The organism is Ruegeria sediminis (assembly GCF_005938215.1).
GTDB classification, from domain to species: domain Bacteria; phylum Pseudomonadota; class Alphaproteobacteria; order Rhodobacterales; family Rhodobacteraceae; genus Ruegeria; species Ruegeria sediminis.
On the sequence record NZ_VCPD01000007.1, the window covers coordinates 1 to 54,165 of the forward strand.

56 protein-coding genes and 1 tRNA gene (1 of these 57 only partly in view) are annotated in these 54,165 nt (G+C 66.2%); 27 read left to right on the top strand and 30 right to left on the bottom strand.

The annotated features are described in order from the left end of the window. Positions 1–135 precede the first annotated feature (135 nt). Together msrQ and msrP are read right to left on the bottom strand one after the other, a co-directional pair. Entirely contained in the window at positions 136–732 is a 597-nt protein-coding gene (gene msrQ / locus FGK63_RS16915) for a protein-methionine-sulfoxide reductase heme-binding subunit MsrQ (protein ID WP_138844457.1), read from the bottom strand. A gap of 4 nt (positions 733–736) precedes the next feature. Beyond that, positions 737–1,636, bottom strand: coding sequence for a protein-methionine-sulfoxide reductase catalytic subunit MsrP (msrP, locus tag FGK63_RS16920; RefSeq protein ID WP_138844459.1), 900 nt, complete (start codon positions 1,634–1,636; stop codon positions 737–739). Positions 1,637–1,979: 343 nt separating this feature from the next. Here msrP and FGK63_RS16925 point away from each other — a divergent pair, with 343 nt between their 5' ends. Together FGK63_RS16925 and FGK63_RS16930 are read left to right on the top strand one after the other, a co-directional pair. Then, positions 1,980–2,357, top strand: a complete 378-nt coding sequence (locus tag FGK63_RS16925) for a DUF302 domain-containing protein (protein WP_246044072.1) — start codon at positions 1,980–1,982, stop codon at positions 2,355–2,357. Between the two features lie 167 nt (positions 2,358–2,524). After that, positions 2,525–2,929, top strand: coding sequence for a hypothetical protein (locus tag FGK63_RS16930; protein ID WP_138844463.1), 405 nt, complete (start codon positions 2,525–2,527; stop codon positions 2,927–2,929). Between the two features lie 10 nt (positions 2,930–2,939). Here the strand turns inward: FGK63_RS16930 and FGK63_RS16935 are convergent, their stop codons facing one another. Beyond that, on the bottom strand, positions 2,940–3,632 hold the full coding sequence (locus FGK63_RS16935) for a DUF6629 family protein (protein ID WP_138844465.1): 693 nt from the start codon (positions 3,630–3,632) through the stop codon (positions 2,940–2,942). 179 nt (positions 3,633–3,811) lie between these two features. Between FGK63_RS16935 and FGK63_RS16940 the strand changes: the two genes are divergently transcribed. Further along, entirely contained in the window at positions 3,812–4,141 is a 330-nt protein-coding gene (locus FGK63_RS16940) for an invasion associated locus B family protein (RefSeq protein ID WP_138844467.1), read from the top strand. A 32-nt stretch (positions 4,142–4,173) separates the two neighbouring features. Here FGK63_RS16940 and FGK63_RS16945 read toward each other — a convergent pair whose 3' ends face one another. Continuing rightward, positions 4,174–4,821: a TVP38/TMEM64 family protein gene (locus FGK63_RS16945; RefSeq protein ID WP_138844469.1), complete on the bottom strand. Its 648-nt coding sequence runs from the start codon at positions 4,819–4,821 to the stop codon at positions 4,174–4,176. Between the two features lie 261 nt (positions 4,822–5,082). On the opposite strand from FGK63_RS16945, the gene FGK63_RS16950 reads away from it, so the two are divergent. Continuing rightward, on the top strand, positions 5,083–5,436 hold the full coding sequence (locus FGK63_RS16950; RefSeq protein ID WP_138844471.1) for a hypothetical protein: 354 nt from the start codon (positions 5,083–5,085) through the stop codon (positions 5,434–5,436). A gap of 160 nt (positions 5,437–5,596) precedes the next feature. Here the strand turns inward: FGK63_RS16950 and clpB are convergent, their stop codons facing one another. Continuing rightward, positions 5,597–8,215: an ATP-dependent chaperone ClpB gene (gene clpB / locus FGK63_RS16955; RefSeq protein ID WP_138844474.1), complete on the bottom strand. Its 2,619-nt coding sequence runs from the start codon at positions 8,213–8,215 to the stop codon at positions 5,597–5,599. A gap of 246 nt (positions 8,216–8,461) precedes the next feature. Here clpB and pyrF point away from each other — a divergent pair, with 246 nt between their 5' ends. Together pyrF and FGK63_RS16965 are read left to right on the top strand one after the other, a co-directional pair. Next, positions 8,462–9,166: an orotidine-5'-phosphate decarboxylase gene (pyrF, locus tag FGK63_RS16960; protein WP_138844476.1), complete on the top strand. Its 705-nt coding sequence runs from the start codon at positions 8,462–8,464 to the stop codon at positions 9,164–9,166. 395 nt (positions 9,167–9,561) lie between these two features. Then, complete coding sequence (locus tag FGK63_RS16965; protein WP_138844477.1) at positions 9,562–10,815, top strand: DNA polymerase IV; 1,254 nt, start codon at positions 9,562–9,564, stop codon at positions 10,813–10,815. Here the strand turns inward: FGK63_RS16965 and FGK63_RS16970 are convergent. After that, positions 10,812–11,969 (bottom strand): adenylate/guanylate cyclase domain-containing protein, encoded by a 1,158-nt coding sequence (locus FGK63_RS16970; protein ID WP_138844479.1) that lies wholly within the window; start codon positions 11,967–11,969, stop codon positions 10,812–10,814. The genes FGK63_RS16965 and FGK63_RS16970 overlap by 4 nt on opposite strands. Positions 11,970–12,051: 82 nt before the next feature. After that, a complete protein-coding gene (locus FGK63_RS16975) occupies positions 12,052–12,912 on the bottom strand; it encodes an N-formylglutamate amidohydrolase (RefSeq protein ID WP_138844481.1) in 861 nt (286 codons plus the stop codon). A gap of 148 nt (positions 12,913–13,060) precedes the next feature. Between FGK63_RS16975 and FGK63_RS16980 the strand changes: the two genes are divergently transcribed. The 7 genes from FGK63_RS16980 to FGK63_RS17010 all read left to right on the top strand — a co-directional run bounded on the left by FGK63_RS16980 (position 13,061) and on the right by FGK63_RS17010 (position 16,995). Continuing rightward, a tRNA-Val gene (locus tag FGK63_RS16980) sits at positions 13,061–13,135 on the top strand. An 81-nt stretch (positions 13,136–13,216) separates the two neighbouring features. Next, complete coding sequence (ykgO, locus tag FGK63_RS16985; RefSeq protein WP_008755722.1) at positions 13,217–13,342, top strand: type B 50S ribosomal protein L36; 126 nt, start codon at positions 13,217–13,219, stop codon at positions 13,340–13,342. Between the two features lie 283 nt (positions 13,343–13,625). Further along, positions 13,626–14,156, top strand: coding sequence for a hypothetical protein (locus FGK63_RS16990; protein ID WP_138844483.1), 531 nt, complete (start codon positions 13,626–13,628; stop codon positions 14,154–14,156). Positions 14,157–14,349: 193 nt separating this feature from the next. Beyond that, positions 14,350–15,366 (top strand): Fe(3+) ABC transporter substrate-binding protein, encoded by a 1,017-nt coding sequence (locus tag FGK63_RS16995; protein WP_138844484.1) that lies wholly within the window; start codon positions 14,350–14,352, stop codon positions 15,364–15,366. A 119-nt stretch (positions 15,367–15,485) separates the two neighbouring features. Then, positions 15,486–16,040, top strand: coding sequence for a helix-turn-helix domain-containing protein (locus tag FGK63_RS17000; protein ID WP_138844486.1), 555 nt, complete (start codon positions 15,486–15,488; stop codon positions 16,038–16,040). Next, positions 16,037–16,555: a GNAT family N-acetyltransferase gene (locus tag FGK63_RS17005; protein WP_138844488.1), complete on the top strand. Its 519-nt coding sequence runs from the start codon at positions 16,037–16,039 to the stop codon at positions 16,553–16,555. Before FGK63_RS17000 ends, FGK63_RS17005 begins: the two co-directional genes overlap by 4 nt. Then, positions 16,552–16,995, top strand: coding sequence for a DMT family transporter (locus FGK63_RS17010; protein ID WP_138844490.1), 444 nt, complete (start codon positions 16,552–16,554; stop codon positions 16,993–16,995). Before FGK63_RS17005 ends, FGK63_RS17010 begins: the two co-directional genes overlap by 4 nt. Here FGK63_RS17010 and FGK63_RS17015 read toward each other — a convergent pair. After that, a complete protein-coding gene (locus tag FGK63_RS17015; protein WP_138844491.1) occupies positions 16,992–18,659 on the bottom strand; it encodes an ABC transporter permease in 1,668 nt (555 codons plus the stop codon). The two genes, FGK63_RS17010 and FGK63_RS17015, sit on opposite strands and share 4 nt — an antisense overlap. A 140-nt stretch (positions 18,660–18,799) precedes the next feature. Between FGK63_RS17015 and FGK63_RS17020 the strand changes: the two genes are divergently transcribed. Next, positions 18,800–19,948: an adenylate/guanylate cyclase domain-containing protein gene (locus tag FGK63_RS17020; RefSeq protein WP_138844492.1), complete on the top strand. Its 1,149-nt coding sequence runs from the start codon at positions 18,800–18,802 to the stop codon at positions 19,946–19,948. 36 nt (positions 19,949–19,984) lie between these two features. Here FGK63_RS17020 and FGK63_RS17025 read toward each other — a convergent pair whose 3' ends face one another. Beyond that, positions 19,985–21,205, bottom strand: coding sequence for a phenylacetate--CoA ligase family protein (locus FGK63_RS17025; protein ID WP_138844494.1), 1,221 nt, complete (start codon positions 21,203–21,205; stop codon positions 19,985–19,987). A 128-nt stretch (positions 21,206–21,333) separates the two neighbouring features. On the opposite strand from FGK63_RS17025, the gene FGK63_RS17030 reads away from it, so the two are divergent. After that, positions 21,334–22,164, top strand: a complete 831-nt coding sequence (locus FGK63_RS17030) for a hypothetical protein (protein WP_138844496.1) — start codon at positions 21,334–21,336, stop codon at positions 22,162–22,164. 4 nt (positions 22,165–22,168) lie between these two features. On the opposite strand, the gene FGK63_RS17035 is transcribed toward FGK63_RS17030, so the two are convergent. The 7 genes from FGK63_RS17035 to FGK63_RS17065 all read right to left on the bottom strand — a co-directional run bounded on the left by FGK63_RS17035 (position 22,169) and on the right by FGK63_RS17065 (position 29,728). Then, the gene (locus tag FGK63_RS17035) at positions 22,169–23,002 is read right to left on the bottom strand and encodes an ABC transporter ATP-binding protein (RefSeq protein WP_138844498.1); all 834 of its coding nucleotides are present in this window, start codon (positions 23,000–23,002) and stop codon (positions 22,169–22,171) included. A gap of 113 nt (positions 23,003–23,115) precedes the next feature. Then, entirely contained in the window at positions 23,116–24,399 is a 1,284-nt protein-coding gene (locus tag FGK63_RS17040) for an ABC transporter substrate-binding protein (RefSeq protein ID WP_138844500.1), read from the bottom strand. Between the two features lie 80 nt (positions 24,400–24,479). After that, on the bottom strand, positions 24,480–25,556 hold the full coding sequence (locus FGK63_RS17045) for a branched-chain amino acid ABC transporter permease (protein WP_138844502.1): 1,077 nt from the start codon (positions 25,554–25,556) through the stop codon (positions 24,480–24,482). 3 nt (positions 25,557–25,559) lie between these two features. Next, positions 25,560–25,817, bottom strand: coding sequence for a hypothetical protein (locus tag FGK63_RS17050; RefSeq protein ID WP_138844504.1), 258 nt, complete (start codon positions 25,815–25,817; stop codon positions 25,560–25,562). A gap of 40 nt (positions 25,818–25,857) precedes the next feature. Continuing rightward, positions 25,858–26,844 carry a branched-chain amino acid ABC transporter permease gene (locus FGK63_RS17055; protein WP_138844506.1) on the bottom strand — a complete coding sequence of 329 codons (987 nt, stop codon included), beginning with the start codon at positions 26,842–26,844 and terminating at the stop codon, positions 25,858–25,860. A gap of 29 nt (positions 26,845–26,873) precedes the next feature. Next, positions 26,874–27,692, bottom strand: a complete 819-nt coding sequence (locus FGK63_RS17060; RefSeq protein ID WP_138844508.1) for an ABC transporter ATP-binding protein — start codon at positions 27,690–27,692, stop codon at positions 26,874–26,876. 62 nt (positions 27,693–27,754) lie between these two features. Further along, complete coding sequence (locus FGK63_RS17065; RefSeq protein WP_138844510.1) at positions 27,755–29,728, bottom strand: AMP-binding protein; 1,974 nt, start codon at positions 29,726–29,728, stop codon at positions 27,755–27,757. A 236-nt stretch (positions 29,729–29,964) separates the two neighbouring features. Here FGK63_RS17065 and FGK63_RS17070 point away from each other — a divergent pair, with 236 nt between their 5' ends. Both FGK63_RS17070 and FGK63_RS17075 read left to right on the top strand, forming a co-directional pair. Beyond that, positions 29,965–31,881, top strand: coding sequence for a PAS-domain containing protein (locus FGK63_RS17070; protein ID WP_425471862.1), 1,917 nt, complete (start codon positions 29,965–29,967; stop codon positions 31,879–31,881). Then, complete coding sequence (locus FGK63_RS17075) at positions 31,881–32,582, top strand: response regulator transcription factor (RefSeq protein ID WP_138844514.1); 702 nt, start codon at positions 31,881–31,883, stop codon at positions 32,580–32,582. Before FGK63_RS17070 ends, FGK63_RS17075 begins: the two co-directional genes overlap by 1 nt. Before the next feature lie 17 nt (positions 32,583–32,599). Here the strand turns inward: FGK63_RS17075 and FGK63_RS17080 are convergent, their stop codons facing one another. Further along, positions 32,600–33,163, bottom strand: a complete 564-nt coding sequence (locus FGK63_RS17080; protein WP_171052693.1) for a TetR/AcrR family transcriptional regulator — start codon at positions 33,161–33,163, stop codon at positions 32,600–32,602. Positions 33,164–33,246: 83 nt separating this feature from the next. Between FGK63_RS17080 and FGK63_RS17085 the strand changes: the two genes are divergently transcribed. Together FGK63_RS17085 and FGK63_RS17090 are read left to right on the top strand one after the other, a co-directional pair. Beyond that, positions 33,247–33,786: a hypothetical protein gene (locus FGK63_RS17085; protein WP_138844518.1), complete on the top strand. Its 540-nt coding sequence runs from the start codon at positions 33,247–33,249 to the stop codon at positions 33,784–33,786. Beyond that, the gene (locus FGK63_RS17090; RefSeq protein WP_138844521.1) at positions 33,783–34,322 is read left to right on the top strand and encodes a hypothetical protein; all 540 of its coding nucleotides are present in this window, start codon (positions 33,783–33,785) and stop codon (positions 34,320–34,322) included. Before FGK63_RS17085 ends, FGK63_RS17090 begins: the two co-directional genes overlap by 4 nt. Positions 34,323–34,333: 11 nt before the next feature. Here FGK63_RS17090 and FGK63_RS17095 read toward each other — a convergent pair whose 3' ends face one another. Further along, positions 34,334–35,518, bottom strand: coding sequence for a Zn-dependent hydrolase (locus FGK63_RS17095; protein WP_138844874.1), 1,185 nt, complete (start codon positions 35,516–35,518; stop codon positions 34,334–34,336). A 158-nt stretch (positions 35,519–35,676) separates the two neighbouring features. On the opposite strand from FGK63_RS17095, the gene FGK63_RS17100 reads away from it, so the two are divergent. Genes FGK63_RS17100 through FGK63_RS17115 form a run of 4 tightly spaced genes read left to right on the top strand, consistent with a single transcriptional unit; the run spans position 35,677 to position 39,186 of the window. Next, the gene (locus FGK63_RS17100) at positions 35,677–36,327 is read left to right on the top strand and encodes a histidine phosphatase family protein (RefSeq protein ID WP_138844523.1); all 651 of its coding nucleotides are present in this window, start codon (positions 35,677–35,679) and stop codon (positions 36,325–36,327) included. Between the two features lie 27 nt (positions 36,328–36,354). After that, on the top strand, positions 36,355–36,969 hold the full coding sequence (locus tag FGK63_RS17105) for a glutathione S-transferase family protein (protein WP_138844525.1): 615 nt from the start codon (positions 36,355–36,357) through the stop codon (positions 36,967–36,969). Positions 36,970–36,984: 15 nt separating this feature from the next. Next, the gene (locus FGK63_RS17110; protein WP_138844527.1) at positions 36,985–38,040 is read left to right on the top strand and encodes a saccharopine dehydrogenase; all 1,056 of its coding nucleotides are present in this window, start codon (positions 36,985–36,987) and stop codon (positions 38,038–38,040) included. A 3-nt stretch (positions 38,041–38,043) separates the two neighbouring features. After that, positions 38,044–39,186, top strand: a complete 1,143-nt coding sequence (locus FGK63_RS17115; protein ID WP_138844529.1) for a saccharopine dehydrogenase family protein — start codon at positions 38,044–38,046, stop codon at positions 39,184–39,186. A gap of 107 nt (positions 39,187–39,293) precedes the next feature. Here the strand turns inward: FGK63_RS17115 and FGK63_RS17120 are convergent, their stop codons facing one another. From FGK63_RS17120 to FGK63_RS17145, 6 genes are all read right to left on the bottom strand, one after another. Then, positions 39,294–39,611 carry a DUF3775 domain-containing protein gene (locus tag FGK63_RS17120; RefSeq protein ID WP_138844531.1) on the bottom strand — a complete coding sequence of 106 codons (318 nt, stop codon included), beginning with the start codon at positions 39,609–39,611 and terminating at the stop codon, positions 39,294–39,296. A gap of 69 nt (positions 39,612–39,680) precedes the next feature. Then, positions 39,681–40,412 (bottom strand): SDR family NAD(P)-dependent oxidoreductase, encoded by a 732-nt coding sequence (locus FGK63_RS17125; protein ID WP_138844533.1) that lies wholly within the window; start codon positions 40,410–40,412, stop codon positions 39,681–39,683. After that, entirely contained in the window at positions 40,409–40,984 is a 576-nt protein-coding gene (locus FGK63_RS17130; protein ID WP_138844535.1) for a DUF3833 domain-containing protein, read from the bottom strand. Before FGK63_RS17130 ends, FGK63_RS17125 begins: the two co-directional genes overlap by 4 nt. Before the next feature lie 3 nt (positions 40,985–40,987). After that, positions 40,988–42,235, bottom strand: a complete 1,248-nt coding sequence (locus tag FGK63_RS17135; RefSeq protein WP_138844537.1) for an MFS transporter — start codon at positions 42,233–42,235, stop codon at positions 40,988–40,990. After that, a complete protein-coding gene (locus tag FGK63_RS17140) occupies positions 42,232–42,990 on the bottom strand; it encodes a DUF1365 domain-containing protein (RefSeq protein ID WP_138844539.1) in 759 nt (252 codons plus the stop codon). The genes FGK63_RS17135 and FGK63_RS17140 overlap by 4 nt, the downstream gene beginning before the upstream one ends. Then, a complete protein-coding gene (locus FGK63_RS17145; protein ID WP_138844541.1) occupies positions 42,987–44,285 on the bottom strand; it encodes an NAD(P)/FAD-dependent oxidoreductase in 1,299 nt (432 codons plus the stop codon). Before FGK63_RS17145 ends, FGK63_RS17140 begins: the two co-directional genes overlap by 4 nt. A 157-nt stretch (positions 44,286–44,442) precedes the next feature. On the opposite strand from FGK63_RS17145, the gene FGK63_RS17150 reads away from it, so the two are divergent. The 4 genes from FGK63_RS17150 to FGK63_RS20830 all read left to right on the top strand — a co-directional run bounded on the left by FGK63_RS17150 (position 44,443) and on the right by FGK63_RS20830 (position 46,427). Beyond that, the gene (locus tag FGK63_RS17150) at positions 44,443–45,051 is read left to right on the top strand and encodes a sigma-70 family RNA polymerase sigma factor (RefSeq protein ID WP_138844876.1); all 609 of its coding nucleotides are present in this window, start codon (positions 44,443–44,445) and stop codon (positions 45,049–45,051) included. Between the two features lie 7 nt (positions 45,052–45,058). Continuing rightward, positions 45,059–45,709, top strand: coding sequence for a ChrR family anti-sigma-E factor (locus tag FGK63_RS17155; protein ID WP_138844543.1), 651 nt, complete (start codon positions 45,059–45,061; stop codon positions 45,707–45,709). A 79-nt stretch (positions 45,710–45,788) separates the two neighbouring features. Next, positions 45,789–46,193, top strand: a complete 405-nt coding sequence (locus tag FGK63_RS17160; protein WP_138844545.1) for a hypothetical protein — start codon at positions 45,789–45,791, stop codon at positions 46,191–46,193. Between the two features lie 57 nt (positions 46,194–46,250). Next, the gene (locus FGK63_RS20830) at positions 46,251–46,427 is read left to right on the top strand and encodes a hypothetical protein (RefSeq protein WP_171052694.1); all 177 of its coding nucleotides are present in this window, start codon (positions 46,251–46,253) and stop codon (positions 46,425–46,427) included. Positions 46,428–46,515: 88 nt separating this feature from the next. On the opposite strand, the gene FGK63_RS17165 is transcribed toward FGK63_RS20830, so the two are convergent. The 6 genes from FGK63_RS17165 to FGK63_RS17190 form a co-directional block, all read right to left on the bottom strand. Then, positions 46,516–47,850 carry an adenylate/guanylate cyclase domain-containing protein gene (locus FGK63_RS17165; protein ID WP_171052695.1) on the bottom strand — a complete coding sequence of 445 codons (1,335 nt, stop codon included), beginning with the start codon at positions 47,848–47,850 and terminating at the stop codon, positions 46,516–46,518. 16 nt (positions 47,851–47,866) lie between these two features. Continuing rightward, on the bottom strand, positions 47,867–49,111 hold the full coding sequence (locus FGK63_RS17170) for a DNA recombination protein RmuC (RefSeq protein WP_138844548.1): 1,245 nt from the start codon (positions 49,109–49,111) through the stop codon (positions 47,867–47,869). A 57-nt stretch (positions 49,112–49,168) separates the two neighbouring features. Next, a complete protein-coding gene (mutL, locus tag FGK63_RS17175) occupies positions 49,169–51,049 on the bottom strand; it encodes a DNA mismatch repair endonuclease MutL (protein ID WP_138844550.1) in 1,881 nt (626 codons plus the stop codon). Between the two features lie 312 nt (positions 51,050–51,361). Continuing rightward, the gene (locus FGK63_RS17180) at positions 51,362–52,291 is read right to left on the bottom strand and encodes a metal ABC transporter permease (RefSeq protein ID WP_138844552.1); all 930 of its coding nucleotides are present in this window, start codon (positions 52,289–52,291) and stop codon (positions 51,362–51,364) included. Then, positions 52,288–53,493 (bottom strand): metal ABC transporter permease, encoded by a 1,206-nt coding sequence (locus FGK63_RS17185; protein ID WP_138844554.1) that lies wholly within the window; start codon positions 53,491–53,493, stop codon positions 52,288–52,290. Before FGK63_RS17185 ends, FGK63_RS17180 begins: the two co-directional genes overlap by 4 nt. A gap of 4 nt (positions 53,494–53,497) precedes the next feature. Then, a protein-coding gene (locus FGK63_RS17190) for a metal ABC transporter ATP-binding protein (protein WP_138844556.1) crosses the window boundary here: on the bottom strand, positions 53,498–54,165 show its 3' portion. It continues 136 nt past the right edge of the window; the window shows 668 of its 804 coding nt (coding positions 137–804); its start codon lies off the right edge, out of view — the gene reads right to left on this strand; it ends in the stop codon at positions 53,498–53,500.

Below are 54,165 nucleotides of genomic sequence, written 5' to 3' on the forward strand. Positions count from 1 at the left end.
CAACAAACCCAACCACCGGACATTCCCAAAACCCCGCACAAACACACCGGAATCACCAGCCGAAACACCAGCGCCAACAAAGATCCACACAGCCGCAACAGAAAACAGGCGTGAATCAGGGAGAATCCGAACGAGTCAGGCGACGGCCTTGCGGCGCGAACCGGGAAGGCGCAATAGCAGAAGCCCGAGAATGATCCAAAGGTAGATCAATGGCTCCAACTGAAACCCCTTGGCCTGCATGACGTAGTGCACAGCACCGAGAACGGCCGCCAGGTAAGTCAGACGATGCAGCAGCCGCCAGCGCGGACCAAGCTTGCGCAGCGACCAGTTGTTCGACGTCACCGCCAGGGGCAGCATCAGCAGGAACCCGGCCATGCCGACCGTGACATACGGCCGTTTCACTATGTCAGCCCAGATCTGTGCCGGTTTCTGCACGTCCAGCACCAGCCAGACCAGCAAGTGGCAACAGACATAGAAGAAAGCGAGCAGACCGATTGCCCGACGGAACCGCATCAGGTTCAGCCCCGTTAATCTGCGGAGCGGCGAAATTGCCAGAACGGCAACGACCAGTTGCAAGGCAAGTTTGCCAAGTTCATGCTCCAACGCCTCGATCGGCTCGATTCCCAGTCCGCCCGTTGCCCCCAGATACACAAGCACCGGGGCTGGCAGCATACCGGCGACGTAGACGAGCCACATGGGAATGCGGCGCAGTTGTGCGTTCATCCATTCCATCACGTCAGTAGTATTTCGCCAGGTCCATTCCGTCGTAAAGGCTGGCGACTTCGTTTTCGTAGCCGTTGAACATCAATGTCGGCACGCGCTTGGAAAAAAGCCCTCCCCCGATCACGCGCTCGGAGGCCTGGCTCCAGCGCGGATGGTCCACGTTCGGGTTCACGTTGCTGTAGAAGCCATATTCACGCGGAATGGCCATGTTCCAGCTTGTCGGCGGCTGGGTGTCGGTCAGCGTGATCCGCACGATCGACTTGATGGACTTGAACCCGTATTTCCACGGAACCACCAGCCGTAGCGGCGCGCCGTTCTGGTTCGGGATCGGCTTTCCGTAGATCCCCGTCGCAATCAGCGTCAGCGGATGCATGGCCTCATCCAGCCGCAAACCTTCGCGATAAGGCCAGTCCAGAACCGGGAAGCGCGTTCCGGGCATCTCGTCCGGGCGGTAGAGCGTTTCGAAGGCCACGTATTTCGCACCATCCTGCACGCCCGCCAGGCTCAGCAGATCGGCGAATTCAAAGCCGTTCCACGGCACCACCATCGACCATGCCTCGACGCAGCGGAACCGATAGATGCGCTCTTCGATGGTCATTTCGGACAGAATGTCCTTGAAATCATAGTCTCCGGGGCGGTCCACCAGGCCGTCGATTTGGACGCTCCAGGGCTCGGTCGTCATGGCGCCCGCATATTTGGCGGGATCACTCTTGTCCGTGCCGAATTCGTAGAAATTGTTGTAGCTGGTGATTTCTTCCCAGCTGTTCGGCTCCAGCGTTTCCGCCCGGGCCGGCGGCGCCAGCGTCGCGAGGCCAAGTCCAGTTGCGCCCGCGATGAACTGCCTGCGGTTCAGGAAAACGGCTTCGGGGGTCACGTCCGCGGGGCTGAGGTCATTTTGCCAGCGATGGGCCATTTCGGTCTCCGGTCAAATCAACTGCATTTGATTTATCTGTGTGTGACAGGGTTTCCAAAGCAACTCGACTCACAATCGTGATACGGGATTGTAACCTGGCCGGATCGATCGGAGTCGGGTCCTGATCGGTGCGCGGGCGCGGTTCCAAAAAACGCCCCGGGCCAATCTTTTCCACAATCCCTGCAAAAATTCCTATATTTGCATCTGTGATTCCACGGAATCACCGTTGGGTGGCAACGCCGTTTCCGCGCGCCCGCCATTTCATGGAAGGAGAAGCGACTTGAAAAGATTGCTGCTAACAACCTGCTGCATTTTGGGGGCCGCTGCCTCGCAAGCGCAAGATATGGTAAGCTACAAGGCCGTTGAACCCTTCGACGACGTGGCTTTTGCCGTCGAAAGCGCGATTGTCGGCGAGGGGCTGGTCGTGGATCACGTGAGCCATGTCGGCGACATGCTGGAACGGACGCGCGAGGATGTGGGGTCGGACAAGGTCCTGTTCACCAAGGCGAATGTCTATACGTTCTGCTCGGCGGCGGTGTCGCGCAAGGTGATGGAAGTCGATCCGATGAACATCGCCTATTGTCCTTATGGCATCTTCGTGGCCGAACTGGCGGACCAGCCGGGAGAGGTGATCGTCGGTTTCCGGCAATTCCCCGACGGCGCGATGCAGGAGGTTCAGGCGCTGCTCGACGGCATCGTCAGGGAAGCCGTGGGCCAGTAGACAGCGCAAACTGTCCGACTTGTAAATCGTTGGAACGACCCACCTTCCGAATTGTACAGCCCGAAACCAAGCCCGCCGACGCGGCGCCGAGTGCCGCCTGGCCCCCGGAAAGTGATCCGGCATCACGAACGGTGCGTATCCTCGGGTGACAGGAAAGGGTTCGAACCATGCCGACCAAGCCATTCGCTCTGACGCTCGTCCTATCGTTCACATGCCTATTCGCGGTCCAGGAATCCCGGGCCGGCAACGAGTCGCGATCGGCGGCCTATCCGCTGGCCAACGGGTTGATCGAGGTCGTCGCGGATTTTTCCGAGAACGCGATCTACTGGTGCGGCGCGGGGGACTATGCGCTGAGGCGGCTGTCGAAGCGCGGCACCGAGCGGATCTATGTCTGGCAAGGGCCCGCGGCCAGCACCGCCAGACCGGGCGAGCGCGCGGTGACCTTCGGGTTTGAACGCCCGCCAGGCGTGGAGCAGGTGAACAGCCTGACCAACGACGTGAGCATCGTCGGCAATTCGCTTTCCGTCGCGCAGGCCAAGAAGACCTGTGACGAACGGACGTCGAGCGGCTGAGCGGAACGTGTCACCGTTTGGCGTGGCTTGCGCCCAGCGCCAGCGGCCGTGCCGATCTGACTGCGCGCAGCACCACATAGATGTAGGCCGAGATCACCGCCGCCAGGAAGCACCAGATCGAGGTGAAGGCGTAGGATGCGAACAGCAGACCGGCGGCCACCGAGGCGAGGATCAGGTAGCCGAAGCCGCGCAGCTGCGGAAGGCTGGACCCGATCAGCGGCGCGCAGATGACCGCCGCATAGACCAGCCGGGCGGCGAGTTTTGCGCCTTCGTTGGGAAACATCTGGGCGTTTTCGTAGCGGATCGAATGTTTCATCAGATAGATGTCAAGCTTGTCCGGACCCAGCAGCACCGGCAGGAACAGCAGAGCCCCGAGGCAGAAGCCCAGAACGGCGATGCCGGAAAAGACCCGCCGCCGCCGCGGATCCGTTTCGATCATGGCCGAGGACATCGGCACCCAGAACGGCCAGAACCAATAGGCGAAGAACAGGAACACCAGCGCCGCCGCCAGCGAAGGCCCCGCGGCAGTGTCGAAGGACAGCCAGAGGACGCCCTCGGAAACCTGCTGAAGGCCGAAGACCAGCGGCAGGCTGGCCAGGGGCAGATAGCGCGCGCCCGCCTGCCGCGCCATGTGGAGGGTCACGCCACCACAGGTCACCAGAGCGGCCCCGGCGATGAAACTGGCTTGGGCGGAAAAACACATGATTCCGGGACTATACAGGCAATGCGCGCGGACGTCGCGGGCGTGGCGCTTTGGACCGGCGGCGGCGTGACAAATCCGCCATGCGCCCGGCCCGGGCCGCATCGAATTGGCGCTAGGACGGCCGCGTTGCATGGGTTACGCTCGGCCCACTTTCTTGACCCTTTTGCACTGGACAGGACATGAAACAGCTTCTTTCCCTTACGACATTCTGCCTTGGCCTTGCCGCCGTTCCCGCATTCGCCCAGGAAGCCTGCCCCTGGGCCGGAGGCGAATATTCCTTCAAGGAACACGGCGTCTACGGCGATTTCACCGTCAACGCCGACTGCACCGAACTGGTCTGGAGCCGCCTGAGCGACGGACCCGAGACATCGGCCCTGGAAAAGACCAAGCACGGCTGGAAGGGGGAGTTGGAAAAGGCCGATTTCGAACTGCTCGACAACGGCCACAGCCTGCGGATCACCGGCACCGGCGGCGCCATGCGCCAGACCAGAGCGGAGCGCACGAACTAGGGTGAGGCGACAAGGGCGGCGCTTCCCCTGCCCTAGACCCAGCCCCGCGACCGCGCCAGCCGGTGCAGCAGCACGAGCGCCAGGATGCCGCCGGCCGAAAGGGCCAGCATCGCCGGCCAGTCCAGGCCCCGCATCCGCGCGCCCAGCCAGGCGCAGAGGACCGTGACCGGCAGGATGCCGAGCGCCGTGGTCCAGACGAAGGTCCAGAGCCGCACCCGGGTCAGGCCGGCGGCATAGTTGATCAGGTTGAACGCGACCACCGGCAGGAAGCGCAGGATCAGCAGGGTGAAGGCGCCCTGCGCCTCGGTCCACGCATCGAGCTGCCGGGCCTGGGACGCGCTGAGCCAGCCGCGCACCACGTCCCGTCCCAGCCAGCGCGCCAGGGCGAAGGCCACCAGCGCCCCCAGCATCGCGCCGCACCAGATCAGCACGCTGCCCATCAGCGTGCCGAACACCGCCCCGGCGCAGAGCGCCAGGATCTCGGCCGGGAACGGCACGAAACTGTGCAGCACCATCAGCCCGATCACCACCACCGGCGCCCAGATCCCCGCCGCCCGCAGATGCGCCGCCATCCGTTCGGGGGTGGAGAACTGGTGGCCATAGGCATAGGCGAGCCAGGCTCCGGCCAGAAGCGCGGCAAGAAGCCCGGCGATCGCGATGTTGCGTCTGAACGGGGTCATGCGGCCGAACCCCTCCGCGGTCCGGTGATTGCGGAAGCGAGCATAGCAGGTTCGGGGCGGGGTTTCACGCGGGCGCGGCGGCGGCACACGGCGAATTGCGCGGGGGTTGATGCGCCGGACGGCCGGTCGCCTTCAATCAGGTGTGAACGTCCCGCACGGATGCATCACCGTTGCAGGAGACCGGCAATCTTGATTTCAACTTTCGGATTATGTTCAATGTTGGGCAGTTTCAAGCAAGACATATTTAAGCGGGAGGGACGAATGAAAAAGCTTCTGGCATTGGCAGCCATTTCAATGATCGGCTTGAGCGCCTGCGTGACGGACACCGGAACGGCGCAGCCTACCGTCGTCGATACGCTGGTTGGAAAGCGGCTGGTATCCGAGGGCGGGACCACGTTCATTTTCTACCCCGACGGGACCGTGGGCGGCAGCTATCGCGGGGAACCGGTTGTCGGCACGTTTTCCGCCGACGCGCGCGAGGTGTGCAGCACCTATACCGCGCCGAAGAACCTGGTGGGTCAGGAGTTCTGCAGCACGCCGGCCATCGATGGCGCTGTCGTCGTGTTCAACCGGCGAGATGGGTCTCAGTCGCCGCCCTATTCGATCCGGGGCTGAACACCGGGACGTCGTTTGAGCGCGTGGCCTGGTGTTGCGGCCGGCGCGGCGAGCGGTTTGCGCATGCCGCCAGGTTCGCCGCCTGCCGCAAGGTGCGGCACGCGAAAAGGCCCGCCGTCGCCGGCGGGCCTTGGTCATGTGGCGGCGCGGGCCGCCGCGGTCAGTGCACGACCGCGTCGTCCGGCCTCGGCCGGTCCGAGGTGCCGAGGCGGTCGCCGATGATGAGGCCGTCGGGTCCGGCGGTGACGGGAACGGTGTCGCCGTCCTTGACCTCGCCGCCCAACAGCGCCTCGGCCAGCGGGTCCTGCAGGGCGCGCTGGATCACCCGCTTGAGCGGGCGGGCGCCGAAGACCGGGTCGTAGCCTTCGCTGGCCAGCCATTCATGCGCGGCGTCGTCCAGCACCAGCTCGATCTTGCGGCCGGCCAGGCGCTTTTTCAGGCGCGCCAGCTGGATGTCGACGATGCCGTCCATGTCCGACCGCTTGAGCCGGTCGAAGATCACCATCTCGTCCAGACGGTTGAGGAACTCGGGGCGGAAATGCGCCCGCACCGCATCCATCACGTCGCGCCGGGCATCCGAGGCGTCGGCCCCCTCGGGCAGCTGGCTGAGCGCCTGCGAGCCGAGGTTCGAGGTCAGGATGATCAGCGTCTGCTTGAAGTCCACGGTGTGGCCCTGGCCGTCGGTCAGCACGCCGTCGTCGAGCACCTGCAGCAGCACGTTGAACACGTCGTGATGCGCCTTTTCCACTTCGTCGAACAGCACCACCTGGTAGGGCCGGCGGCGGACCGCCTCTGTCAGCACCCCGCCCTCGTCATAGCCGACATAGCCCGGCGGCGCGCCGATCAGGCGGGCGACCGAGTGTTTCTCCATGAACTCGGACATGTCGATGCGGACCATCGCGTGCTCGTCGTCGAACAGGTACTCGGCCACGGCCTTGGTCAGCTCGGTCTTGCCGACGCCGGTGGGGCCGAGGAACAGGAACGAGCCCAAGGGGCGGTTTTCGTCGTTCAGGCCGGCGCGGGCGCGGCGGACGGCGTTCGAGACGGCCTTGACGGCGGTGTCCTGGCCGATCACGCGGCGATGCAGCTCTTCCTCCATGCGCAGAAGCTTTTCGCGCTCGCCCTCCAGCATCTTCGAGGTCGGGATGCCGGTCCAGCGTTCGACCACGGCGGCGATCTGTTCGGGGCGCACGGCCTCTTCGACCATCATGCCGCTGTCCTCGGCGGCTTCGGCCTCGGCCAGCTTGCGCTCGAGTTCCGGGATGATGCCGTAGCTGAGTTCGCCCGCCTTGGCGAGATTGCCCTCGCGCTTGGCGATGTCCAGTTCGGCGCGGGCGCGGTCCAGCTGCTCCTTGAGGTCGCGGGCCGAGGCCAGCTTGTCGCGCTCGGCCTGCCACTGGGCGGTCATTTCGGCGGATTTCTCCTGCAGGTCGGCGAGATCCTTCTGCAGGGTTTCCAGCCGGTCCCTGGAGGCCGCGTCATCCTCGAGCTTCAGCGCCTCTTCCTCGATCTGCATCTGCAGGATCTGGCGGTCGAGCTGGTCAAGCTCTTCGGGCTTGCTGTCCACTTCCATGCGCAGGCGCGAGGCGGCCTCGTCCACCAGGTCGATCGCCTTGTCGGGCAGGAAGCGGTCGGTGATGTAGCGGTGCGACAGCGTCGCCGCCGCCACCAGCGCCGAATCCGAGATGCGGACGCCGTGGTGCAGCTCGTATTTCTCCTTGATGCCGCGAAGGATCGAGATGGTGTCCTCGACCGTCGGCTCCTGCACCATCACCGGCTGGAACCGGCGGGCAAGGGCCGCGTCCTTTTCGACGTATTTGCGGTACTCGTCCAGCGTGGTCGCGCCGATGCAGTGCAGCTCGCCCCGCGCCAGCGCCGGCTTGATCAGGTTGGCGGCGTCCATCGCGCCTTCGGACTTGCCGGCGCCGACCAGCGTGTGCATCTCGTCGATGAACAGGATGATCTCGCCCGCGGCGGCGGTGATCTCGTTCAGGACGGCCTTGAGCCGTTCCTCGAACTCGCCGCGGTATTTCGCGCCGGCGATCAGCGCGCCCATGTCGAGCGCCATCAGCTTCTTGTCCTTGAGCGATTCCGGCACGTCGCCGTTGATGATGCGCAGGGCCATGCCCTCGGCGATGGCGGTCTTGCCGACGCCGGGTTCGCCGATCAGGACCGGGTTGTTCTTGGTCCGGCGGCTGAGCACCTGCATCGAGCGGCGGATTTCCTCGTCGCGGCCGATGATCGGGTCGATCTTGCCCTCGGCGGCGGCCTCGGTCAGATCGCGGGCGTATTTCTTGAGCGCGTCATAGCCTTCTTCCGCCGAAGCGGTGTCGGCGGTGCGGCCCTTGCGGATGTCGTTGATCGCCTCGTTCAGCTTCTGCGCCGAGACCGCGCCGGCCTCGAGCGCCTCCCTGGCCTTGGACTTGACCATGCAGAGCGCCATCAGCACGCGTTCGACCGGCACGAAGCTGTCGCCAGCCTTCTTGGCGACCTTCTCGGCCTCGTCCAGCACCTTGGCGGTCTGGCCGTCGAGATAGATCTGGCCCGCGTCGCCGCTGACCTTGGGGATCTTCGCGAGCGCCGCGTCCAGCGCCTCGACCACGCGGACGGGCGCGCCGCCGGCGCGCTGGATCAGGTTGCTGGCCAGCCCCTGATCGTCATCCATCAATGCCTTGAGTAAATGTTCGGGCGCCAGCCGCTGATGCCCCTCGCGCAGTGCGATCGTCTGCGCCGCCTGCACGAATCCCCGCGCACGCTCGGTGAACTTGTTCAAGTCCATCTCTGCTCTCCTTTTCCAAGCGCCCGGAAAATTCGCGCCTGCTGTGCAGCACGCCTGGGCCCGGGCCTCGCATTCAATTTGGGCAATCGCCGCGGCCGTTCAAGGGGCCGGGGCCGGCAAACCTTGGCGCGGCATCGGTTTTTGGCCTGTTCTCGTGGCGGAACCGCGCGCTGCGGGGCGCCGCGCTTGCCCCGGGTCCGGGGGCGCACTATGAAGCGCCAACCCAAACCGCAAGGAACCGCGCCGATGTCCGATGACCGCCTGATCGTAGCCCTGGATGTTCCCAACGCGCTGGAAGGACTGGCGCTTGCCAAAAAGCTGGGCGATGCCGTGTCCTTCTACAAGATCGGGCTGGGGATGCTGACCGGCGGCGGGCTGGCGCTGGCCAACGAGCTGAAGCAGGAGCATGGCAAGCGCATCTTCCTGGACATGAAGCTGTTCGACATCGGCAACACGGTCGAAAACGCGGTGCGCGGGCTGGCGCAGTTCGATCTGGATTTCCTGACCGTGCATGGCGATCCGCACGTGGTGCGCGCCGCAAAGGAGGGCGCTGCGGGCAAGGATCTGAAGATCCTCGCGGTGACCATCCTGACCTCGCTGAACCGCGAGGATCTGGATGCCGGTCTGATCAAGCCGGGCGACGTGCGGGACCTGGTTCTGGAGCGCGCCGCCCGCGCCTTCGAGGCCGGGGCCGACGGCGTCATCGCCAGCCCGCAGGAGGCCGCGCTGATCCGCGCGTTGCCGCAGGCCGAGGGGCGGCTGATCGTGACGCCGGGCGTGCGCCCGGCGGGCGCCGATCTGGGCGACCAGAAACGGGTCGCCACCCCGGCGCAGGCGGTCGCGGACGGCGCCGATCACATCGTGGTGGGCCGCCCGATCTATCGCGCCGCCGATCCCGTCGCCGCCGCCGAGGCGGTTCTGGCGGAACTGAATTCTCTTGCCATGCACTGAACCGGGCTGCGAATCCGGGGCGAAAACGGGCCGCATTTCCGGTGCAACCGGTTGAATGCGTGCGGTTTTGTGCCCAAAACGCGCCGAAATGCCCCTGTGCCCGCAAAAACACATGCAAAAATCGAGTTTTCCGGGTCGCAGTGTCAACGCTACCGCCGGGGCGGCTTTTGAGCGATTCTGAAATCGAGACACTCCCCGACGGACCGGTTCTTCCTGAGGTTCGTCACCTCCCCCCGCAATTCGCGGGGGGTCTTCTTTGACAGGCCGGCTTTCTTTCCCGCAGCGCCGCAGGTCCGGCCGGAATGCGCGGACCGGCTATGATCGGCGCCGGTATGGGTGTAGAAACGGTCTGCTCCCGCCCCGAAACGGTGGCCCTGCCTGCGCGGATAAGTTCGATGCCCGGTCTCTGTCGTGATTGCCTGACCCGATTCGAGGATGCGCGGCGCTGCCCGTCCTGTGGCAGCCCCCGCGTCACGCGCCATCCCGAGCTGTTCGACCTGACCATCGCGCATATGGATTGCGACGCGTTCTACGCCTCGGTGGAAAAGCGCGACAACCCGGACCTGGCGGACAAGCCGGTGATCATCGGCGGCGGCCGGCGCGGCGTGGTGTCCACCGCCTGCTACGTGGCGCGCATCCGCGGGGTGCGCTCGGCCATGCCGATGTTCAAGGCGCTGCAGCTTTGCCCCGACGCGGTGGTGATCAAGCCGCGCATGTCGGTCTATGCCGAGGTGTCCAGGCAGATCCGCGCCATGATGGACGAGCTGACGCCGGTGATCGAACCGCTGTCGCTGGACGAGGCGTTCATGGATCTTTCAGGCACCGAACGGCTGCACGGCGCGCCGCCGGCGGTGATGCTGGCGCGGCTGGTCAAGCGGATGAAGGACGAGTTGGGGCTGACCGGCTCGATCGGGCTGTCCCACAACAAGTTTCTGGCCAAGGTCGCCTCGGACCTCGACAAGCCGCGCGGGTTCTCGGTGATCGGCAGGGCCGAGACCGCGGCGTTCCTGCGCGACAGGCCGGTGCGGTTGATCTGGGGCATCGGCCCTGCCGCGCAGGAGTCGTTGGAGCGCGCCGGCATCCGGACCTTCGCGGACCTGCTGCGCTGGGACCAGGAGGCGCTGACCGCCCGGTTCGGGTCGATGGGCCATCGCCTGTGGCACCTGGCGCGGGGCGAGGACCGGCGGCGGGTGTCCACCCACGAGCCGATGAAGTCGATCAGCAACGAGACGACCTTTTTCGAGGATACCGCCAACCCGGACATTCTGGACGGACACCTGTGGCGGATGGCCGAAAAGGTGTCGGACCGGGCCAAGGCCAAGGGGCTGGCGGGGCGGGTGGTGACGCTGAAGCTGAAGAAGGCCAACCACAGGATCCTGACGCGGCGGGTGTCGCTGCGGGACGCGACGCAGATGGCCGACCGGATCTACCGCACCGCGCGCGGCCTGTTCGACCAGGTGGGCGACGAGGGGCCCTATCGCCTGCTGGGCTGCGGCCTGTCGGACCTGTGCGACGCCGGTCAGGCGGACATCTCGGGCGACCTGCTGGATCCCGGCGCGACGCGGCGGTCCGGGGCGGAACGGGCGGCGGACGAGATCCGGCGCAAGTTCGGGGCGGACGCGATCCTGAAGGGGCGCGCGCTGCGCTAGCCGCGCTTCAGGCCCAGCACCCGGTAGGTTTCGACCGGGTGCGACAGGCCCTTGAGGGTCAGGCCGCCGACCGCTTCGGCCTCGAGCAGGTCCTCGACATCCAGATAGGCGCGCTGGCTGATGAATATCTGGTCCTGCGCGGCGGCGTCGCAGAGGCGCGACGCCACGTTCACCGCGCCGCCGATGGCGGTGTAGTCGGCCCGGCCCTCCTTGCCGACCAGTCCCATCGTGGCGTGGCCGCTGGCGATGCCGATGCCGATGCCGACCTGATGGCCCATCCGGCGCCACGGCGCGCAGATCTGGTCGAAAGCCGTCTGGACATCCAGCGCCAGCCGCACCGCGTCGAGCACCGGCTGCTCGCACTGGACCGGGTCGTTGAAATAGACCATCAGCCCGTCGCCGGACCGGAACCCGATGGTACCGCCGCTGCGCGCCGTCAGCGCCCCCGCGCGATCGTGGAACTGGCGCAGGATCTCGATGACGTCCTCGGGGTCGAGCGCCTCGGAGAGCGCGGTGAAGTTGCGGATGTCGCAGAACAGGCAGGCGATGTAGCGGCGATGGGTCTGCAGAAGATCCTCGCGCCCGCCCTGCACCACCGCCTCGGCGATCTGCGGCGCCAGGAACTGCTTGAGCCGTTCCAGCCGGCCGATCTCGCCCGCCTGACGTTCGACCTTGGTTTCGAGCCGCGCATTGAGTTCCGAGATCTCGGCGGTCTGCGACCGGACGGTGCGGTTGAGGGCGCGGAGCAGGAAGTTCTGGTTCAGCAGCGTGGCGATCACCAGCAGCACATAGGCCAGCGCCTCGATCCGGTGATCGTAGTTGAGGTAGAGCGTCGCCATCAGGATCGCCACGGCGGCGACGGCCAGTACGACGGGCAGGCTGCGCTGGTGACGCTCGCGGTCCTTCCAGACGAAGTACATCGCGACAAGCGCCAGCCCCCACATGAACACGGCCTGCACATGCGGGTTGAACATCTGGCGTTCGAAGCCGAACAGCGCCTCCATCGCGATGCCGACATAGCAGGTGATCAGCGACGCGAAGGCCGCGATCACCGCCGCGCCGCCCGTCGCGAAGCCAAAGCCGGACGCGTCCGCCGCCGCGTCCTGCGGCGGTGAACCGGCCTTGGTCGATCCGGGCATTGCGCGATGTGTCATGACGGAACGGCCCTTGTCCTTTCCGTCAGGTTAGGACGGTTTGGCGAACCGGTCAAAAAGCCGGAACCGGGCCGAAGACCCGCTACTCTGCCGCCAATTGCATCGGATCCTGGCCGATGGCCGCGATCTCGGCGATCACCTGGCGCAGGAGGGTGCGGAAGGCGTCGAAATTGCCGTTCGGAAGGATCTGCGTCTCGTCGATGTAGAGCGACCGGTCGATCTCGATCTGCACCGCGTGCTGCTGGCGCGACGGCCGCCCGTAGGTCTGGGTGACATAGGCGCCGGCGAAGGGCGCGTTGCGCGACACGGTCAACCCCGCCGCGGCGAAGGCGGCCTCGATCCGGTCCACGACCTCGGACGAGGCCGAGGCGCCGAACCGGTCGCCGATCACGATCTCGGGGCGGGACGTGTGGTTGCGCGTCAGGCCGGCCACCGCCTCGCGCGGCATCGAGTGGCAGTCCACCAGGATCGCCTGTCCGAACAGCCGATGCGATTCGTCGAGCAGGGATTTCAGCCGCGCGTGATACGGGCGCCAATAGGTCTCGATCCGGCGCTGCGCCTCGATCATCGGCAGCTTGCCGCGATAGATCGCCCGCCCGTTCGCCACCACGCGGGGAATCACCCCCAGGCCCGAGGCGACGCGGGGATTGTGACCGTGCCGCCGGGCGCCGTCGATCAGCGCCGGGTCCAGTTCTTCGGCGCTGCGGTTGAGGTCGAGATAGGCGCGCGGCATCGCCGCCTTGAGCAGCGGCATCCCGAACTCGGCGGCCGGTTCGAACAGCAGATCGACGAAAGCGTCCTCGGACGAGCGAATCGCATGACGGTTCAGCACCGAGCGTTCCAGGAACTCGGGACTGTAGTCGCGCCCGCTGTGAGGCGAGGAAAACACCACGCAGGACGTGCGATTGGCCGGGGCGCTCAGGTGGTAGGCTGCGTTCTGCATGTTCTCTCCTTGTCCGGTGAAATCATAGACCGGAAAATAGTTGTTCCAAAGCCCTTGATCCCCTCGGCGACTCCTTTTATAGAGCCCGCTACCGGCGCGGGGATCCGCGCCCCATTTCGTTCTGGGGCGGCCACGCGACGGCATTCATGGGCGGTTAGCTCAGCGGTAGAGCACTACGTTGACATCGTAGGGGTCACTGGTTCGATCCCAGTACCGCCCACCATGAATTCACTGTTTTGGGTCAAGACCCGAGGCACCCGCTAACCCAGGCGCTGGCCCGCGCCGCAGGAACTGGAGATAGGCCATGAAGGTCAAGAACTCGCTCCGCTCGCTCAAGAACCGGCACCGCGACTGCCGGATCGTGCGTCGCAAAGGCCGCGTCTATGTGATCAACAAGACGCAGCGCAAGTTCAAAGCTCGCCAGGGCTGAGAATTCCGCACATCGAGTTTCGAAAGCCGCGCCTCCGGGCGCGGCTTTTTTTTCGTTTGGGTCGGCGGGTCGGCGGCCCCTCCCGGGGGAGGCAGAACTGCCATCATGTAGCCGCAGCGGTGTCGAATATGGTATAATTACACCTACGGCTCATGTTCGAATCGAAGTCGGGCAAACCTGTCTGAAAAAACTTCGTAGCCAATACTTTGTTAACCATAAAACTATTCAAGCAGGATTGCGTGGCACCGGCTCCGTTACCGAACGATTCGATTGGGAGGCTGTCATGAAAACCAAGCTCTTATTCTCCTGCGCAAGTTTCACCCTGTTTGTCGGTGCGTCCGCATTGGTTGCCGACACCGCCGCGATGATCGCCAGCGCAGAAAGTTCAGGCCCGCCGATGGTAACGTCGGCAGCAACCATCAAGGCCGCGGACGGCACAGTGCTCCGCGAAGGGACGAACGGGTATACCTGCTATCCGCAGCAGGAAGCCATTGGCCCGATGTGTAACGACGCGACCTGGGACGCGCTGATCAGCGCGCTGATGAACAAGGAAGACTTCTCGCCCGACAGTTTCAGCGTGTCCTACATGCTTGCGGGTGAAGGGACTGCAATCGGCGTCAGCAACAGCGACCCCTATGCCACGGACCCCAACGCTAGCGAGGACTGGGTCAAGGAAGGTCCGCACCTGATGATCATCCTGCCGAACAAGGCCATGCTTGACGGGTTGTCTACCGACCCGAATGACCCGGTCTACGTTATGTGGAAAGACACGCCCTACGCCCACGTCATGGTGAAAATCGCTGCCGGCCAATAACACAGCGTCAATCCCATGCGGCGTCGCTGTCGGCGAGTTCGCTATGGCGCAGCGTGGCTGACTGAAGCGGCACTCCCTGCGACAAAATTTTCCGAGCAATTCTGTCGGAAATGCTTGCGTCCGGCGCGGATTTGTTTAATTGAGCAAATCAGTCGGGTTAGATCCCGTGAGTACAGAAACGTTGGGACACACAATGCTGAAATCTTCCACCTGCATCGCCGCCGCGCTGACGGCCCTTGTCGCCACCTCTGCCGCCGCCGATGGCGAGCTGAACCTCTATTCGTCGCGCCACTACGACACCGACGAACGCCTCTACACCGATTTCGAAGAAGCCACCGGCATCAAGATCAACCGCATCGAAGGCAAGGCCGACGAGCTGATCGCGCGGCTCGAGGCCGAAGGCGCGAACTCGCCCGCCGACATCCTGCTGACCGTGGACACCTCGCGCCTGGCGCGCGCCAAGGATGCGGGCCTGCTGCAGGCGGTGGACAGCGCGCTTCTGGAAGAGCGCATCCCGGCCAACCTGCAGGATGCGGACAACCAGTGGTTCGGCTTCTCGCAGCGCGCGCGCATGTTCTTTTACGACAAGGCCGACGTGAGCAATCCGCCCGCCACCTACCTGGATCTGGCCAAGCCGGAATACAAGGGCCTGGTCTGCGTCCGCTCGTCGACCAACACCTACAACCAGACGCTGCTGGCCGCGATCATCACCAACCACGGCGCCGAGGCCGCCAAGGAATGGGCCGAGGGCGTGGTCGCCAACATGGCGCGCGAACCGCAGGGCGGCGACACCGACCAGCTGCGCGGCATCGTGTCGGGCGAGTGCGAGATCGCGGTGTCGAACTCCTACTACTTCGCCCGCGCGCTGCGGAAGGACGTGGACGGCCTGAGCGCCGCGATCGACACGATCGGCATCCAGTTCCCGTCGCAGGACGCCGAGGGCGCGCACATGAACCTGTCGGGCGCCGGCGTGGCCGCACATGCGCCGAACAAGGACAACGCGATCAAGTTCCTCGAATACCTGGCGAGCGATCAGGCGCAGGTCTATTTCTCGAACGGCAATGACGAATACCCGGCGGTCGCGGGCGTCGCCGTGGCCGAGAACGTCGCCGCACTGGGCGAATTCAAGGCGGATGAGGTGAACCTTTCGGAGGTCGCCAAGAACATTCCCGAGGCGCAGAAGATCTTCAACGAGGTCGGCTGGAAATAAGCTGCCCGAAATTCAGGCAGTTGCGGGCGCAGGGGTTTTCCCTGCGCCTTTTTCATTTGAAATTCTTTCTCTTTCAGCGCAGCATTTCCGAAATTGGGAATCTGTTCCGGATATGAACGATGCTGGATGATCTGTCGGGGCGCCTCGCCGGGCGCCTGAAGGAGTTGCGGCTGGACCGGGGATGGTCGCTGGACCAGCTGGCCGGGGAAAGCGGGCTCAGCCGGGCGACGCTGTCGCGGATGGAGAAGGGCGAGGTCAGCCCGACGGCGGAAAGCCTCGGCCGCCTGTGCGCGGCCTTCGGCCTGCCGATGTCGCGCCTGCTGATGATGGTCGAAGAGACCTTTGCGCCCAAGGTGCCCTACGAGCGGCAGACCGAATGGACCGACCCGGAAACGGGATACACCCGCCGGTCGGTCTCGCCGCCGTCGCCGGGGCTGAGCGGCGAGGTTCTTGAATGCCACCTGCCGCCCGGCACGGCGATCGCCTATGACGCGCCGCCGAGGCCCGGGCAGGAGCATCATCTGGTCATGCTGGATGGCGCGCTGACGCTGACGGTGGACGGCACCCCGCACGAGTTGCGGGCGGGCGACACCCTGCGCTATCACCTGTCGGGTCCGAACCGGTTCGAGACCGGCCCGCAGCGCGGGGCGCGCTACTTGCTGGTGCTGATATGATCTCGCGGTTGGAGCAGGCAGAGCTTGCCGGGGCGCTGGAGGATCTGACCGGGATCCTGCATGGATGCGTTCATGCGGGGGCCAGCGTCGGGTTCATCCTGCCCTACGACGCGTCGGAGGCGCGCGCCTATTGGCGGGACCGGGTCTATCCCGCGGTCGCGGCCAACGGCACCGACCTGTTCGCGGCGCACGACGGCGGCAGGATCCGTGGCACCGTGCAACTGGCGATGGCGGCGATGCCGAACCAGCCGCACCGGGCGGATGTGGCCAAGCTGCTGGTGCATCCCGACGCGCGGCGGCGCGGGTTGGGCCGCGCGCTGATGCAGGCGCTGGAGGCGCGGGCGCGGGATCTGCGCCGGACGCTGCTGGTGCTGGACACCCGCAGCTTCGACCCGTCGCGGCAACTTTATGAAAGCCTCGGCTACGAGGTGGCCGGCGAAATCCCGCAATACTGCCGCAACCCGTTCGAAGACCGCTACGAGCCGACGACCTACATGTACAAGGTGCTGGCATGATCCCGGTGCTGATCCTTGCGGTGATCGCGGGCGGCGCGCTGATCGCGGCGCAGGGGCCGATCTATACGCGTATGGCCGGGATGCTGGGCGGTCCCGTGCAGGCGGCGATGCTGGCCTTCGCCGTCGGCGCCGTCGCGCTGCTGGCCCTGCTGACGGCGGTGGGCGGCCCGTTTCCGCGTCGCGCCGACATGGCGGCGGTGCCGCTCTGGGTCTGGGCCGGCGGGCTGATCGGCGTCTACGTGGTGCTGACCTCGATCCTGGCGGTGCCGCGGTTGGGCGTGGCGTCCTACATGGTCTGCGTGATCGTCGGGCAACTGGCGGCGGGCTACGCCTATGACAGGTTCGGCGCCTTCGGCATGGCGGTGCGCGAGTTCTCGGCGGCCAATCTGGCCGGCCTGGCGATGGTCGCGGCAGGCGCCGTGCTGGTGGTCTGGCGCTAGCGGTGGCGCCCGACCTGGCGGCAGATCAGAATCACCGGCAGCAGGCCCACGGCGAGGATCACCAGCGACGGCACCGCCGCGCCCTCGAGCCGCTCGTCCGAGGCCAGCCGGTAGGCCTGCACCGCCAGCGTGTCGAAGTTGAAGGGGCGCATGATGAGAGTCGCCGGCAGTTCCTTCATCACGTCCACGAAGACGATCAGCAGCGCGGTCAGCAGCGACGGGGTCAGGATCGGCAGATGCACCCGGCGCAGCGTGCCGAGCGGGGTCTGCCCCAGCGACCGCGCGGCGGCGTCCATGTTGGCGTGGACCGTGCTCTGCCCGCCTTCGTAGGCGCTGAGCGCGGCGGCCAGGAAGCGCACCATGTAGGCCGCGATCAGCAGCCAGATTGATCCGGTCACCAGCAGGCCGGTCGAGATGTCGAAGGTCTCGCGCATCCAGGCGTCGAGCGCGTTGTCGAACCGGGCGAAGGGCACCATCAGCCCGACCGCGATCACCCCGCCGGGCACCGCATAGCCCAGCCGCGCCAGATAGGCCGCCGCATCGGATCCGCGCCCGGGTTTCAGGCGCTGGAAGAAGCCGACGCAGATTGCCGCGCAGACCGTCACCATCGCCGCGGTTCCGGCCAGGATCAGCGAGTTCCGGATGAAGCCGACATAACGGCGCGACAGCAGGTCCTGTTCCGAGTCCAGCCCCATCTGCAGCAGGATCACCACCGGCAGGAGAAACCCGAACACCACCGGGATCACGCACAGGACCAGCGCCGCTGCCGATTGCCAGCCCTTGAGCTGGGCGGCGGGCAGGGCCGCGTGGCGCTTGCCGGCCTGGTAGTATTTCGCCTTGCCGCGCTGGGTGCGCTCGGTCACCGCCATGACCAGCGCGAAGCCCAGCAGGCACAGCGCCAGCTGCGCCGCCGCGGCGCGGTCGGCCATCGAGAACCAGCTGGTGTAGATGCCGGTGGCGAAGGTCTGCACGCCGAAATAGGCGACGGTGCCGAAATCGGCGATGGTCTCCATCACCGCCAGCAGCACGCCTCCGGCGATGGCGGGGCGGGCCATGGGCAACGAGACGCGCCAGAAGGCGGACCAGGCGCTGCTGCCCAGCGCCCGGGCGGCCAGGAAGGCGGTGGCGCTTTGTTGCAGGAAGGCGGCGCGGGCCAGCAGGTAGACGTAAGGATAGAGCACCAGCACCAGCATCAGGGCCGCGCCCTCGGTCGAGCGGATCTCGGGGAACCAGTAGTCGCGCGGCCCCCAGCCGGTCACCTGCCTGAGCGTGGTCTGTACGATGCCGGGATGATCCAGCACGAAGGTATAGGCATAGGCCAGAACATAGGCGGGAAAGGCCAGCGGCAAGACCAGGGCGATTTCCAGCAGCCGGACGCCGGGAAAGCGGGTCATGGTCACCAGCCACGCCGCGCCGACGCCGATGGCGAAGGTGCCGATCGACACCAGCAGCACCAGCACCGCGGTGGTCATCGCATAGCGCGGCAGCACCGTGTCCAGCAGGTGCGAGATCGTGTCGGTGCCGCCGGTCACGGCCGCCAGCACCACGGCGACCATGGGCAGCAGGCAGGCGGCGGCGATCAGGTACGCCGCCCCGCCCAGCACCCTGGTTCCGCGCGCGCTTTTGTGGCGCGATCCGTGCTCTGAATATTCGATCTGGGCCATGGTCCCGGCTTGCGGCGCGGTTCGTGTTGCGTTGCGCCATTAATCGACCAAATTACTCGGAAACGCCAGTGCGGATGCGAAGAATTTTCGCGGAAATCGCGGCCGTTCCGGTATCCTGCGGGCAGTATGGGAGCGGATCATTGGCGACAAGACCCGATCTGGGCGACATCACCACCTGGCTGCTGACCCGGGGCCGCTCGGCCCGGGACATCGCCGCGATGCTGGACGGGCTGTGCCGGAACCTGCTGGAGGCCGGGCTGCGGCTGGAACGCGCCACGGTGGGGGCGCCGCTGATGCATCCGATCGCGCGATCCTGTTTCGCGATCTGGCACCCCGAAAGCGGGGCGACGCAGCGGGAACTGGTCTGGGACGAAGCGGGGCTGGAGAAGATCCGCAACAGCCCGATGTATCCGATCTACACCGAGGGCACGGGAACGGACTGGCGGCTTGACGACGGCGCGCAGGTGACGCGGTTCGATGTCGGGCCGGAATTGCGGGCGGAGGGGTTTACCCACTACGTCGCCTTCGCCCTGCCTTTCGCGGATGGCAGTTTCAAGGCTTTCACCATCCAGACCCGGTCGCACGACGGGTTCTCGACGGGCGAGCTCGACCTGGTGCGGGGACTGGTTCCGGCCATCGCCGCGGCGGTCGAGCATCACGTGCAGCGCGGGCTTGCGGCGATCCTGATGAACACCTTCGTGGGCGAACGGGCCGGGATGCGGGTGCTGGAGGGGCAGATCCATCGCGGCGACGGCGACACCATCCGGGCGGTGATCTGGATGAGCGACATCCGCGCGTTCACCCGGCTGGCCGCCGAGAAACCGCCCGGCGAGGTGATCGGCCTGTTGAACCGCTGTTTCGAGACGGTGACGGGCGCGATCGCGCGGAACGGCGGCGAGGTGCTGAAGTTCATCGGCGACGCGGTTCTGGGCATCTTTCCGGTCGAGGCGGACGACGCGGACGCGGTGCGCCGCGCGGAGGCGGCGCTGGACGCGCTGCGGCGCGACATGGGCGGCGCGGATTGGCCGTCCGATCTGACTCTGGGCGTCGCGCTGCATCTGGGCGAGGTGTTCTACGGCAATATCGGCGGCGAGACGCGGCTGGATTTCACCGTGATCGGGCCATCGGTCAACCTGGTCAGCCGCGTCGAGGGCCTGTGCCGCCCGCTGGACGAACCGGTGCTGGTCACCGCGCCGGTCGCGGAGCTGTCGCGGCGGCGGTACCGGAGTTGCGGGCGGCAGAAGATCAAGGGCGTGGACCGCCCCGTCGAAGTGTTTGCGCCGGAGTGACCGGGCGGCAGGGGCACCGGGAGGCGCGCCCGGACCTCAGTCGTAGACCCGCTGATCCTCGATCACCAGCCCGTCCTTGGGCAGGGTGCCGGGCGCGACCACCTCGACCGCGCCTTTCAGCTTCAGCACCTCGACCACCGACCTGGCATAGGCGGCGCTGTCGCCGCTGGGGCTTTCGATCTGGACGGTCATCGCGTCCATCTCGCCCTGCCGGGTTGCGATGACGCGGGCCTTGACGATCTCGGCATGTTTTTCCACCAGCGCCGCCACCTGTTCGGGGCGCACGAACATGCCCTTGATCTTGGTGGTCTGGTCGGCGCGGCCCATCCAGCCCCTGATCCGCATGTTGGTGCGGCCGCAGGGCGACTGGCCGGGCATCACCGCCGACAGGTCGCCGGTGGCGAAGCGGATGAGCGGATAGTCGGGGTTGAGGGAGGTCACCACGACTTCGCCCACCTCGCCCGGCGCCACCGGCGTGCCCGTGCCCGGGGTGACGATCTCGACGATGACGTGCTCGTCGACGATCATCCCCTCCATCGCGGGGCTTTCATAGGCGATGTTGCCGAGATCGGCGGTGGCGTAGCTTTGCAGGCAGGTGATGCCCCGGTCGGCGTATTCCTGCCGCAGCGAGGGGAAGAGCGCCCCGCCGCCCACGGCCGCCTTGGTGAACCTGAGGCTGACTCCCATCTCGTCAGCCTTGTCGAGGATCACCTTGAGATAGTCCGGCGTCCCGGCATAGGCGGTGCAGCCCACGTCGCGGGCGGCGGTCACCTGCAGCTCGGTCTGGCCGGTCCCCGCGGGCAGCACGGCGGCGCCCACGGCCCGCGCGCCGTTCTCGAAGATCATGCCGGCCGGGGTCAGGTGATAGCCGAAGCAGTTCTGCACGATGTCGCCCTGCCCGATCCCCGTCGCGTGCAGGAATCGGCCCATGCGCCACCAGTCGTGATCGACGCCGCCGGGCTCGTAGATCGGCCCGGGCGACTGGAAGATATGGGCAAAGCCGTGCGCCGGCTTGACCGTGAAGCCGCCGAAGGGCGGGTTTTCGGCCTGGGCGCGGCCCAGTTCCGACTTGCGCAGCACCGGCAGGGCCGCAAGCGCCTCGGTCGAGGTGACGGCCTGCGGGTCAACGCCGTCGAGAAACGCGGCGAAGCTGGCGGCGCCTTTGGCGCGGGCGATCTGCTGCGGCAGCTGCGTGGCCATATCGGCGGCGCGTTCGTCCGCGGACCGGGTTTCGAGCGCATCGAAATGCTGTGTCATGGATAAGTCCTCCATGCGCCGCGCAGGGCGCGACAGCTTGCCTGATTGAGATTTGGTTTACGCAAGGGCAAAACCCCGCATGCATTTGCATACCGATTTCCCTTGAAGTCATGAGAGAGGATGAATTCTTGCCCGATGTCGAAACCGCCGAACTGGATCGCAGGATCACGTTTCACCAAGACATTCAGACCATGGAAGCGGACTTTTCCGGCTTTCACTTCGACGACTCGGAAACGGTCAACCTGTTCTACGACCGGCTGGAAGAGCGCATCGCGCAAACCGGTGAGGAGCTTTGGTTTTTTCTGGTGAACCTCTACGGCACCCGCATCGAGCCCGAGGCCTGGCTGGCCTATTCCCGCCGGGGCAAGGCGCTGAACCTGTCGCATTCCATGGGCTCGGTCCGCTACGACGCCTCGGAGGAAACGCGGGCGCAGATCGAGCGCGCGGCCAACACCGAATTCTTCGATCCGAACCTGTTCACGAGCCGCGACGAGGCGCTGGAGCGAATCGCCCAGCTGCCCAGCAAGCGTCGCAAGCGCATCCAGCACGATCCGAACTACGTTCTTGCCGATTTCGTGCGGCGCCTCAGCTTTGACCGCGAGGCCGGGATCATGAACGTGGACTTCTCTCATTTTGTCTTTCATCACTCGCGCGACGTGAACGAATTTTACGACTACATCGAAGAGCGCATCCGCGAGACCGGGCGGAGATGGTATTTCCTGGTCAACCTCAACGGCTGCGAGATCCTGCCGGCGGCCTGGGTGCAATACGCCCAGCGCGGCAAGCGGCTGAACGAGGCGGCTTCGCTGGGTTCGGTGCGCTACGCGGCCGGGTCCGAGACCGAGGCCGACATCCGCATGCGCGCCGAGACGCAGGGGTTCCGCCCCAACATCCGCAACTCGCGCCAGGAGGCGCTGGCCCGGATCGCGGAGATGAAAGCGGAAGCCGAACACGTCTGAGCCCTCACAGCCACCTCTTGCGGCGGCGGTAGGAACGCACGTCGCGGAAGCTCTTGCGGCCTTCGTCCGACACCCCGAGATAGAACTCCTTCACGTCCGGGTTCTCGCGCAGTTCGGCGGCGGGGCCGTCCATCACCACGCGGCCCGATTCCAGGATGTAGCCGTAATGGGCGAAACGCAGCGCCACGTTGGTGTTCTGTTCGGCCAGCAGGAAGGACACGCCCTCCTTCTCGTTCAGGTCCTTGACGATGGTGAAGATCTCTTCGACCAGCTGCGGCGCGAGGCCCATCGAAGGCTCGTCCAGCAGGATCGTCTCGGGGCGGCTCATCAGCGCGCGTCCCATCGCGACCATCTGCTGTTCGCCGCCCGAGGTATAGCCGGCCTGGCTGCGGCGGCGTTCCTTGAGGCGGGGGAAATAGCTGTAGACCAGATCGAGATCCTGCTGGATCTTGGCGCTGCCGTCCTTGCGGGTATAGGCGCCGGTCAGCAGGTTTTCCTCGACGGTCAGGTGTTCGAAACAGTGGCGTCCTTCCATCACCTGGATCACGCCCTTTTCCACCAGATCGGCGGGGTCGCTTTCGTGGATGACCTCGCCGCGGTACTTGATCGAGCCCTTGGTGACCTCGCCGCGCTCGGAATGGAGCAGGTTGGACACCGCCTTGAGCGTCGTCGTCTTGCCGGCGCCGTTGCCGCCCAGCAGAGCGGTGATGCCGCCCTTGGGAACGGTGAGGCTGACGCCCTTGAGCACGAGGATCACGTGATTGTAGATCACCTCGATGTTGTTGACCTCGAGCAGGGTTTCCGCCTGCACATCGGTGGTTGTTGCCGCATCCAGCATCAGCGCTTGTCCTCATGCCTGTCCCGGGTGCCCGGGACTTGTCCGGTTCGGGGCGGCGGGCTGCCGCCGCCCCGGTTTGATCGGCGCCCCGTCACGTCAGGGGCGCAGTCAGCTTAGTTGCACGCCGGTTCGATGTTGTTTTCCGCGGCATAGGCTGCGGAATCCTCTTCGATCAGCGCGCCGATCACCTCGCCGTCGGTCGGCTTGAACTCCGAGATCAGGGTCCAGGCCTTGTTGGCCGCGTCCCACTGGGTCACGCCGACAAGGGCGTCGCCGCCGTGGTTCTCGCAGGTCACCGAGAAGGTCGGGCCGAAATTCGGCAGGCCGAGTTCGGTCATCTTCTCCTCGGTCATTTCCAGCGCCTCCATGCCGTCGCGCATCTGGCTGGCATTGATGTCGGCGGTGCCGTGGATTTCCTGCGCCTTCTTGGCGGCCTCGGCTGCCAGCATGGCGGCGTAGAGACCACGGTTGTAGAGCACGGTACCCACCTGGTCGCCCGCGCCAGCGGCCTTGCCGGCGTCGATGACATGGGTCTTCAGGTCATCGTAGAGCGGGTAGTCGGTGCCGACGTTGTGGAAGGTCAGCGCCTTGTAGCCGTTCGCCGCATCGCCGGCGGGCATGACGTCATGTTCGGCGCCGGACCACCAGATGCCGATGAAGTTCTCCATCGGGAAGCGGATGTTGGCGGCTTCCTGGATGGCGACCTGGTTCATCACGCCCCAGCCCCACATCAGCACGTAGTCCGGCTTGTCGCGGCGGATCTGCAGCCACTGCGACTTCTGCTCCTGGCCCGGGTGATCGACCGGCAGGGCTGCCAGTTCGAAGCCGTGCTTCTTGGACAGTTCCTCGAGCGTCCGGATCGGCTCCTTGCCGTAGGCGGAGTTGTGGTAGACCAGCGCGATCTTCTTGCCGCTCAGGTCGCCGCCGTTTTCGTCCAGCAGGTAGTTGATCGCGCCCGAAGCGCCGTCCCAGTAGTTCGCCGGATAGTTGAAGGTATGGCTGAACACCTTGCCGTTCTTGGCCGAGGTGCGTCCATAGCCCATCGTGTGCATCGGAATGTCGTCAGCGGTGGTCTTGGGGATCAGCTGATAGGTGATGCCGGTCGACAGCGGTTGATAGATCAGCGCGCCTTCGCCCTTGGTCGATTCGTAGCATTCGACGCCTTTTTCGGTGTTGTAGCCGGTTTCGCATTCGATCACCTTGGCCATCACCCCGCCGATGCCGCCGTCACGCTCGTTGAGCAGCGTGAAATAGTCGGCATAACCATCCGCGAACGGGATGCCGCCTGCGGCGTAGGGGCCGGTCCGGTAGCTCAGCGACGGGAACACGAGATCCGCCATCGCCGGGCCTGCGGCCATCAGGGCGCCGAGCGCCACGGTTGCCAGTTTCTTCTTCATCGGGTTGGTCCTCCCTTGATTGATCCGATGTAGTGATGGGGCTGTCTTGATCGCCCCCTTTGAAGTCGGGCCAGCCCCCATCAGTAGGGGAAGGGCCAGAGCCGAAGCTTTTCCTTCGCCACCCGCCAGAGCTGCGCCAGCCCGTGCGGTTCGAGGATCAGGAACAGGATGATCAGCGCGCCCACGATCACCAGCTGCAGATGCGCCACGATGTCCGTAGGCCAGCCCAGCCAGTCGGCGCCGACGACCTTGAGCACCACCGGCAGCAGCACCAGGAAGGCCGCCCCGGCGAAGGAACCGAAGATCGAGCCCAGGCCGCCGATGATCACCATGAACAGCACCAGGAACGATTTCTGGATGCCGAAGGCCTCGCCCACCTCGACCGCGCCGAGATAGAGCGCGAAGAACAGCGCGCCCGAGATGCCGATGAAGAACGAGCTGACGGCGAAGGCGCTCATCTTGGCCTTCAGCGGGTTCACCCCGATGATCTCGGCGGCGATGTCCATGTCGCGGATCGCCATCCAGGTGCGTCCGGTCGTGCCGCGGGTCAGGTTGCGGGCGATCAGCGCGGAAAGCGCCAGAAAAACCAGGCAGAACAGGTAGGTGGCCCAGGCCGGCGCGTTGGGGCCGGTGATGATAATGCCGAACACGTCGCGCTCGGGCGCGTTGATCTGGCCCGAAGCGGAGTAGTTGTAGAACCACGGCACCCGGTTGAACAGCCACACCAGGAAGAACTGCGCCGCCAGCGTCGCCACCGCCAGGTAGAACCCCTTGATCCGCAGCGACGGCAGGCCGAACAGCACGCCGACCAGCGCGGTGATGCCGCCGGCGAGGATCACGTGGATGAACATGCTGACTTCGGGAAAGGCCGTCATCAGCTTGTAGCAGGAATAGGCCCCCACCGCCATGAAGCCGCCGGTGCCCAGCGACACCTGCCCGCAATAGCCCACCAGGATGTTCAGCCCGATGGCGGCGATGGCGTAGATCAGGAAGGGCAGCAGCAGCGCGTTCGCCCAGTAGTCGTTGATGAGGAAGGGGATGACGCCGAAGGCCACCGCCAGCACGACATAGTACCGGTACCGGTCGAACTTGATCGGAAAGGTCTGGCTGTCGTCCCTGTAGGAGACTTTGAAGTCCCCGGCTTCACGATAGAACATGGCTTACTTTCCCCATTCTTCCTGCGCCCGGTTGCGGGTCGCGGCATCCAGTTGTTTCGACGTTTTCGCGTAGCCGCTGTCTTCGGCGGAACGCACGAGTTTCATGTAGGCCACGATGCCGGTCACGAGTCCGGCGAAGGCCAGAAGCGCCGCGATGACAAGCTGCCGTTCGCTCAACCCCTCGGCGGTCAGCGCGAGGTAGCCGAAGGCCCAGAACCCGGCCCAGGCAATGACGTTGACGATGGCGATCAGCTTTTTCATCCTGTCTTCTCAAATCGTTGCCCCCTGGCGAAGGCGCCACTCACACCCTTTCGATGATCTTCTCCCCGAACAGGCCCTGCGGCCGGAACACCAGGAAGATCAGCGCCAGCACGTAGGCGAACCAGTTCTCGGTCGCGCCGCCCACCAACGGGCCGATGGCGAATTCAAAGAGCTTCTCGCCCACGCCGATGATCAGTCCGCCGACGATGGCGCCCGGGATCGAGGTGAAGCCGCCCAGCATCAGCACCGGCAGCGCCTTGAGCGCGATCAGCGACAGCGAGAACTGCACGCCCGACTTGGTGCCCCACATGATGCCGGCGACCAGCGCCACGAAGCCCGCGACCGACCAGACCATGATCCAGATGAAGTTCAGCGAGATGCCGACGCTCAGCGCCGCCTGGTGGTCGTCGGCCACGGCGCGCATGGCGCGGCCCTGCTTGGTGTACTGGCTGAAGGCCACCAGCGCGGCCACCAGCAGCGCCGCGATGACCGTCGCCACGATGTCGAGGTTGTCGATGAAGAAGCCGTAGCCGAAGATGTTGAACGTCGCCTCGTCGATCCACAGGTTGATGCCCTGCGGCAGGCCCACGTCCAGCGTCTTGATCTCGGAGCCCCACATCAGGTCGGCCACGCCTTCGAGGAAATAGGCCAGACCGATGGTGGCCATGAACAGGATGATCGGCTCCTGCCCCACCAGGTGGCGCATGACGAAGCGTTGCACGCACCAGGCCAGCAGCACCATCACGCCCATGGTCAGCAGGATCGCCAGCAGGGCCGGGATGTGCCATCCGAAATGGGTGATGTGGCCGCCGAACACGGCGTTGATCAGGTGGGCGAACGGAACCTGCCCGTTCATGATCCCCACCAACGTCATCGCCGCGAACAGCGCCATGACGCCCTGGGCGTAGTTGAAGATCCCGGACGCCTTGTAGATCAGGACGAATCCCAGGGCCACCAGCGCGTAGAGCACCCCGGCCATCAGGCCGTTCAGGATGACCTCGGTCGCAAAAATCAACTGATCAGGCATGTCAGCCTCTCCTCATGTCTGTCAGGCGGTCAGTCATGCGCAACGCCCAGATAGGCGTCGATGACTTCCTGGTTGTTGCGCACCTCGTCCGGGGTGCCGTCGCCGATCTTCTTGCCGTAATCCATCACGACCACCCGGTCGCTCAGGTCCATCACCACGCCCATGTCGTGTTCGATCAGGGCGATGGTGGTGCCGAATTCGTCGTTCACGTCGAGGATGAAGCGGGACATGTCCTCTTTCTCTTCGACGTTCATGCCCGCCATCGGCTCGTCCAGCAGCAGCAGCTTGGGTTCGGCCGCCAGCGCGCGGGCCAGTTCGACCCGCTTCTTCAGGCCGTAGGGCAGCCGCGCCACCGGCGTCTTGCGGATGTGCTGGATTTCGAGGAAGTCGATGACCTTTTCCACCACTTCGCGGTTCGCGGTCTCTTCCGCCTCGGCCTTGCCCATCCACATGGCCTGCTGGAGGAGGTTGGTCTTCATGTAGTTGAGACGCCCGGTCATCACGTTGTCCAGAACGCTCATCCCCTCGAACAGGGCGATGTTCTGGAAGGTCCGGGCGATGCCCTGCCGCGCCACCTCGTAGGGGCGCATCTGCGGACGTTTGGCGCCGCGGAACCAGACCTCGCCCTCCTGCGGGACGTAGAAGCCCGAGATCACGTTCAGCATCGAGGACTTGCCGGCGCCGTTCGGGCCGATGATCGCGCGGATCTCGCCCTCGCGGATGTCGAACGAGATGTCCTTGATCGCCACCACGCCGCCGAAGCGCAGGGTGATGTTCTTCATTTCCATCACCACGCCGCCGATCTTGCGGCCGTCCTCGGTGACGTATCCTTCGGATGCATCGAGCATCGGCTACTCCCTTGTCTGTTTGGCCGGGGCGGATGTCTTGCGGCAGATGCCGTATGTCGGGCTCATTCCGCCGCCACCTTGTGCTGGGTCGTGGGAACCACCTCGGCGTCGCAGATCTTGAGCGTCGCCTTGATCGAGCCCTTGCGGCCATCCTCGTAGGTCACCTCGGTGACGGTCGAGACCGTATCCGACCCGTCGTAGAGCGCGGCGATGATGTCGTGGTACTTGTCCTCGACGAACTTGCGGCGCACCTTGCGGGTGCGGGTGATCTCGCCGTCGTCGGCATCCAGTTCCTTGTGCAGCACGACGAAGCGGTGCACCTGGCAGCCCGACAGCATCTCGTCTGCGGCCACGGACTTGTTCACCTCGGACACGTGGCTGCGGATCGACTCGAGAACCTTGGGGTGGCCCGCCAGTTCCTGGTAGGAGCCGTAGGCGATGTTGTTGCGCTCGGCCCAGTTGCCGACCGCGTTCAGGTCGATGTTGATGAAGGCGACGCAGTGGTCCTTGCCATTGCCGAACAGCACCACCTCGAGGATGTCGGGGTAGAACTTGAGCTTGTTCTCGACATATTTGGGTGCGAACATCGAACCGTCGGCCATCTTGCCCACGTCCTTGGCGCGGTCGATGATCCGCAGGTGGCCGCTGTCCTCTTCGATGAAGCCGGCGTCGCCGGTGGCGACCCAGCCCTCGGCATCCTTGGTCGAGGCGGTGGATTCGGGGTTCTTGAAGTATTCGACGAAGACGCCGGGCGAGCGGTAGAAGATCTCGCCGTTCTCGTCGATCCGGATCTCGACATCCGGGGCCGGCACGCCGACGGTATCGGCGCGCACCTCGCCGTCCGGCTGCACGGTGATGAACACGGTCGCTTCGGTCTGGCCGTAGAGCTGTTTCAGGTTGATGCCCAGCGAGCGGTAGAAATCGAAGATCTCGGGCCCGATCGCCTCGCCGGCGGTGTAGCCGACGCGGAAGCGGCTGTAGCCCAGCGTGTCCTTGAGCGGGCCGTAGACCAGGATGTTGCCGACCGCGTATTTCAGACGGTCCCAGGCGCCTACCGGCTTGCCGTCGAGGATGCGGCCGCCGACCCTCTTGGCGTGGGCCATGAAGTGGTGGAACATCCGCTGCTTCAGCTTGCCCGCATCCTCCATGCGGATCATCACGTTGGTCAGCTGCGATTCGAACACCCGCGGCGGCGCGAAGAAATAGGTCGGGCCGATCTCGCGCAGGTCGGTCATCATCGTGTCGGCGCTTTCGGGGCAGTTCACGCAGAAGCCGCACCAGTAGGCCTGTCCGATCGAGAAAATGAAGTCGCCGACCCAGGCCATCGGCAGGTAGGACAGGATGTCCTCGTCGCGGGTCAGCTTGTCGAACTCGGCCGAGTTCTTGGCGCTTTCGATCACGTTGCGGTTCGACAGCACCACGCCCTTGGGCTTGCCGGTGGTGCCCGAGGTGTAGAGCATCACGCAGGTGTCGTCATAGGTGATGGCGGCGATGCGGCGGTCCAGCTCCTCGTCGAAACGCTGGTGGCCGGCGCGGCCTTCGGCCATGATGTCGGCCAGCGCGTTCATCTGCGAGTGGTCGTATTTCCGCATCCCGCGCTTGTCGGTGTAGAGGATGTGCTTGACCTGATGCAGGTTCTCCTGGATCTCGATCACCTTGTCGACCTGCTCCTGGTCGCCGCAGACCACGTATTTCGCGCCGCAATGCTCGAGCACATAGGCCATCTCTTCGGCGACCGAATCCTGGTAGAGCGGCACCGGCACCGCGCCCACCATCTGCGCGGCCACCATCGACCAGTAATGCGCCGGACGGTTGCGCCCGATCACCGCGATGTGGTCGCCCTTGTCTACGCCCAGTTCCAGAAAGCCCAAGGCGATCGCGCGGATCTCGGCCGCGGCCTCGGACCAGCTCCAGCATTGCCAGATGCCGAATTCCTTTTCCCGGTAGGCCGGGGCGTTCCCGAACTGCGTCGCGTTGCGATGAAGCAGCGCCGGCAGGGACTGCAAACCCTGGGCGCCCGACTGCGTCTGAGCCAATGTCTATCTCCTCCCCATCCCGGACCCTTGCTGAGCCCGGAAACGATCGCTGCTGCGATTCCGTCCCAATTAGGAACGAGGCTGAGGTTGGGCGTCAACTTTTTCCTGATGTTTTCCCAAATGTTACGAATTGTAACAGCGAGCGGGAAAATCCATGCGATCCTGTCACGCATCGCGACGGGCCGCCGGGCGGCGGTCGAAACGCCCCTACCCCCGGTCCGATTCCGGTGCTAGGCATGAGTTCCGGGAGACTGGACTTGGACATTTCTGAACAGCGCATCAAGGCATTGACCACTGCCGGCCTGAACCTGATCGGGCAGGCGCTGTCGATCTATGACAGCAAGCTGCAGCTGGTCCTCAGCAATCACAGGTTCCAGGAGATGTTCGATCTTCCCGAAGAACTGGTGCAGCCCGGGGCGTCTTTCGCGGAAACGATCCGGCATCTGGCCGAGCATGGCGAATACGCGCCCGAATCCGATATCGACGAGATCATCCGGAGCAGGGTCGACCAGGCGCTGGCCTTCGAGCCGCATTACATCGAACGGGTGCGGCCCAACGGGCAGGTGATCTCGGTCGAAGGCTCGCCGCTGCCGCAAGGGGGGTGGGTCGCGGTCTATACCGACATCACCCGCACGAAGCGGGTCGAGGAGTTGTTACGCGCCCGCTCGGAAGAGTTGTCGGACCAGCTTTTGACCCATGCCGAGGAGCTTTCGGCAACCAACCGGGAACTGGCCGCCACCATCTCGGCGCTGGAAGAGGCCAAGCGGCAGCTGACCGAGATCGAATCGCGCACCCGCATGACCACCGAGATGATGCCGGCGCATATCGCGCATGTGGATGCGGACGGGCATTACACCTATTCCAACCGGCGGCTGAGTTCGGTGATGCCGGGACGGCCGTCGGAGATCCTGGGGCTGCACATCTCGGAGGCGCTGGGCCCCTCGGCGTTCGCCCGCGTCGCGCCGCACCTGCAACGGGCCTATGGCGGGCGCACATCGGTGTTCGAGTTCACCGAAGACCACGATCAGCGCCGCATCCGGGTGTCGTTCACGCCGGACCAGGGCGGCGGGGTCTACATCCTGTCGATGGACGTCACCGAGGAGACCCAGGCCCGCGTCGCGCTGCAGCAATCCCGGCGGCGCGCGATGGCGGCGCAGATGACCAGCGGGCTGGCGCATGATTTCTCGAACCTGCTGACCATCATCCTGGGGATGCAGGGCAAGCTGGAAAGGATGGAGCTGCCGGAGGAGGCCGCCGAACTGGTCGCGGCCACGCAGCAGACCGCGCGCCGGGGCGGGCAGCTGCTGAACCGCATCGCCGACATGACCGGCAACCGGACGCTGCACCCGCAGGCGACCGACATGCGCAGCCTGCTGGAGGACATGAAGATCCTCGCCTCGCCCTCGCTGCCGCGCGGGATGGGGCTTTCGGTGGTCAACACGCTGCCGGACGAGGCGCTGATGCTGGATCCGGGCATGTTGCAGGACGCGCTGCTGAACTTGGTGCTGAACGCCCGCGACGCCTGCGGCACGACCGGGCAGATCACCATCAGCGCCCATGCGATCGGCACGATCTGGGTCGAGATCACCGTCACCGACACCGGCCCAGGCTTTTCGCCCGAGGCGCTGGACAAGGCGCTGAACCCCTTCTTCACCACCAAGGGCAGCGAGGGGTCGGGGCTGGGCCTGCCGATGGTCTATGACATGGTCAAGCTGGCGGGCGGCGACCTGCAGCTGCGCAACACCGCATCGGGCGCGTCGGTGGTGCTGCGCCTGCCCTACCGCCCGGCGCCCAGGGCGCGGGACGGGCTGGCGCTGCTGGTCGAGGACAATGACGAGCTGCGCAGCCAGTTCCGCGACATGCTGGTCGATCTGGGCCTGTCGGTGGTCGAGGCGGCCTCGGTCGACGAGGCCTGCGCGCTGGCCGCCGCCATCGAGGACGTCTCGGTGGTCCTGTCGGACATAAGGCTTGAAGGGTCGGGCACCGGGCTGGACCTGATCCGGCGGCTGCGGCCCGATCTGCCCTGCATCCTGATGACCTCGCTGCCGCTGTCGGACCCGCTGCACCGAGAGGCCCTTGCGCAGGGGCCGGTTCTGCGCAAACCCTTTTCCCGCGCACAGCTTTCCGCGCTGATCCGGATCGAGGCCGCCTGATGACCCAACCGCTGGTGACCATTCTCGACGACGAGCCGGAAATCCGGCAGATCCTGACCGACGCGCTGGAGGATGCCGGGTTCCGCACCCAGTGCTTCGCCCGGGCGCGGGAATTCGAAGCCTCGCTCAAGCGCGTGACGCCCGACGTGTGCCTGGTGGACCTGTCGCTGCCGGACACGGACGGGCTGGCGCTGGTGCATCGGCTGGCGCTGGAGCAGGGCGCGGCGGTCATCATCATCTCGGGCCGCGCGCAGGTGCAGGACCGGGTGACCGGGCTGGAACTGGGGGCGGACGACTACATCACCAAACCCTTCGACCCGGCCGAGGTGGTGGCCCGTGTGCGTGCCCGGCTGCGCGCGCCGCGCGCCGTGGCGCAGGGCGGCGACACCGCTTATTTCAACGGCTGGACGGCGCATTTCGACCGCTACATCCTGGAAGACGAAAGCGGGTCCGAAACCCCCTTCAGCCACGCCGAGGGCGAGGTGCTGCGGCTGTTCCTGGAAAGTCCCAAACGCCTGATCAGCCGCGCCCAGATGCAGGAGATCCTGGGCGGCGGCGCCGGCGAGAGCTTTGACCGCGCGATGGACGTGCGCATCTCGCGGCTGCGCACCAAGCTGGGCGAGGACCCAAAGAACCCGCGGCTGATCAAGACCATCTACGGGGCGGGCTACATCTTTCTGGGCGATGTCAGCTGGCGCTGAGCCTTGACGGCGCCGGTTCAGCTGCGCCGCATGGGCGCGCAGGTCGCCATCAGCATCGACACGTAGGCGCGGATGGCGTCCCTTTCGACCCGGTTCTGGGCCAGGTCGCGGCACAGGGCCAATAGCGCGGTGGTCAGGAATCCGGCGGCGGGGGCGTCCTGCGCCAATCCGGCGCCCCGGAGTTCGCTCTGGATCTCGTGATGCAGCAGATCGCGGATCGGCCGATCGCTTGCCGCCAGAGAGGTCAGCAGCAAGGTGGTTTTGGGGTCTTCGGCGGCGAAATCCAGCAGCATGTTCAGGCAGCGTTCGAGCCGGGCGAGGCCGCGCGGTTCTCCGGCGTGCAGCGTGTCGAACCTGGTCTTGATGTCCAGCGCAACCTCGGCCGCGACCGCGGCGACGAGATCGTCCGTGCCGTCGAAATAATTGTAGAACGACGTCCGCCCTACCCCGGCCACGTCGCACACATCCATGACGGTGACGCCGCCGACGCCCTTGTGACCGATGACCTCCCGCGCCGCGTTCAGCAGGTCGGACCGCGTGCGGCGCGCCTTTGGCGTCAGGTTTTCCACTGGTTTCGCCACGAAGTTTTCCTTGCCTTGCCGTTTTTTCTGACATATCTGTTATTTTTAACTGACACAACTGTCATTTTTAGGAGGTGACGGCCATGCAACGCCTGATTTCCCTGATCGAATCCCTGGCCAACTGGAGGGGTATGCTGATCCTTCTCGCCTTGTACGCCATCGTCTTCGGCACGATTCTCGTGACGCTCGGCCAGTTGCAGGAGGTCACCGGCGGCTACGGCATTCTCGATTTCGACCGCGGCTATTCGCCCGAGCGGGTGAACGAGGTTCTGGGCAGCTACGGTCCCGAAGGCATGGCGCTTTATCGGCGCATCCTGTTTCTGGATATCTTCAACCCGGCGCTCTATGCGCTGATCGTCGCCTGCCTGACCTGTCTCTTGTGGAAGGACCGGGGGCCACGCTGGCTGGCGCTTGTGCCGCTGCTTGCCGCGCTGGGGGATTATCTTGAGAATGCGGCGCTTTTCCTGATGGCGCGCGCATTTCCGGACGTGCCGGAGGGCCTGGTTCACATGGGCTCGGCCCTCAGCCTGCTGAAGAACGGGCTGCTGGTCGTTGCCGTGATCCCGTTTCTGGCGGGGCTGGCCCTGTGGCTTTTGTCCCTGCTGCGGAGGACGCTTGCATGATTGCCCGCATGACGTTCGATCCGAGCTGGCGCTTCGTTCTGGCCTTCTGGGCGGCGACGCTCGTCCTGTTCGGCCTTTACCTGGCCTATGTCCAGCCGTTGAAGGAGGTCCTGGCCCCGGACATCTATCTTGATCTGCGCTTCGACGGCTACGATCACCCCGAGGCGTTGGCCTTCTACGAGGGCCTCGGCGTGCTGGGGCGCGGCTTTTACATGCGCTCGACGCTGTTCGACACGGTGTGGCCGCTGATGATCGCGGTGTCGGGTTTGCTTCTGGCGCGGAAAACCTTCCGCCGCGGCTGGCTGGTCGCCGTCCTTGCGGCGGGTCCGGTGGCGTTCGGACTGCTGGATCTGGCCGAAAACATCTGCCTCATCGCGATGAACTGGCAGTTCCCGGATTTCTCGGAACGGCTGGTTTCGGTCTCGAACGCGCTTACGCTGGCGAAACAGCGCACCATCCCCTTCGCCTTCGGCGCGTTTCTTGGGTTGCCGGTTCTGGCGGCGGTTCTGGCCGTCGCCCGGCCGAAAACGGCCTGACGGGCGGACGGCTACGCCAACGCCTCCACGGCCCGCTCGAGGACGCGCAGGCCGGCGACCAGGTCGGCCTCGTCGGTGTCTTCGGCGAAATCGTGGCTGATGCCGCCGATCGAGGGCACGAACAGCATGGCGACCGGCATCAGCCGCGCCACGTTGGTCGCATCGTGCAGCGCGCCCGAGGGCATGGTGCGCCATTTGCCCGGCGCTACGTCCCGCGCGCCGGTTTCCAGCGCCGCCTTCAGCCGGGCGTCCATCGCCACCGGCTCCAGCCCCAGAAGCGGGCCGAACTCCAGCTCCATGCCGGTTTCACGGGCGACCTCATGGGCGGTGTCGCGGATGATCTCTTCCATGCGCGCCAGCCGCCCGGCATCCCCGTCGCGCCATTGCATCGAGAATTGCGCCCGCCCCGGCACGATGGACGAGGCGTTGGGATGCAGTGCCACATGCCCGATGGTCCAGACCGTGCGCGAAGTGACCAAATTGCGGAAACGGTCGTTGATGCGGGCGTTGAACAGCGACAAGGCCTGGAAGGCGTCGCGGCGCAGGTGCATCGGCGTGGTGCCGGCATGGTTCTGCTGGCCCCTGAAGCTGATTTTCATGTCGCGGATGCCGACGATGTCGCTGACCACGCCGATCTGCTCGCCCTCGGTGTCGAGCGTCGGCCCCTGCTCGATATGCATTTCGACAAAGCCGGTGAAGCGGGCAGGATCGACGAAATCGCCGGCCAGACCGGCCATCGCGGCCCGCGCCGCGCCGAAGGACACGCCCGCATGGTCGGTCAGCGTGTCCGCCTCGGCCAGCGGCAGGTGGCCGGACCAGATCGCCGATCCAGTGGTCACGCCGAACCGGCCCTCTTCGTCCTGGAAACTCACGACCGAGACCGGCCGGCCGGCCGAGCGGGCCACTTCCAGCGCCGCGATGACGCCCAGCGCGCCGTCGAGCCAGCCACCCTCGGGCTGGCTGTCGGAATGCGAACCCATCAGCAGCGATGGTCCTTCGGCCAGGCCGAACAGGTTGCCGACCGGATCGAAGCGGACCTGCAGACCGGCGTCCTCCATCCGGGACGCGAGCCAGCGCCGGGCCGCGACATCGGCCTCGGAATAGGCGGGCCGCACCACGCCCTTGCCGACGCCCGACGCGCCGAAACCGCGCAAATCGTGCAGATCCTTCAGGAACCGTTCCGCATTCACCGCCATGGCCAGTCCTTTCGATGTCGCCTGCATTTGCCGGTCGACCATACCGCCAGCCCCGGCCGCCGCAAGCCGGGCGCGGCGGTTTTCGCGCCAATGGGGCGAAACCCCTCTGGCCCCTGCCGGAAACCTCGCCTAAGACATGCCCGCAAGAGGAGCAGGCCATGTCCCACATCACACTGGTTCGCCACGGTCAGGCCAATACCGAGGCGCGCGACGAAATCAGCTATGACCGCCTCAGCGATCTGGGCCACCAGCAGTCGCGCTGGCTGGGCGCGCATCTGCAGGACACCCGCGCGCATCACCCCCGCGCCTATTGCGGAACCCTGACCCGCCACGTGGAAACCGCCGCCAGCATGGGGCTGCAGGACCCGATCCTGGATCCGCGGCTGAACGAGATCGAGTATTTCGCGCTGGCGCGGATGTACGAGGAACAGCACGGCATCGCCGTTCCGCAGGACCGCGAAGGCTTTGTCCAGCACCTGCCGATGACCTTCACCGCCTGGGCCCGGGGCGAGATCGACAACCCGCCCGAAACCTTCGACGCCTTCGAGGCGCGCGTCTCGGAGGCGCTGCGCGAGATCGGCACCGATGGCGGGCCCGCCATCGTCGTCACCTCGGGCGCGCTGATCTCGATGGTGGTGCGGCAGGCGCTGGGGCTGGACATCGCGGCGATGGCGCGGGTCGCCCTTGCCATCATGAACACGTCGATGCATCGTCTCTACCCGATCGGCGATCACCTGAGCCCGGTTCTGTTCAACGCCGTCCCGCATCTCGAAGCGCCCGACCGGCAATTCGCGCAGACCCATTTGTGACCGGCCCAGCCCGGACGGAGGTTGACCATGCAGCTTTACTATGCGCCCCGCACCATCTCGGTCGCCGTGGCAATCGCGCTGGAAGAGGCGGGGCTGGATTATGAACCCGTCCGCATCGATTTCGCCAGCGCCGAACAGACCGGGCCGGCCTACAGGCAGATCAATCCCAAGGGCCGGGTGCCGGCTCTGGCGGTCGAGGGCGGCATCCTGACCGAGACCGGCGCGCTGCTGGAATACGTGGCGGCGAAGGCGCCGCAGGCCGGGCTGGTGCCGGAGGATCCGGTGCCGGCGGCGCGCATGCGCGAGGTGATGTATTACCTGGCCTCGACCATGCACGTGAACCATGCCCACAAGATGCGCGGCGCTCGCTGGGCGGACAAGAAGGCCAGCTGGAAGGACATGACGGCCAAGGTGCCGCAGACCATGACCGCCGCGTGCCGGTACATCGAGACGGGCGGGCTGCGCGGGCCGTTCGTGCTGGGCGACCGGCTTTGCCTTGCCGATCCCTATCTCTACGTGATCTGCACCTGGCTGGAGGGGGACGAGGTCGATGTCTCGGCCTTTCCCAGGATAACGGCCTTCCGCGAGGCGATGGAGAGCCGCGCCTCGGTCCGGGCGGTCAAGGCCGCCGGAATGCTCTGACAACAAGGACGAACCATGACACATCTCTGGGTCCGGGCGGAACAGCGCCCCAACGAGGAACGGGTGGGGCTGACGCCCGCGGGCGCGGCCCGGCTGATCGCGGCGGGTATCCGCGTGACGGTCGAGGAAAGCGCCGCCCGCGCCATCCCGATCGACGGCTACAGGGACGCGGGCTGCGAGATCGCGCCCGAGAACGGCTGGCCCCAGGCACCGGCTGACGCCATCATCTTCGGCCTCAAGGAACTGCCCGAGGACGGCACGCCCCTGCCCCATCGCCACATCATGTTCGGCCACGCCTTCAAGGGCCAGCATTCCGGCAAGGCGCTGCTCAGGCGGTTCAAGGCCGGCGGCGGCACGCTTTACGACCTGGAATACCTGGTGGACGAGACCGGCCGCCGCGTCGCCGCCTTCGGCTACTGGGCGGGCTACGCAGGCGCGGCGGTGACGCTCAAGACCTGGGCGGCGCAGCGCCGCGGCGGGATCTGCGGCCCGGTCGGGGTCTATCCCGGCAAGGATGCGCTGATCGCCGAACTGAAGGCGGAACTCGACGCGACCGGCGCGCCGCGCCCCAGCGCCATCGTGATCGGCGCACTGGGCCGGGTCGGCACCGGCGCCGCCGATCTGTGCGAGACGATGGGGGTCGCGGTGACCAAGTGGGACATGGACGAAACCGCGCATGGCGGCCCCTTCCCCGAGATCCTTCAGCACGACCTGTTCCTGAACTGCATCTTCGCCCGCCCCGGCACTCCGGTCTTTGTCCCGCGCGAGGCGCTGACCGCGCCGCGCCGGTTGACCGCCATCGGCGACGTGGCCTGCGACCCGGACAGCGACTACAACCCGGTTCCGGTCTATGACCGGGCCACCACCTGGGCCGAGCCCGCCCTGCGCGTCGCCGCCGACCCGGTGCTGGACGTCATGGCCATCGACAACCTGCCTTCGATGCTGCCTGTGGAAAGCTCGGAGGATTATTCGGCGCAGCTGCTGCCCTCGCTGCTGACGCTGACCGACATCGAAACCGGCGTCTGGGGCCGGGCCAAGGCCACGTTCGACACTCATATCGAAAGGATCTGACAGATGACCATCCACTGGTGCGGCACCGGCCTGTCGGCCATTCCCGGATTGCGGCGGCTGATCGAGGCCAGGCACGACGTGACCGTCTGGAACCGGACCGTCGACAAGGCAAGGGCCGAGGTCGGCGACCTGACCGACGACATCCGCGCCTTCGACATCGGCGCTTTGGGCGAGGTTCTGAAAAAGGGCGACGTCATCGTCTCGATGCTGCCGGGCGACTGGCACGTGCCGCTGGCCGAACTGGCGATCGAAAAGGGCGCGAATTTCGTCTCGTCCTCCTACATCGCGCCCGAGATGCGGGCACTGGACGACAAGGCGCGCGAGGCGGGCGTGGCGCTGGTCAACGAGGTTGGCCTCGACCCCGGCATCGACCACCTGATGGCCCATGCGCTGGTGGACGACTACCGCGCCTCCGCCGCCTTCGACCCGCAAAACCACCTGAGCTTCATTTCCTATTGCGGCGGCATTCCCAAGCACCCCAACGCATTCCGTTACAAGTTCAGCTGGTCGCCGCTGGGCGTGCTCAAGGCGTTGCGGTCGCCGTCGCGGTCGATCCGCAACTACGCGCCGCTGGACGTGGCCCGGCCCTGGGACGCGATCTCGAGCTATGTCGCGCCGCTGCCCGACCCCGAAAGCTTCGAGGTCTATCCGAACCGCGACTCTCTCCCCTTCATGCGGCAGTACGAGTTCGAGGAGCACTGGCCGGTCAAGGAATTCGTCCGCGGCACGCTGCGCCTGAACGGCTGGTCCGAGGCTTGGGCCGGCGTGTTCAAGGAGATCGAAACCCTGTCCGGCCCGCAGGGCGACGCGCGGCTGAAGGACATGTCGGACACGTTCTGGGCCGAGAACGCCTATGACGAGGGCGAGCCCGACAGGGTGGTGCTCTGCGTCGGACTGAAGGCCGAGAAGGACGGCCGCGAAGTCTGGCACAAGACCTACGTGATGGACGCCTGGGGCGACGAACGCGGCACGGCGATGGCGCGGCTTGTCTCGATCCCGGTCTCGCTGGCGGTCGAGGCGGTGCTGAACCGGGCGATCCCGGCCGGCGTTCACGCGGCGCCCAGCGATCCGAAACTGGTCCAGAAGTGGATGGGCGAAATCGACAAGCTGGCCCAGCACCTGCAGGTCGTCGACCACACCGCCTGAGACAGCACGGGCGCGGTCGGCCGGCTGCGCCCGCGACTTCATCTTTTCGGAAATACTCCGGGGAGCGCGAGGGGCTGGCCCCTCGCCCGCCGATCGGCCGCCCGGCGTTACATCAGGTCGTTCTCGACATCCTCGGCCGAGATGCCCAGTGCATCCAGCCCGTTTTCCAGGTGGTCGGACAGGTGCGGGGTGCCGATCAGGTAATCGGCGCAGGGGGTCGTGGCTTCGGTTTTTGCGGTCGCGATGGCCTCGGCCAGATCTTCGGGAAAGAAGCTTTCGCGCCCGATCCACATGATTGCCACCAGCTCGGCCTGCTCGTCCTCGCTCATCCTGTCGATGAAGGCGCGCAGCTCGCCTTCGGCGCGGCCCAGCTCGCGCCCCATCAGGGCCACCTGCGCCACCGTTCTCGGCGAAATCTCCAGCATCTCCGTACTCCTCTGTCCGCTTGTTCCTCGGCCCATCACAATCAGGCTCGGTCACGCCCGTCTTTGATCTTACGCAAACAGACGGTAGTAGAGCCAGTCCGGAAGAAACTGCGACAGGCGGAACAGCCAGGAGAAAGGCGCGGGAAAGCTGCGCTGGAACCGCCGGCCGTTCATGTGCCGGAACATCGCCTGCGCCGCCGCTTCGGGCTCCATGATGAAGGGCATGGCGAAATCGTTCTTCTCGGTCAGGCGGGTGCGGATGAAGCCGGGATTGACCAGCTGCACCTCGACCCCGGTTGCCCGCAGATCCGCCCGCATGGATTCGGCCAGGACCATCACTCCGGATTTGGACGCGGCATAACCGATCGCGCCGGGCAGCCCGCGAAACCCCGAGAGCGAGCCGGTGATCACCACGTGACCGCGGCCGCGCGCGGTCATGGCCGGGAGACATGCGCCGAGGGTGCGGACCAGCCCTGTAAAGTTGACGTCAGCCATCGCCACGGCCCGGTCGAAATCCCAGTCCTGGGCCCGCATCGGCCAATAGACACCGGCCAGGAACACCACCCCGTCGATGTCACCCACCGCGACGCCGGCCTGCCGCACGCCGGCATCGTCCGAGACATCGACCGGCAGGACTTCGCAGGGGCCGGGCAGCCGGGCGGCCACGGCGCGCAGCCGGTCTTCGGAGCGCGCGGACAGGACCAGATGCGCGCCGGCGCGGCTCATTTCCACGGCCAGGGCGGCGCCCAGCCCATCGCTGGCGCCGACCAGCCAATAGCGTTTGCCGGCCCAGTCCCTCATGCCGCCATCCGGTCCTGGTCGGCCGGGCGCATCACGGCGACAAGCTCGGCCACCTTGATCCCGAACTTGCGGAACTGCGAGCGGTTCACGATGACGCCGCCCGGCGCGAGATACATCCAGTCCACCACGTCCACCACGTGCCCGCCCGCGCTTTCGGGCAGCCGGATCCGGTAGCGCATCTGCACCGCCGATCCCATCTGCGTGCCTTGTCCGGTGCCGACGACATCGCCGGCGGTCGCCTCGATGCGGCCGTCATTGCCGAGGCGAAGCTGCCACAGCCGGCTCTGGACGGTGCCGGTGTCATAGGCGAAATGCTCGGTCATGGTTCCGGCATTGCCTTCCCATTCGGCCCGCATGTCGCCCTGGAAACGCGAGGCCACCCGCCCCGTCGGCCCGAAGATCACGCCCTCGCAGGCAATCGGGCCGTTCAGGTGCCGGCGCAGGTCGAATTGCGGCCCCATCGCTTGGTAATCTTCCGGGCGCTGCGCCGAAAACCCGATGACGCGGCTTGCGGCGAGGGCACAGGCAAGGGCGAGGGCTGCGCCGAGCAGCATGAACAGGAACGGTTCCATGAGTCAGATCTCCTTCAGGTCGGTGATCGCCAGCAAGGTGAGGGCGACCGCCTTGAGGCCGCAGGGCAGCGCGGCGTAGAACAGCGCCAACAGGGCCAGCGCCTGCGGCGGGTTCGCCGCCCCGCTGCGGAAGCCTGCGGCGTCGAGCGCGGGCAGCAGCAGAACGGCGGCCAGGGCAAGGGTGAACTTCGAGACGAAGGACCAGAGGCCGAAGCCTTCGGCGGCGGTTGGCGATATGCGCGCCATCCGGGTTGCGAAAAGCGCCGGCAGCAGGGTCATGTCGGCGCCAAGCGCGGCACCGGTCGCGACGCAGATGACGGCGAAAAGCGCGACGTCCCCCGGCCCCAGCAGCAGCGCCCCGGCGAAGGCGCCGATCGACAGGGTCATGGCGATTGCGAGAACGGGTTTGGGGTCGAAATGCTCGGCCAGCTTTCCCCAGACCGGAGCGGCCACGGCGGCGGACAGGAAGAACAGGACCAGGAGCGGGCCTTCGCTCCCCGGGGCTTGCAGACGGCTTTCGACATAGAACAGGAACAGCGTCGAGGAAACGGCCACCGGCGCAGCGTTCAGAAACGCGATGCCCAGCAGGCGGCGGGCAAGCCGGTCGCGCAGGACCGGCCGGAAGCCGGCCGAAGGCGGCAGGCGCCCTGCCCCCCATTCCAGACGCATGGCGGCACCGGCCAGCAGCGCCAGGCCCGCGAAGACCAAGGCGAAGGCGGCAAAGGGCCACGGCGTCACCCGGGCCAGCAGGACCGGCGCAATCGCGGCAAGGCAGATGCCGGCCAGCGCGCCCGTCTCGCGCCATCGCGCCAGGCGCAGATGACCGGAAGGCCCCAGCCCGCCTGCCGTGGTGACGCCCTGCGCGTAGAAGCAGATGGTGAGGAAACTGAAGGACGAGAAGACCAGCGTCAGCATCAGCGCAAACCACAGCACCGGCGACACCGGCGGCGCCACGGCGAACAGCCCCAACATCCCCACGGCAAGCAGGAAGGTGGCCGCGGCGGCCGCCGATGCGCGGCGTTGGCGCCAATGCTCGGACAGCCTGCCGAGCAGCGGATCCTGCAAAACGTCCAGCAACCGCAGGCCGAACAGAACGGCGCCCAGGGCGGCCAGGCTGACGCCGTATCGGTCGGCATAGAATTTCGGCGCGTGGATGTAGAGCGGCAGTCCCGCCGCCGCCAGCACCGCCGCGAACCCGGCATAGGCCGGCAGGCGCGGCCGCGTCGGGTTTTGCGCCGCCGCCCAGCTCATCCCCGGCTCACGTCAGGTTTGCGGGGTGCGGGCTCGGGGCGGAACCGCGCGCCCTTGATCCAGAGTTTCAGCGCCTGCCAGTGAATCAGCGCCAGAACACGACGCGCGCCGAACGGCCGCCGCAACAGGGACCAGAGGATCGCGCCGTTGGTCAGCGGCCTGCGCCGCCCGGTCAGAGTGGCAATCAGGCCGCCGTCTTCGCGGCTATAGTCGATCCAGATGCCGACGCGGTCGTCGCGCAGATCGAACCGGAACACGTACTCGCCCTCGCGCGGCTGAAACGGCGAGACATGCAGCAGCTTGCGCGCGGTCAGACGGTCGGAGGGCGCGATCGGCGACAGGTCGGGCTTGTGGCAGACATAGCTGTGTCGGGTGCCGAAGGTGTTGGTGACCTCGGCGACGACGGCGAAAAGCGCGTCCCCGGCGTCGAAGCAGAACCAGAAGCTGACCGGGTTGAAGACATGCCCCAGCACCCGCGGCTGCGTCAGCAGGGCCAGCCGTGCGGGTTGCGGCAACTGGTACTCGGCGAACACCTGCCGCAGCCACGGCGCACCGCGCCCCTTGCCCGGCTCGCCGCCATGGTCAAGGTCGCGGACCCCCATGACATTGCTGCGGTTGCGCGAGAAGAGACTTGGTGCCGACGGCTCTGCCTCGGGGTCCAGCAGCACGCAGTCCATCGAGTAGCGGAATCCGTTTTCGACCCTGCCCTTGCGCCCGTGGAAACTGTGCGCGGCGATATGTTCGACGGTCCTCATTCCGCCGCGACCTGGATTGCGCCGGCGCGGTTGATGCCCTCGACCACGTCGACCGCGCTGGCGAGGCCGTCCTCGTGAAAGCCGTTGCGCATCCAGGCGCCGCAGAACCAGGTCGCGTTGGCGCCGTTGAAACGGGCGACCTCCTGCTGGGCGTCCAGCGCGGCCAGGTCGAAAACGGGGTGCCGGAACACCGCCTCGTCATAGATCAGCTCTTCGCGGATCCGGCGGCGCGAGTTCAGGGTGACGAACATCGGGTCGTCCTGCGGGATCGGCTGCAGCGAATTCATCCAGTAGGTCAGGTCGATGCGGCTAGATTCCGGCGCGGCGTCCTCGGTATGCACCCAGCTGGCCCAGCACTTGCGGCGTTTGGGCATCAGCGAGGGGTCGGCGTGCAGCACCACGTCGTTGGGCTGATAGCGGATCGCCCCAAGCGCCGCGCGCTCCTGCGGGGTGGGATCGGCCAGCAGCGACAGGGTATCGTCGGAATGGGTGGCGAAAACCACCTCGTCGAAGGTTTCCCAGTCGCCCCCGCTCGCCTTGACCTGCGGACCCGCGGGCGTCCTGCGCACCGCGTCGATCGGCGCGCCCAGACGGATCTCGCCCCCCTTGCGGCGCATCGCGGCTTCGAGGCGGCGGACATATTCCACCGAGCCGCCCTGCACCGTGTACCACTGGTGGTCGCGCCGCGCGTCGAGCAGCAGATGATTGTCGAAGAAGCGGATCATCGCGTGGGCGGGGAAATCGAGCACCTTCTCCTTGGGCGTGGACCAGATCGCGCCGGAAAAGGGTTCAAGGTAGTAGGACCGGAACCAGCTGCCGGTTCCCAGCCGGTCCAGCAGGTCGCGCACGGTGATCGAGCGGTCGTCGGCATAGCGCAGCGCCTGCGCATTGAAGCGGTAAAGGTCGCGCACCATGCGCAGGAAGTTCGGCTGGACGAGGTTGCGCCGCTGCGCGAACAGGGCATCCGCCCCATGCAGGGCGTATTCCACCGCACCGCCCCGGGCCGAGACGCCAAAGCTCATCCGGCTTTCGATGATCGGCACCTCCAGCCGGTCGAACAGCTGCACGAGATTGGGATAGGTCACCTTGTTGAACACGATGAACCCGGTGTCGACCGGCCGGTCACCGCGCTTGCCGGCGATCCGGGTGCGGGCATGGCCGCCCAGCCGCGGCTCGGCCTCGAACAGAATGACGTTGTGATGATCGGCCAGAAGGTTGGCCGCCCCCATTCCCGATATGCCACCTCCGATGATGGCGATTTTCCGCGGCAGTCCCGAGCCTTGTTCGAACGGCATTGTATTCTCCGGTTGGTTTTTCCCAGTTTACGGACGGGCGCCGGACGTGGATGAAAAATTTGAAAAAGTTTCTGATCCGGGTTGGGGCCAGCGCCGTAAGCAGAGTATGTTTGTTGAAATCGACACCGAACCCCGGGATTGCGCGGCCGTCGCCGTGATGGAACTGACGCGGAATCGTGGCGGGAAGATTTCGACCGGAAGGAAACGAGTGACCGAAGTACAGGAAACGTTGGCGACGCAGGGCGAATGGGTCGCCCATGTCCGACGGATACGGGATGCGCAGGACCAGTCGGCCTTTGCCGAACTGTTCCGGCATTTCGCGCCGCGGGTGAAGGCGTTTCTCATCAGGTCCGGGTCGGACGCAGCGATGGCCGAGGAATGCGCGCAGGAGGTCATGGCGACCCTCTGGCACAAGGCCCACCTGTTCGATCCGGCGCGGGCTTCGGTCGCGACCTGGGTGTTCACGATCGCCCGGAACAAGCGGATCGACTACCTGCGCAAGCAGCGCCGCCCCGAGCCCGAGGATCTGTACTGGGGCCCCGAGGCGGAGCCGGAGCAGGCGGACGTGATCTCGCTGCAACAGGAAACCGAGCAACTGCGCAGCGCCCTGAAGGTGCTGCCGAAGGCGCAGAGGGAACTGATCGAAAAGGCCTATTTCGGCGATCTGAGCCATCGCGAAATCGCCGCCGAAACGGGCTTGCCGCTTGGCACGATCAAATCCCGCATCCGGCTGGCGCTGGATCGCCTGCGCCATGCCATGAAATGAGACGACGATGAGAGACACGATACGACATCACCTGACGGACGAGCTGCTGATGGCCTATTCGGCCGGAACGCTGCCCGAGGCGTTCAGCCTGATGGTGGCCACGCACCTGTCCCTGTGCGACCGCTGCCGGGCGCAGGCCGAAAGCTATGACGCCATCGGCGGCTGCGTTCTGGAGGAGCAGGCGCAAGGCGTCGAGATGGAGCAGGACGCGCTTGAGGCAACGATGGCGCTGATCGCCAAGGGAACGCCCCGAGCCATGCCCGCCCGGCCCGCCTGCAAGGTGCTTCCGGCGCCGCTGCAGGACTATGTGGGCGGCACGGTCGATGAAATCCGTTGGAGGCCCGTGGGCATGGGCGTCAAGCAGGCGATCCTTCCGACTTCGCGCGATGCCTCGGCGCGGTTGCTGTTCATTCCTGCGGGTGCGGCCATGCCGGATCACGGCCACAAGGGGATGGAGCTGACAATGGTTCTGCAAGGCGCGTTTTCCGACGAGATCGACCGCTTTGCCCGCGGCGACGTGGAAATCGCCGATCCGGAACTGGAGCACATGCCTGTCGCGGATATCGGCGAGGATTGCATCTGCCTGGCGGTGACCGACGCGCCGCTCAGGTTCAACAGCCTGATCCCGCGGCTGGTTCAGCCCTTCCTGCGGATTTGATAAACGTCCCGAACGGGTTAGGATAGGCCGGTCGGGCGCCGTCGAGCGCCCGGTCACTTTGACAAGGAAAGGAATTGCGATGAAACGAATTGCCTCACTTGTTCTGGCTGCTCTTGTTCTTGGCGCGCCCGCCTCGGCGCAGATGTCCTCCGACGTGCATTTCCAGCAGGGCAACTACGGCACGATGGTCAGCGGCACCATCACCGGAGACGAATACTTCGATTACAAGCTGGGCGCCAATGCCGGACAGAAGATGTTCGTCGAGCTCACCGTCAGCGACACCAACGGCACCGGCACGGCCTATTTCAACATCCTGCCGCCCGGCAGCAACGACGTGGCGATCTACAACGCCTCGATCAACGGCAACAGCACGACCATCGACCTGCCCGAGTCCGGGGACTACACGATCCGCGTATACCTGATGGGCAACGACCGGGATGCCGGCAAGACGGTCGGCTACAACGTGGATCTGTCGATTCAGTAACCTTCTTCCCGAAGCTGCGGAGGCGGGAACCAGCCGGCGCCACACAGGAGACGCCCGATGCATTTCGACCTTTTTCACGCGGCGGTGGCCGCGGTCCTCATCCTTGCCACGATCTGGGGCATGCGGCGCGCCGGTCTTGTGGACGGGGAGCATCGCGGCTGGGACTGGAAGATCTTCGCCGCGATCTTCGTGGTCATGTTCGTCTTCAACCTGATCTGGCCCTTCGGTCAGTGACGCGATCCGCACCAGCGTGACGACGGGCGCCTGTTGCCCGAAATCGGGTTTGTTCACCCGTTGTGGCCTGCCCCGATTTCAGCCGGCCTCAAGACCGCGATTCCACCGCCGACGCCGCCGTTCCTGCGGTTTCGGCTTTGGCGTCGGGCCGCAGCCCTGCCAGTGAAAGCGCGCCCTCGCGTCCACGCACGGCAAGCGGCGCCAGCGTTTCCATGCCGAAATCCTGCGGCGTGGCTCCGGCCGCCGCGATCACGTCACGCGAGGCAATCAGGTCCAGCCCCAGATCGCGGGTCAGGCTTTCCAACCGGGCGGCAATGTTCACCGCGTCACCAAAAACCGAGTATTCCAGCCGGTCGTTGTCCCCGACAACCCCACTGAAGACCTCGCCCCAATGCAGGCCAATGCCGACGCGCACGGGCGGCTGCCCGCCCGATCCGCGGTCCTGCGACCAATCCGAAATCTCGTCGCGCAAGGCCAATCCGCAGGTCAGGCACCGTGCGGCGGCGTCCTGGCCGGAGAAAACGATCAGGACGGCGTCACCCATGAACTTGTCGATGATGCCGCCGGTTTCACGCGCCACCGCCGACACCCTGCGCCGGTATTCGGATACAAACTGGGAAACCGCCTGCGGCGGCATCTCCTGCGTCATGCCGGTAAAGCCCCGGATGTCGATGAAAAGCAAACCCGCGTTCTGGCGCGTACCTTCCTGCATCGCGGCCAACCCCGCTTCGCCGAGGTCATCGGCAAGCTGCGCGGGCAGGTATCGGGTCAGGTTGGCGCGGCGGTTCGCTTCGTCGATGGAACGCACGAGCAACGCCCGCGTGCGCGCCGCCGCCACGGCCAGAACGGCACCGGCGACCGCGATCATCGCCAGTCGCATCATGTTGGGCGGCGGTGCGAAAAAAGGAGCAATCCGTTCGAGCGAACCCGGCTGAACCGGCCATTCGCCATGCCGCAACGCGATCAGTCCCGCCAATCCCGCAACCAGGCTCAGGGTCATCACCCACAGCACGCGCGGGTCCACCCGAAGGGCGCCGAACGCCAGGACCAACGGCACCAGCCAGGCCGACGGGAAGGCCAGCGTGACGGCCGATCCGGCGCCGACATTTCCGACGCTCATCCAAAGACCCGACAGAACGAACAGACAATCGCCGGCCGCCACCGGCCACACCATCCAGGCCCGGTAATACCGGCTGCGCGCCAGAAGCCAGCCGAAAAACCCCAACAGGAAGTAGCCGGTCATTCCGATCGCCGCATAGGCCCATTGCGTCCACAGGACCGTATCGGCGTTTGCGGCTTGTGGCCTGACCACCAGCACGAAGGTCAGTCCGAGGCCCGCCGCAACGGCCATGCGCAACAGGCCGGCCAGACGCTCGGCGCGTTTTTCGGCATCGAAGAGCAGGGGACCGGCGGAATCAGCCATCTCGGCACGCATCGGACTAACCTTGGCGATCGGTTTTCGTAAGTGATACGATCTGCCCGGTCTCTTCCGGCGCCAGTTCCTCGAAATCGAAGTTGTCCAGCCGCTGCGCCCGGCGGCCCGCCTTTTCGGCGCTGATCTTGATCTCGGACAGATCCTTGGCCGCCTGCCCGAAATGCCGGTCCAGGTTCGAGACGCGGTCGCCCAGGCGTTCGACATCCTTGTGCAGCAGGCCCAGCTCCTTGCGGATGGCCCCGGCCTGTTCGCGCATCCGCGCGTCCTTGAGGATGGCGCGCATGGTGTTCAGCGTGGCCATGCAGGTGGTCGGCGAGACGATCCAGACGCGCGCCGCGAAGCCTTCGCGCACGATCTCGGCGAAATTGGCGTGAAGTTCGGCATAGACCGCCTCGGAAGGCAGGAACAGCAGCGCCCCGTCGGCGGTTTCGCCTTCGATGATGTATTTCTCGGAGATCGCCTTGATATGGGCGCGCAGCGCCGCCTTCATCAGCCGCGCCGCCTCCTGCGCCTGCGCCTGCGTCTCGGCCCGGCGCAGCGCCTCGTATGCCTCCAGCGGGAACTTGCTGTCGATCACGATCGGCCCCGGCGGGTTGGGCAGGTGGATCAGGCAATCGGCGCGGCGGCCATTGGACAGGGTCGCCTGCAGCGTGTAGCTGTCCGAGGGCAGCGCCTTGGACACGATGTCGTTCAGCTGGATTTCCCCGAACGCCCCACGCGTCTGCTTGTTCGACAGGATGTCCTGCAGCGACAGCACGTCGCCCGACAGCTTGGTGATGTTGTCCTGCGCCTTGTCGATGGCCGCCAGCCTTTCCTGCAGCTGCGTCAGCGAGGTGGCGGTCTGTTTCGACGAACCGTGCAGCGTTTCCTTCATGCGTTCCTGCATCTCGGCCAGAGCCCGGGCCGATTTCAGCGCATTGTCGGCCAGCCGGTCGTTCATCTGCTGCTGCACCGAGGACAGCCGCGCCTCGACCGTCTGGATCACCTTGACCTGCGCGTTGGCCTGGGTGTCCGAGACATGCTGGAGCCCGCCGCGCAGCTGTTCCTGCCCGAGGCTGAGCTGCTGCACGTTCTGGCCCAGAAAGGCCAGCTGCTGCGCCAGCGGTTCGGCCATGCGAGCCGACCGGCTGGCCGCCCGCAGCGAAAGAAGCAGCAGCAACAGAATCACCAGCGCGAAGGCGCCGCCAACCAGTGCGCCCATCACCGCCGGGTCGTTCAGGGAATAGGAGTTGCCTGCAATCTCGATCATTTCAACCTGCGTGTTCTTGTTTTGTTTCTATCTTTGTACGCCCGCCTGCCAACGGGATCAACTGCGTCCGAACAGCCTTTCGATATCGGACAGTTTCAATTCGACGTAGGTGGGCCGCCCGTGATTGCACTGTCCGGAATGCGGTGTCGTCTCCATCTCGCGCAACAGGGCGTTCATCTCTTCGGCGCGCATCCTGCGGCCGGAACGGACCGAGCCGTGGCAGGCGACCCGGCTGAGGATCGCCTCGATCCGGGCCTGCACCGTCTGGCTTTCGCCCTGATCGGCCAGTTCGTCGAGGATGTCGTGGATCATGGCGCGGGCATCGACCTCGCCCAGGATCGCCGGGGTTTCGCGCACCGCCACCGCGCCGCCGCCGAAGGGTTCGACGGTCAGGCCAAGGCGCGACAGGTCATCGGCGGCCTCCATCAGCCTTGCGCGGTCGCCGTCGGAAAGATCCACGATCTCGGGGATCAAGAGGGCCTGGGCCGCGACACCGTTTTCGGCCAACTGGCGTTTCAGCTTTTCGTAGACCAGCCGTTCATGCGCCGCGTGTTGATCGACGATGACCATGCCGTCGGCGGTCTGGGCGATGATGTAATTCTCGTGCACCTGCCCCCGCGCGGCGCCCAGCGGCAGCCGCTCGGCCTGCGGTTGCGGATCGGGCTCGGCAGAGCGGTCCATCTGCGGGGCGTCCCGGGATGCAGGGGGTTCGACGACCTGGCCACTGAAACTGCCTGCGAGTTCCGCAAAACCGGGCGCCTGCGCCTGGTAGGCCGCCCGCCGCGCGCCCGGCGAAGGGCGGTCCATCTGGTAGATGCGCGGACCGGGCGCGGCCTGCTCGGGGCGCATGGCGCCGAGCGTCGCGCCCGCCACGGTGGACGAGGCGCGGTGCCCGGCCTCGGCCAGCGCGTGGCGCAGCGCCGAGACGATCAGCCCGCGCGGGATGCCGGGATCGCGGAACCGCACCTCGGATTTCGCGGGGTGCACGTTCACGTCCACCAGCGTCGGGTCGCAGTCGATGAACAGCGCCGCCGCCGGATGGCGGTCGCGGCTGAGGAAGTCGAAATAGGCGGCCCTGAGCGCCCCGGTGAGCATCTTGTCCCGCACCGGGCGGCCGTTGACGAAGAGGTACTGCGCCACCGCCGCGCCGCGCGAATAGGTGGGCAGCGCCGCGTAACCGTAAAGGCGGATGCCGTCGCGGTTGGCGTCGATGCGCAGGGCGTTGTCGGCGAAATCGCGGCCCAGCACGCGGCCGAGCCGGGCGTGGAGCGCATCGAACAGGTCGCCGTTCTCGCGGTCGGCGCGGAACACCACCCGGCCCTCGCCGCCGCCCGAGACGTCGCGCAGGGTGAAGGTGATCGCCGGTTCCGCCATGGCCAGGCGCTTGACCGTGTCGGTTATGGCCTGCGCCTCGGCGCGGTCGGTGCGCATGAATTTCAGCCGCGCCGGCGTGGCGAAGAAGAGATCCCGCAACTCGACCACCGTACCCGCGCGCAGCGCCGCCGGTTTCACCGGCTCCATCCTGCCGCCGGCGACCCGGATCTGCGCGGCCTCGCCCCCCGGCACCCGGCTGGTGATGGTCAGCCGGCCCACCGCCCCCAGGGACGGCAGCGCCTCGCCCCGGAAGCCGAAGGTGTGGATGTTGAGCAGGTCGGATCCGTCGATCTTGGAAGTCGCATGTCGCGCCAGGGCCAGCGGAAGATCGTCTGCGGCGATGCCGCAGCCGTCGTCTGTGACGCGGATCAGAGTCTTGCCGCCATCCGCGATGTCTATGCTGATGCGGGTGGCCCCGGCATCGACCGCATTCTCCACCAGCTCCTTGACCGCAGAGGCCGGACGCTCGACCACTTCGCCCGCGGCGATGCGGTTGATCGCGGTCTCGTCGAGTTGCCGGATAACGGGGCGATTGTCGCCGATATTGGGGTTTGCCTGCGCCATACCCCCAGACCTAGCATGACCGGCGGCGATTCTGCCACTGGTTTGACGAGGGTTTCATGGGTCATGGAACGCAATGTCGCCCGGCCGCACCCGAATGCGCCAGCCGGGGAGCCGGGCATCTGATTTCTCGGGATTGGCCGGGCGGTTTTGTGAGTGGAGCCTTCCTATGTGCCAGTCGTGTGCCGCGCATGACACCACAAACGGCATTTCCGAACAGCCCGATCCGCTCAGGGCAGCCGGTCTTGGCAGGGTTCAGCCGATCGGCGGGGGAGCCGGGCGGCAAGAAATCGCCAAGTCAAGCCCGACCCGGCGTCAAGCCTGGCTTGGCGCCCCCGTCCGCGACCGGCAGGGACCGAACCGCGCGGTGAGCGCGAGGATGAGGCCGGACATCGTCGCGATCATGCCCGCGGCGCTGACCGCATCGGTGCCGCCCAGCCACAGCGGCCCGTAGCCCGCCAGCACGTAGCCCGACACCGCCGAGGCGACCGCGAAGACCACGCTCCAGGCGATCTGCCGCTCAAGCCGGTTGGTCATCATCCGCGCGGCGGCGGGCGGGCAGATGAACATGGCGATCACGATGATCGACCCCACCGCGTCGAAGGCCGCCACCGCCGCGATCGCCGCCATCACCACCAGCGCCAGCCCCAGCAGGTTGGTGCGGATGCCGATGGTGCGGGCATAGCCTTCGTCGAAGGTCGAGATCTTGAGCGGCCGCCACAGCAGCCAGGTGAACAGGATCACGAGCAGCAGGGTCACGCCCATGCGCGGCAGCTCCACCGGCAGTCCGGCCAGCGCCTCGGGGTCCAAGAGCGAGGACCAGCCGGAGGCGTCCAGCCAGATCAGGCTTTCGAGATTGCCATAGAGCGCATGTTCGACGTCCAGATGCACGGTCGAAGTGTCGGTCTGTTCCAGCAGCAGCACGCCGCCCGCGAACATGGCGGTGAAGACCACGCCCATCGCGGCGCCGGGCTCGATCTTGCCGAGACGTCGGATCGCCTCGATCAGCACCACGGCCAGGATCGCGGCGCCGGCGGCGCCCAGCATCATCGGCCAGGCGGCGATCACGCCGGTCAGTAGAAAGGCCACCACGATGCCCGGCAGCACCACGTGGCTGATGGCGTCGCCGATCAGGGCCTGCTTGCGCAGCACCAGGAAGTTGCCCGGCAGGGCACAGGCCACGGCGGCGAAAATGCCGATCAGCAGCGGCGTCAGTGACAGGGGGACGAATTCGGCGCCGCTCATGGCCGGACCTCCTGCGGGCCGCCGATGCGGCGGTCGATTTCGGCGATCTGGTCGCGGGTCAGAACGGTTTCGATGTCGCGCAGCCCGTCATAGAGCGCCGCCGTCGCCTCGTGCGCCTGGTCGGCCCGCACCAGCTCCCACCGTTTCTCGTCACGCAGCGCCTTGGCGGAGCGGGCCTTGCCGGTCTCCGTCGGGACCCCGTCGGGGCGGACCAGCCCGGCGCGGCGCAAGAGGCGCAGGGTCAGCGGCTCGTAGATCGTCTGCCCCTGGGCCAGCGCCAGCAGGCCCTGCCGCATGTGCACGCGCCGCTGGAACCGGATGTGGCGCAGCACCGCGGCCAGCACGCCGCGGACCGGCGCGAGAAACAGGGAGAGGGCGAAGAAGGCAAAGCTCACCAGCACGATGATCGGCCCGGTGGGCAGGTTCGGGGCCGAGGCCGACAGCGCCGCACCGAGATAGCCGGCCAGCCCGCCGGCAAACCCGCTGATCAGCACCACATGATCCGAACGCTCGGTCCAGAATCGCGCCGTCACCGGCGGGATGATCAGCAGCGCCACGATCAGGATCAGGCCGACGATTTTCAGGCCCACCACGGTCACCGCCATAACCAGCCCCATCATGGCGAGGTCGATGCGCCCGACCGGCAACCCGCGCGCGGCGGCGTATTCGGGGTCGAAGGCCACCAGCATCATCGGACGGCGGATCAGCATGACAAGCGCCAGCGTCGCCGCGCCGCCGGCGGCGATCACCATGGCGTCGGCCCAGAGCATTCCGGCGGTCGAGCCCAGCAGGAACCCTTCGAGCCCGGCCTGGCGGCCGACGCCCATGGTCTGGATCACCGTCAGCAGCACGACGCCGAAGCCGAAGAACACCGACAGCACCGACCCGATCGCCGCGTCCTCAGCCAGCCGCGTGCGGCTGGTCAGCCAGTTCATGCACAGCAGCCCGACCCAGGCCGACAGGGCCGATCCGGCCAGCAGGCCGATCAGGTTGCGCCCGTCGCCGCCCAGCGCCGCCATCACCATGAAGGCGAGGCAGACCCCAGGAAGCGTGGCATGGCTGATGGCGTCACTGACGAGCGCGCGCTTGCGCAGGAACAGGAACGTGCCGGTGACCCCCGCAGCGATACCCAGAAGGGTCGCGCCGATGGCGACCAGCGTGGCATTGTAGCCGAGCTGCAGGGTCAGGGCGTCCCAGAGCATCGCCTCAGCCCAGGGCGCGGGAGATCTGGTCGATCTGGGCCGTGGCCAGCCGCCCGCCATAGGTGGCCTGCAGCGTCTCGGCGGTGAACGCCTCGGCCACGGTGCCTTCGGCCACCTTGCGGGTGTTGATCAGGAACACATGGTCGAAATAGTCGGTCACGGTGGCAAGGTCGTGATGCACCACCACGACGGTCTTGCCCGCCTGTTTCAGCGATTTCAGCACTGCGATGATCGCCTTTTCCGTGGCGGCGTCCACCCCGGCGAAGGGTTCGTCCAGCAGGTACAGATCGGCGTCCTGCGCCAGCGCGCGCGCCAGGAAAACCCGCTGCTGCTGCCCGCCGGACAGCTGGCCGATCTGCCGGTCGGCGAAATCGCGCATGCCGACCCGGTTCAGGCAGTCCATCGCCGTGGCCCGGTGCCGCGCGCGGACGCGGCCCAAAAGACCCAGTTCGCGGTAAAGCCCCATCAGCACCACGTCGATGACGCGGGTCGGGAAATCCCAGTCGACGCTGGCGCGCTGCGGTACATAGGCGATGCGGGCGCGGCGGTCGTCGAGCGGCTGGCCGTAGACGGTCACCTGGCCCGAAAGAGGCGTGATGATGCCGAGCGCGGCCTTGAGCAGCGTCGATTTGCCGGCGCCGTTGGGTCCGATGATCGCCGTCATCGCGCCCG

What these genes read in the sequence shown, in the direction of transcription:
- FGK63_RS16925 (WP_246044072.1), top strand. Translation starts at nt 1,980, where the DNA reads ATGGTAAGCTACAAGGCCGTTGAACCCTTCGACGACGTGGCTTTTGCC.
- FGK63_RS17050 (WP_138844504.1), bottom strand. Translation starts at nt 25,817, where the DNA reads ATGAAAAAGCTGATCGCCATCGTCAACGTCATTGCCTGGGCCGGGTTC.
- FGK63_RS16965 (WP_138844477.1), top strand. Translation starts at nt 9,562, where the DNA reads ATGCCCGGTCTCTGTCGTGATTGCCTGACCCGATTCGAGGATGCGCGG.
- FGK63_RS20830 (WP_171052694.1), top strand. Translation starts at nt 46,251, where the DNA reads ATGCATTTCGACCTTTTTCACGCGGCGGTGGCCGCGGTCCTCATCCTT.
- pyrF (WP_138844476.1), top strand. Translation starts at nt 8,462, where the DNA reads ATGTCCGATGACCGCCTGATCGTAGCCCTGGATGTTCCCAACGCGCTG.
- FGK63_RS16930 (WP_138844463.1), top strand. Translation starts at nt 2,525, where the DNA reads ATGCCGACCAAGCCATTCGCTCTGACGCTCGTCCTATCGTTCACATGC.
- FGK63_RS17045 (WP_138844502.1), bottom strand. Translation starts at nt 25,556, where the DNA reads ATGTTCTATCGTGAAGCCGGGGACTTCAAAGTCTCCTACAGGGACGAC.
- FGK63_RS17005 (WP_138844488.1), top strand. Translation starts at nt 16,037, where the DNA reads ATGATCTCGCGGTTGGAGCAGGCAGAGCTTGCCGGGGCGCTGGAGGAT.
- FGK63_RS17015 (WP_138844491.1), bottom strand. Translation starts at nt 18,659, where the DNA reads ATGGCCCAGATCGAATATTCAGAGCACGGATCGCGCCACAAAAGCGCG.
- FGK63_RS17085 (WP_138844518.1), top strand. Translation starts at nt 33,247, where the DNA reads ATGCAACGCCTGATTTCCCTGATCGAATCCCTGGCCAACTGGAGGGGT.
- FGK63_RS17055 (WP_138844506.1), bottom strand. Translation starts at nt 26,844, where the DNA reads ATGCCTGATCAGTTGATTTTTGCGACCGAGGTCATCCTGAACGGCCTG.
- FGK63_RS17185 (WP_138844554.1), bottom strand. Translation starts at nt 53,493, where the DNA reads ATGCTCTGGGACGCCCTGACCCTGCAGCTCGGCTACAATGCCACGCTG.
- FGK63_RS17115 (WP_138844529.1), top strand. Translation starts at nt 38,044, where the DNA reads ATGACCATCCACTGGTGCGGCACCGGCCTGTCGGCCATTCCCGGATTG.
- FGK63_RS17095 (WP_138844874.1), bottom strand. Translation starts at nt 35,518, where the DNA reads ATGGCGGTGAATGCGGAACGGTTCCTGAAGGATCTGCACGATTTGCGC.
- clpB (WP_138844474.1), bottom strand. Translation starts at nt 8,215, where the DNA reads ATGGACTTGAACAAGTTCACCGAGCGTGCGCGGGGATTCGTGCAGGCG.
- FGK63_RS17130 (WP_138844535.1), bottom strand. Translation starts at nt 40,984, where the DNA reads ATGGAACCGTTCCTGTTCATGCTGCTCGGCGCAGCCCTCGCCCTTGCC.
- FGK63_RS16945 (WP_138844469.1), bottom strand. Translation starts at nt 4,821, where the DNA reads ATGACCCCGTTCAGACGCAACATCGCGATCGCCGGGCTTCTTGCCGCG.
- FGK63_RS17090 (WP_138844521.1), top strand. Translation starts at nt 33,783, where the DNA reads ATGATTGCCCGCATGACGTTCGATCCGAGCTGGCGCTTCGTTCTGGCC.
- FGK63_RS16940 (WP_138844467.1), top strand. Translation starts at nt 3,812, where the DNA reads ATGAAACAGCTTCTTTCCCTTACGACATTCTGCCTTGGCCTTGCCGCC.
- FGK63_RS17010 (WP_138844490.1), top strand. Translation starts at nt 16,552, where the DNA reads ATGATCCCGGTGCTGATCCTTGCGGTGATCGCGGGCGGCGCGCTGATC.
- FGK63_RS16935 (WP_138844465.1), bottom strand. Translation starts at nt 3,632, where the DNA reads ATGTGTTTTTCCGCCCAAGCCAGTTTCATCGCCGGGGCCGCTCTGGTG.
- FGK63_RS17180 (WP_138844552.1), bottom strand. Translation starts at nt 52,291, where the DNA reads ATGAGCGGCGCCGAATTCGTCCCCCTGTCACTGACGCCGCTGCTGATC.
- FGK63_RS17000 (WP_138844486.1), top strand. Translation starts at nt 15,486, where the DNA reads ATGCTGGATGATCTGTCGGGGCGCCTCGCCGGGCGCCTGAAGGAGTTG.
- ykgO (WP_008755722.1), top strand. Translation starts at nt 13,217, where the DNA reads ATGAAGGTCAAGAACTCGCTCCGCTCGCTCAAGAACCGGCACCGCGAC.
- FGK63_RS17025 (WP_138844494.1), bottom strand. Translation starts at nt 21,205, where the DNA reads ATGACACAGCATTTCGATGCGCTCGAAACCCGGTCCGCGGACGAACGC.
- FGK63_RS16975 (WP_138844481.1), bottom strand. Translation starts at nt 12,912, where the DNA reads ATGCAGAACGCAGCCTACCACCTGAGCGCCCCGGCCAATCGCACGTCC.
- FGK63_RS16950 (WP_138844471.1), top strand. Translation starts at nt 5,083, where the DNA reads ATGAAAAAGCTTCTGGCATTGGCAGCCATTTCAATGATCGGCTTGAGC.
- msrP (WP_138844459.1), bottom strand. Translation starts at nt 1,636, where the DNA reads ATGGCCCATCGCTGGCAAAATGACCTCAGCCCCGCGGACGTGACCCCC.
- FGK63_RS16970 (WP_138844479.1), bottom strand. Translation starts at nt 11,969, where the DNA reads ATGACACATCGCGCAATGCCCGGATCGACCAAGGCCGGTTCACCGCCG.
- msrQ (WP_138844457.1), bottom strand. Translation starts at nt 732, where the DNA reads ATGGAATGGATGAACGCACAACTGCGCCGCATTCCCATGTGGCTCGTC.
- FGK63_RS17155 (WP_138844543.1), top strand. Translation starts at nt 45,059, where the DNA reads ATGAGAGACACGATACGACATCACCTGACGGACGAGCTGCTGATGGCC.
- FGK63_RS17100 (WP_138844523.1), top strand. Translation starts at nt 35,677, where the DNA reads ATGTCCCACATCACACTGGTTCGCCACGGTCAGGCCAATACCGAGGCG.
- FGK63_RS17160 (WP_138844545.1), top strand. Translation starts at nt 45,789, where the DNA reads ATGAAACGAATTGCCTCACTTGTTCTGGCTGCTCTTGTTCTTGGCGCG.
- FGK63_RS17120 (WP_138844531.1), bottom strand. Translation starts at nt 39,611, where the DNA reads ATGCTGGAGATTTCGCCGAGAACGGTGGCGCAGGTGGCCCTGATGGGG.
- FGK63_RS16990 (WP_138844483.1), top strand. Translation starts at nt 13,626, where the DNA reads ATGAAAACCAAGCTCTTATTCTCCTGCGCAAGTTTCACCCTGTTTGTC.
- mutL (WP_138844550.1), bottom strand. Translation starts at nt 51,049, where the DNA reads ATGGCGCAGGCAAACCCCAATATCGGCGACAATCGCCCCGTTATCCGG.
- FGK63_RS17105 (WP_138844525.1), top strand. Translation starts at nt 36,355, where the DNA reads ATGCAGCTTTACTATGCGCCCCGCACCATCTCGGTCGCCGTGGCAATC.
- FGK63_RS17110 (WP_138844527.1), top strand. Translation starts at nt 36,985, where the DNA reads ATGACACATCTCTGGGTCCGGGCGGAACAGCGCCCCAACGAGGAACGG.
- FGK63_RS17070 (WP_425471862.1), top strand. Translation starts at nt 29,965, where the DNA reads ATGAGTTCCGGGAGACTGGACTTGGACATTTCTGAACAGCGCATCAAG.
- FGK63_RS17060 (WP_138844508.1), bottom strand. Translation starts at nt 27,692, where the DNA reads ATGCTCGATGCATCCGAAGGATACGTCACCGAGGACGGCCGCAAGATC.
- FGK63_RS16995 (WP_138844484.1), top strand. Translation starts at nt 14,350, where the DNA reads ATGCTGAAATCTTCCACCTGCATCGCCGCCGCGCTGACGGCCCTTGTC.
- FGK63_RS17040 (WP_138844500.1), bottom strand. Translation starts at nt 24,399, where the DNA reads ATGAAGAAGAAACTGGCAACCGTGGCGCTCGGCGCCCTGATGGCCGCA.
- FGK63_RS17170 (WP_138844548.1), bottom strand. Translation starts at nt 49,111, where the DNA reads ATGATCGAGATTGCAGGCAACTCCTATTCCCTGAACGACCCGGCGGTG.
- FGK63_RS17035 (WP_138844498.1), bottom strand. Translation starts at nt 23,002, where the DNA reads ATGCTGGATGCGGCAACAACCACCGATGTGCAGGCGGAAACCCTGCTC.
- FGK63_RS17135 (WP_138844537.1), bottom strand. Translation starts at nt 42,235, where the DNA reads ATGAGCTGGGCGGCGGCGCAAAACCCGACGCGGCCGCGCCTGCCGGCC.
- FGK63_RS17125 (WP_138844533.1), bottom strand. Translation starts at nt 40,412, where the DNA reads ATGAGGGACTGGGCCGGCAAACGCTATTGGCTGGTCGGCGCCAGCGAT.
- FGK63_RS17145 (WP_138844541.1), bottom strand. Translation starts at nt 44,285, where the DNA reads ATGCCGTTCGAACAAGGCTCGGGACTGCCGCGGAAAATCGCCATCATC.
- FGK63_RS17075 (WP_138844514.1), top strand. Translation starts at nt 31,881, where the DNA reads ATGACCCAACCGCTGGTGACCATTCTCGACGACGAGCCGGAAATCCGG.
- FGK63_RS17165 (WP_171052695.1), bottom strand. Translation starts at nt 47,850, where the DNA reads ATGGCTGATTCCGCCGGTCCCCTGCTCTTCGATGCCGAAAAACGCGCC.
- FGK63_RS17150 (WP_138844876.1), top strand. Translation starts at nt 44,443, where the DNA reads ATGGAACTGACGCGGAATCGTGGCGGGAAGATTTCGACCGGAAGGAAA.
- FGK63_RS17140 (WP_138844539.1), bottom strand. Translation starts at nt 42,990, where the DNA reads ATGAGGACCGTCGAACATATCGCCGCGCACAGTTTCCACGGGCGCAAG.